General features: G+C 61.2%; 42 protein-coding genes and 4 pseudogenes (2 of these 46 only partly in view). 17 read left to right on the forward strand and 29 right to left on the reverse strand.

What is annotated here, in order from left to right:
• The 3 genes from BLR13_RS30250 to BLR13_RS30260 form a co-directional block, all read left to right on the forward strand.
• On the forward strand, positions 1-505 hold the end of the coding sequence (locus BLR13_RS30250; protein ID WP_074816181.1) for a pyridoxal-phosphate-dependent aminotransferase family protein. It extends 695 nt beyond the left edge of the window; the window shows 505 of its 1,200 coding nt (coding positions 696-1,200); its start codon lies beyond the left edge, outside the window; it ends in the stop codon at positions 503-505.
• A gap of 41 nt (positions 506-546) precedes the next feature.
• Positions 547-1,344 carry an enoyl-CoA hydratase/isomerase family protein gene (locus tag BLR13_RS30255; RefSeq protein WP_074816177.1) on the forward strand — a complete coding sequence of 266 codons (798 nt, stop codon included), beginning with the start codon at positions 547-549 and terminating at the stop codon, positions 1,342-1,344.
• 350 nt (positions 1,345-1,694) lie between these two features.
• Entirely contained in the window at positions 1,695-2,642 is a 948-nt protein-coding gene (locus BLR13_RS30260) for a Bug family tripartite tricarboxylate transporter substrate binding protein (RefSeq protein WP_433994288.1), read from the forward strand.
• A 33-nt stretch (positions 2,643-2,675) separates the two neighbouring features.
• Here BLR13_RS30260 and BLR13_RS30265 read toward each other — a convergent pair whose 3' ends face one another.
• Positions 2,676-3,326, reverse strand: coding sequence for a class II aldolase/adducin family protein (locus tag BLR13_RS30265; RefSeq protein ID WP_074816170.1), 651 nt, complete (start codon positions 3,324-3,326; stop codon positions 2,676-2,678).
• Between the two features lie 91 nt (positions 3,327-3,417).
• Between BLR13_RS30265 and BLR13_RS30270 the strand changes: the two genes are divergently transcribed.
• The 4 genes from BLR13_RS30270 (at position 3,418) to BLR13_RS30285 (ending at position 7,544) form a co-directional block, all read left to right on the forward strand.
• Positions 3,418-4,305 carry an S-methyl-5'-thioadenosine phosphorylase gene (locus BLR13_RS30270; protein WP_074816167.1) on the forward strand — a complete coding sequence of 296 codons (888 nt, stop codon included), beginning with the start codon at positions 3,418-3,420 and terminating at the stop codon, positions 4,303-4,305.
• Positions 4,302-5,396, forward strand: coding sequence for an S-methyl-5-thioribose-1-phosphate isomerase (gene mtnA, locus BLR13_RS30275; RefSeq protein ID WP_074816165.1), 1,095 nt, complete (start codon positions 4,302-4,304; stop codon positions 5,394-5,396). Before BLR13_RS30270 ends, mtnA begins: the two co-directional genes overlap by 4 nt.
• Positions 5,397-5,468: 72 nt before the next feature.
• Positions 5,469-6,011: a tripartite tricarboxylate transporter TctB family protein gene (locus tag BLR13_RS30280; protein ID WP_074816163.1), complete on the forward strand. Its 543-nt coding sequence runs from the start codon at positions 5,469-5,471 to the stop codon at positions 6,009-6,011.
• A 21-nt stretch (positions 6,012-6,032) separates the two neighbouring features.
• Entirely contained in the window at positions 6,033-7,544 is a 1,512-nt protein-coding gene (locus BLR13_RS30285) for a tripartite tricarboxylate transporter permease (RefSeq protein ID WP_074816160.1), read from the forward strand.
• 98 nt (positions 7,545-7,642) lie between these two features.
• Here the strand turns inward: BLR13_RS30285 and BLR13_RS30290 are convergent.
• A pseudogene (locus BLR13_RS30290) lies at positions 7,643-7,917 on the reverse strand (CoA transferase); the annotation flags it as partial.
• A gap of 350 nt (positions 7,918-8,267) precedes the next feature.
• On the opposite strand from BLR13_RS30290, the gene BLR13_RS30295 reads away from it, so the two are divergent.
• Entirely contained in the window at positions 8,268-12,701 is a 4,434-nt protein-coding gene (locus BLR13_RS30295) for a beta strand repeat-containing protein (protein WP_074816156.1), read from the forward strand.
• Between the two features lie 942 nt (positions 12,702-13,643).
• On the opposite strand, the pseudogene BLR13_RS30300 reads toward BLR13_RS30295, so the two are convergent.
• Positions 13,644-14,828: pseudogene (locus BLR13_RS30300) on the reverse strand (IS3 family transposase).
• Between the two features lie 74 nt (positions 14,829-14,902).
• On the opposite strand from BLR13_RS30300, the gene BLR13_RS40690 reads away from it, so the two are divergent.
• Genes BLR13_RS40690 through BLR13_RS30310 form a run of 3 tightly spaced genes read left to right on the forward strand, consistent with a single transcriptional unit; the run spans position 14,903 to position 16,355 of the window.
• Positions 14,903-15,157 (forward strand): hypothetical protein, encoded by a 255-nt coding sequence (locus BLR13_RS40690; protein WP_143039595.1) that lies wholly within the window; start codon positions 14,903-14,905, stop codon positions 15,155-15,157.
• Positions 15,154-15,624: a Wzt carbohydrate-binding domain-containing protein gene (locus tag BLR13_RS30305; protein WP_074816151.1), complete on the forward strand. Its 471-nt coding sequence runs from the start codon at positions 15,154-15,156 to the stop codon at positions 15,622-15,624. The genes BLR13_RS40690 and BLR13_RS30305 overlap by 4 nt, the downstream gene beginning before the upstream one ends.
• Complete coding sequence (locus BLR13_RS30310) at positions 15,624-16,355, forward strand: methyltransferase domain-containing protein (protein ID WP_074816148.1); 732 nt, start codon at positions 15,624-15,626, stop codon at positions 16,353-16,355. The genes BLR13_RS30305 and BLR13_RS30310 overlap by 1 nt, the downstream gene beginning before the upstream one ends.
• Before the next feature lie 430 nt (positions 16,356-16,785).
• Here the strand turns inward: BLR13_RS30310 and BLR13_RS30315 are convergent, their stop codons facing one another.
• Positions 16,786-17,979: a CaiB/BaiF CoA transferase family protein gene (locus BLR13_RS30315; protein ID WP_074816145.1), complete on the reverse strand. Its 1,194-nt coding sequence runs from the start codon at positions 17,977-17,979 to the stop codon at positions 16,786-16,788.
• Positions 17,980-18,360: 381 nt separating this feature from the next.
• On the opposite strand from BLR13_RS30315, the gene BLR13_RS42320 reads away from it, so the two are divergent.
• Positions 18,361-21,429 carry a M10 family metallopeptidase C-terminal domain-containing protein gene (locus tag BLR13_RS42320; protein ID WP_171944920.1) on the forward strand — a complete coding sequence of 1,023 codons (3,069 nt, stop codon included), beginning with the start codon at positions 18,361-18,363 and terminating at the stop codon, positions 21,427-21,429.
• An 887-nt stretch (positions 21,430-22,316) separates the two neighbouring features.
• On the opposite strand, the pseudogene BLR13_RS30325 reads toward BLR13_RS42320, so the two are convergent.
• Positions 22,317-23,096 (reverse strand): annotated as a pseudogene (locus BLR13_RS30325) (CoA transferase); the annotation flags it as partial.
• A gap of 611 nt (positions 23,097-23,707) precedes the next feature.
• Here BLR13_RS30325 and BLR13_RS30330 point away from each other — a divergent pair.
• Positions 23,708-24,835, forward strand: coding sequence for an acyltransferase family protein (locus BLR13_RS30330; RefSeq protein ID WP_074816135.1), 1,128 nt, complete (start codon positions 23,708-23,710; stop codon positions 24,833-24,835).
• Positions 24,836-24,881: 46 nt separating this feature from the next.
• On the opposite strand, the gene BLR13_RS30335 is transcribed toward BLR13_RS30330, so the two are convergent.
• The 15 genes from BLR13_RS30335 to BLR13_RS30405 form a co-directional block, all read right to left on the reverse strand.
• Positions 24,882-25,727 carry an NAD-dependent epimerase/dehydratase family protein gene (locus BLR13_RS30335; protein WP_244524968.1) on the reverse strand — a complete coding sequence of 282 codons (846 nt, stop codon included), beginning with the start codon at positions 25,725-25,727 and terminating at the stop codon, positions 24,882-24,884.
• Between the two features lie 58 nt (positions 25,728-25,785).
• Entirely contained in the window at positions 25,786-26,973 is a 1,188-nt protein-coding gene (locus BLR13_RS30340) for a class I SAM-dependent methyltransferase (protein WP_074816126.1), read from the reverse strand.
• 364 nt (positions 26,974-27,337) lie between these two features.
• A complete protein-coding gene (gene asnB / locus BLR13_RS30345) occupies positions 27,338-29,278 on the reverse strand; it encodes an asparagine synthase (glutamine-hydrolyzing) (RefSeq protein ID WP_074816118.1) in 1,941 nt (646 codons plus the stop codon).
• Positions 29,279-29,340: 62 nt separating this feature from the next.
• Positions 29,341-30,111 (reverse strand): TylF/MycF/NovP-related O-methyltransferase, encoded by a 771-nt coding sequence (locus BLR13_RS30350; protein WP_074816116.1) that lies wholly within the window; start codon positions 30,109-30,111, stop codon positions 29,341-29,343.
• 28 nt (positions 30,112-30,139) lie between these two features.
• Positions 30,140-31,483 (reverse strand): ABC transporter ATP-binding protein, encoded by a 1,344-nt coding sequence (locus tag BLR13_RS30355; protein ID WP_083387529.1) that lies wholly within the window; start codon positions 31,481-31,483, stop codon positions 30,140-30,142.
• A complete protein-coding gene (locus BLR13_RS30360; protein WP_074830937.1) occupies positions 31,384-32,163 on the reverse strand; it encodes an ABC transporter permease in 780 nt (259 codons plus the stop codon). Before BLR13_RS30360 ends, BLR13_RS30355 begins: the two co-directional genes overlap by 100 nt.
• Positions 32,164-32,261: 98 nt before the next feature.
• Positions 32,262-32,555: a hypothetical protein gene (locus BLR13_RS30365; protein WP_074816110.1), complete on the reverse strand. Its 294-nt coding sequence runs from the start codon at positions 32,553-32,555 to the stop codon at positions 32,262-32,264.
• A 13-nt stretch (positions 32,556-32,568) separates the two neighbouring features.
• Positions 32,569-34,524 carry a methyltransferase domain-containing protein gene (locus BLR13_RS30370; RefSeq protein ID WP_172805576.1) on the reverse strand — a complete coding sequence of 652 codons (1,956 nt, stop codon included), beginning with the start codon at positions 34,522-34,524 and terminating at the stop codon, positions 32,569-32,571.
• 393 nt (positions 34,525-34,917) lie between these two features.
• Positions 34,918-35,943 carry an SDR family NAD(P)-dependent oxidoreductase gene (locus BLR13_RS30375; RefSeq protein ID WP_074816104.1) on the reverse strand — a complete coding sequence of 342 codons (1,026 nt, stop codon included), beginning with the start codon at positions 35,941-35,943 and terminating at the stop codon, positions 34,918-34,920.
• Positions 35,944-36,015: 72 nt separating this feature from the next.
• Positions 36,016-36,876, reverse strand: coding sequence for a dTDP-4-dehydrorhamnose reductase family protein (locus BLR13_RS30380; RefSeq protein WP_283808258.1), 861 nt, complete (start codon positions 36,874-36,876; stop codon positions 36,016-36,018).
• Positions 36,877-36,970: 94 nt separating this feature from the next.
• On the reverse strand, positions 36,971-38,122 hold the full coding sequence (locus tag BLR13_RS30385; protein ID WP_143039594.1) for a glycosyltransferase: 1,152 nt from the start codon (positions 38,120-38,122) through the stop codon (positions 36,971-36,973).
• Positions 38,123-38,175: 53 nt separating this feature from the next.
• Positions 38,176-39,426 carry a glycosyltransferase gene (locus tag BLR13_RS30390; protein WP_074816099.1) on the reverse strand — a complete coding sequence of 417 codons (1,251 nt, stop codon included), beginning with the start codon at positions 39,424-39,426 and terminating at the stop codon, positions 38,176-38,178.
• Positions 39,423-40,826 carry a glycosyltransferase gene (locus tag BLR13_RS30395; protein WP_074816097.1) on the reverse strand — a complete coding sequence of 468 codons (1,404 nt, stop codon included), beginning with the start codon at positions 40,824-40,826 and terminating at the stop codon, positions 39,423-39,425. Before BLR13_RS30395 ends, BLR13_RS30390 begins: the two co-directional genes overlap by 4 nt.
• A gap of 5 nt (positions 40,827-40,831) precedes the next feature.
• Positions 40,832-42,076, reverse strand: a complete 1,245-nt coding sequence (locus BLR13_RS30400) for a glycosyltransferase (RefSeq protein WP_083387527.1) — start codon at positions 42,074-42,076, stop codon at positions 40,832-40,834.
• Between the two features lie 120 nt (positions 42,077-42,196).
• A complete protein-coding gene (locus tag BLR13_RS30405) occupies positions 42,197-43,315 on the reverse strand; it encodes a glycosyltransferase (protein WP_074816091.1) in 1,119 nt (372 codons plus the stop codon).
• Positions 43,316-43,546: 231 nt separating this feature from the next.
• On the opposite strand from BLR13_RS30405, the gene wecB reads away from it, so the two are divergent.
• Entirely contained in the window at positions 43,547-44,704 is a 1,158-nt protein-coding gene (gene wecB, locus BLR13_RS30410) for a non-hydrolyzing UDP-N-acetylglucosamine 2-epimerase (RefSeq protein WP_074816089.1), read from the forward strand.
• Here the strand turns inward: wecB and BLR13_RS30415 are convergent.
• From BLR13_RS30415 to BLR13_RS30425, 3 genes and pseudogenes are all read right to left on the reverse strand, one after another.
• Positions 44,701-45,963 (reverse strand): glycosyltransferase family 4 protein, encoded by a 1,263-nt coding sequence (locus tag BLR13_RS30415; RefSeq protein ID WP_074816087.1) that lies wholly within the window; start codon positions 45,961-45,963, stop codon positions 44,701-44,703. The two genes, wecB and BLR13_RS30415, sit on opposite strands and share 4 nt — an antisense overlap.
• 493 nt (positions 45,964-46,456) lie before the next feature.
• Positions 46,457-46,738 (reverse strand): annotated as a pseudogene (locus BLR13_RS30420) (IS5/IS1182 family transposase); the annotation flags it as partial.
• 230 nt (positions 46,739-46,968) lie between these two features.
• Positions 46,969-48,192: a phenylacetate--CoA ligase family protein gene (locus tag BLR13_RS30425; protein ID WP_074816083.1), complete on the reverse strand. Its 1,224-nt coding sequence runs from the start codon at positions 48,190-48,192 to the stop codon at positions 46,969-46,971.
• A gap of 92 nt (positions 48,193-48,284) precedes the next feature.
• Here BLR13_RS30425 and BLR13_RS30430 point away from each other — a divergent pair, with 92 nt between their 5' ends.
• Entirely contained in the window at positions 48,285-49,436 is a 1,152-nt protein-coding gene (locus tag BLR13_RS30430; RefSeq protein ID WP_074816081.1) for an AGE family epimerase/isomerase, read from the forward strand.
• Between the two features lie 14 nt (positions 49,437-49,450).
• On the opposite strand, the gene BLR13_RS30435 is transcribed toward BLR13_RS30430, so the two are convergent.
• The 6 genes from BLR13_RS30435 to BLR13_RS30460 all read right to left on the reverse strand — a co-directional run bounded on the left by BLR13_RS30435 (position 49,451) and on the right by BLR13_RS30460 (position 56,443).
• On the reverse strand, positions 49,451-50,293 hold the full coding sequence (locus tag BLR13_RS30435; RefSeq protein WP_074816078.1) for an ABC transporter ATP-binding protein: 843 nt from the start codon (positions 50,291-50,293) through the stop codon (positions 49,451-49,453).
• A gap of 92 nt (positions 50,294-50,385) precedes the next feature.
• A complete protein-coding gene (locus BLR13_RS30440; RefSeq protein ID WP_074816075.1) occupies positions 50,386-51,669 on the reverse strand; it encodes an ABC transporter substrate-binding protein in 1,284 nt (427 codons plus the stop codon).
• Positions 51,670-51,724: 55 nt separating this feature from the next.
• A complete protein-coding gene (locus tag BLR13_RS30445) occupies positions 51,725-52,798 on the reverse strand; it encodes a branched-chain amino acid ABC transporter permease (protein ID WP_074816073.1) in 1,074 nt (357 codons plus the stop codon).
• A gap of 2 nt (positions 52,799-52,800) precedes the next feature.
• Positions 52,801-53,694, reverse strand: coding sequence for a branched-chain amino acid ABC transporter permease (locus BLR13_RS30450; protein ID WP_074816070.1), 894 nt, complete (start codon positions 53,692-53,694; stop codon positions 52,801-52,803).
• A complete protein-coding gene (locus BLR13_RS30455; RefSeq protein ID WP_074830934.1) occupies positions 53,691-55,622 on the reverse strand; it encodes a long-chain fatty acid--CoA ligase in 1,932 nt (643 codons plus the stop codon). Before BLR13_RS30455 ends, BLR13_RS30450 begins: the two co-directional genes overlap by 4 nt.
• On the reverse strand, positions 55,619-56,443 hold the full coding sequence (locus BLR13_RS30460) for an ABC transporter ATP-binding protein (protein WP_074816066.1): 825 nt from the start codon (positions 56,441-56,443) through the stop codon (positions 55,619-55,621). The genes BLR13_RS30455 and BLR13_RS30460 overlap by 4 nt, the downstream gene beginning before the upstream one ends.
• A gap of 353 nt (positions 56,444-56,796) precedes the next feature.
• On the opposite strand from BLR13_RS30460, the gene BLR13_RS30465 reads away from it, so the two are divergent.
• Both BLR13_RS30465 and BLR13_RS30470 read left to right on the forward strand, forming a co-directional pair.
• On the forward strand, positions 56,797-57,471 hold the full coding sequence (locus tag BLR13_RS30465; protein ID WP_074816063.1) for a Crp/Fnr family transcriptional regulator: 675 nt from the start codon (positions 56,797-56,799) through the stop codon (positions 57,469-57,471).
• 149 nt (positions 57,472-57,620) lie between these two features.
• Positions 57,621-57,671 carry the beginning of a Bug family tripartite tricarboxylate transporter substrate binding protein gene (locus BLR13_RS30470; protein WP_074816061.1) on the forward strand. It continues 927 nt past the right edge of the window, so 51 of the gene's 978 nt are visible here — the first part of the coding sequence; it begins with the start codon at positions 57,621-57,623; the stop codon falls past the right edge of the window.

Here is a 57,671-nt window from a genome sequence, read left to right on the forward strand (position 1 = left end):
GGAAGTCATCGCGATCAACACGGCCGGCACCTGGCCCTACACGCCTGCGACCAACCTGCTGTTCGGGTTGCGCGAAGCGGTCAAGATGCTCGAGGAAGAGGGGCTGGAGAACGTCTTCGCCCGCCACAAGCGCCACAGCGCCGCGACCCGCGCTGCCGCCAAGGTCTGGGGGCTGGAGACCCAGTGTCAGGAACAGGGCGCGCATTCGCCCGCACTGACCGGCGTGGTGATGCCTGACGGACATGACGCCGACGTTTTCCGTAAAGTGGTGCTGGAAAACTTCGACATGTCGCTCGGCACTGGCCTGAACAAGATCAAGGGCAAGGTGTTCCGGATCGGCCATATCGGTCACTTCAACGATCTGATGCTGATGGGAACGTTGTCGGGCGTCGAGATGGGTCTCGATCTCGCCAAGGTGCCGCATCGCGGCGGTGGCGTGCTGGCGGCGATGGAAGTCCTGAAAGGTCGCGACATCGTGTCGATGCCGAAATCCGCTGTCGCCTGAGTAGGTTCTCGACCCAACAACCAAGAACAGAAAGAGCCGCGATGAACGCCCCGGTAGCTGCGACCGAAGACCTGATCTATTCCGTCGAGGACGGCATTGCCCGGCTGACGTTCAACCGTCCGCAGGCGCGCAACGCGCTGACATTTGCGATGTACGAGCAGATGGCTTCGATCTGCGAGTCCGTCAACAAGGACCGCTCGATCAAGGTGATGATCCTGACGGGCACGGGTGACAAGGCGTTCGCGTCTGGCACGGATATCTCGCAGTTCCGGGCGTTCAAGACCGCGGAGGACGCGCTCGAATATGAGGAGCGGATCGATCGCGTGCTCGGGACACTCGAAAAGGTCCGGGTGCCGACGATTGCGGCCATCGCCGGTGCCTGCACCGGCGGCGGTGCGGGGATTGCCGCCTGTTGCGATATCCGGATCGGCACCGCGGCGACGCGCATCGGCTTTCCGATCGCGCGCACGCTCGGCAATTGCCTGTCGATGTCCAACATCAGCCGGGTGGTCGCGCTGGTCGGGCCGGCACGGACGAAGGATTTGATTTTTACCGCGCGGCTGATCGAGGCGCCCGAGGCACTGTCGCTCGGTCTGCTCAACGAAGTGGTGCCTGACGTTCCGACGCTGCAACGCCGCGTCGATGAAACCGCCAAACTGGTTGCCGGCCATGCGCCGATCACGATGGAAACCGCCAAGGAAGCGGTGCTCCGTCTCCGACGCACGCTGTCGCGCGAGGAAGGCCGGGATTTGATTCTGCGCGCCTATATGAGCGAGGATTTCCGCGAGGGAATGGATGCATTCCTCAACAAGCGCACGCCGAACTGGAAGGGCCAGTAGGTTCGGCTGCCATCCGGCGCGTGCGCCGCGAGGTTTTTTTCGGCGATCACGGTCGCGTCGGTCCAGGCCGGCGTCGTGCTCAATCCCATGATCTCCTGATCGTGTGAGCCGATCGCGGATGTAGCGTTCGATCAGTCGCGGGCTCCAGGCGAGCCCGCGAATTTTTTTTGAACTGCGCCTTGTTGTCTCATGCGAAAGTCATAGCCGCATGGGCTGCGGTCCGGCTTGAACTCAACGCCATTCCCCCGCACAATGGAGTGACAAGTCGCTCCATTTTTATCAATCAGAACAATAACATAGGGAAGAAGCGCGTGGGACATATTCTGAGAGCCGCAGCCGCCTTGACGGCCATGATCGCCAGCGCGCCGGCTTTTGCCGCCTGGGAGCCGACCAAGCCGGTCGAAATCGTGGTCGCGGCAGGCGCTGGCGGCGCTTCCGACCAGATGGCGCGCATGATGCAGGCGGCGATCCAGAAGAACAATCTGATGAAGCAGCCGATAGTGGTGTCGCTGAAGGGCGGTGCGTCCGGCGCCGAGGCGCTGATGTACATGAAATCCAGCGATGGCGACGCCAACAAGGTGCTGATCGCGTACTCGCTGATCTACATGCTGCCGCTGTCGGCGAAAATTCCCTTCAACTGGCGCGAGCTGACGCCGGTGTCCGTGATTGCGCTCGATCAGTTCGTGTTGTGGGACAACGCCGAAGGTCCGAAGACCGTGAAGGATTTCATCGCGGCCGCGAAGGCCGCGAGCTCCCCGTTCAAGATGGGCGGCACCGGCTCCAAGCGCGAGGATCACGTGCTGACCGTCTTCATGGAGCAGAAGACCGGCGCGAAATTCTCCTACCTGCCGTATAAGTCCGGCGGCGAGGCGGCGACGCAACTGGTCGGCAACCACACCGAATCCAACGTCAACAACCCCTCTGAAAACCTTGAGGTCTGGCGCGCCGGCCAGGTCCGCGCGCTCTGCGTGTTCGACAAGGAGCGCATCGCCTACAAGACCAAGGTCACCGAGACGCAATCGTGGAACGACATTCCGACCTGCAAGGAGGAAGGGCTCGACGTGCAGTACCTGATGCTGCGTGCGATGTTCCTGCCCGGCAAGGTGACGGCGGAACAGCAGGCGTTCTATGTCGATCTGTTCCAGAAGGTGACGCAGACGGCCGAGTACAAGGACTACATGGAGAAGCAGGCGCTGAAACCGATCTTTCTGACCGGCAAGGATATGGTGCAGTTCCTCGAGGACGACGACAAACTCAATGCCTCGCTGATGAACGAAGCGGGTTTCGTCGCGAAGTAAATCCATCCCCAACGCCGGCCGATTTCCGGCCAGTCACTTGTCGGCAGGACCGTATCCCGCGATCCTGCCGAGAACGTTTTTGATCTCCTGCTTCGGAAGCAACCGCGGCGTGCCGATCTGCAGGCAGCCGTGGTACTGCCGCGCCAGCGCCTCGACTTCGACCGAGAGCCACATCGCCTTCGACAGCGACGGCCCGACCGCGATCATGCCGTGATGTTCAAGCAGGCAGGCCAGCCGCCCTTCGAGCGCCTGGACGGCGTGCTCCGACAGCTCCTGCGTGCCGAAGGTCGCATAGGGCGCGACGCGGATGCTGTCGCCGCCGGCGCAGGCGATCATGTAATGGATCGGCGGAATCTCCAGATTCATGATCGCCAGAATCGTCGAATAGGGCGGATGGGCATGGACCACGGCGTTGACCTCGGGCCGCGCCCGCAGGATATCGAGGTGAAACCGCCACTCGCTCGACGGGCGCTGGGATGGGTCGTGTGAGCCGTCGAGCCCCATGAACACGATCTGCTCGGGCTGCATCGTCTCGTAGGGCACGCTGGTTGGCGTGATCAGCAGGCCGTTGTCATGGCGCAGGCTGATATTGCCCGAAGTGCCCTGATTGATGCCGAGCGCATTCATGCCGCGGCAGGCGTCGATGATGGATTGGCGCTTGTCCTTGTCGCTTTTGGCCGGCATTTCAACGTCCCTTGTATCCTGCGGAGAATGCTTGATTATTGCGTCGCAGTATAGTCGAACATCTGCTGCGATGAGTTGATCGGGAGTACCCATGACCAGTGCCGTTACCCAAGCTGTTCTTGGCATCATCGGCGGATCAGGCATCTACGACCTGCCGGGGCTGGAGGACGTCCGCGACGAGGCCATCGCAAGCCCGTGGGGCGAACCATCCGCCGCACTCGCGCGCGGCGTGATCGGGGGCCTGCCGATCGTGTTCCTGCCGCGGCACGGCAAGGGGCACGTGCTGTCGCCCTCCGACATCAACTACCGCGCCAATATCGACGTCCTGAAGCGGGCTGGGGTTACCGATCTGGTTTCGCTCTCGGCCTGCGGCTCGTTCAGGGAGGAACTGCCGCCCGGCACCTTCGTGCTGGTCGATCAGTTTGTCGATCGCACGCACAAGCGCGAGAGCTCGTTCTTCGGCAGGGGCTGCGTCGCCCATGTCTCGATGGCCCATCCGGTGTCGCCGCGGTTGCACGTGCATCTGGTTGCGGCCGCCAGGGCCGAAGGCATCGCGGCGGTGCAGGGCGGCACCTATGTCTGCATGGAAGGTCCGCAGTTCTCCTCGCTCGCCGAGAGCCTGACCTACAAGGCGCAAGGCTATTCGGTGATCGGCATGACCAACATGCCCGAGGCCAAACTCGCCCGCGAGGCCGAGATCTGTTACGCCAGCGTGGCGATGGTCACCGATTTCGATTGCTGGCATCCCCATCATGACGCGGTCACGGTGCAGGATATCGTTCGCGTGCTGAATTCGAATGCCGAGAAGGCGAGGGCGCTGGTGGCGCGCCTGGCCCGCGATTTCCCGCGCACGCATGAGCCGTGCCCCGTCGGTTCGGACCGGGCGCTCGACACCGCGCTGATCACGGCGCCGGACGCGCGCGATCCGGTCCTGTTGAGGAAGCTCGACGCGGTGGCCGGTCGGGTGTTGCGGTCATGAAGGTCGACGGCCGGCATTTCCGCAGTATCTGGCTGGAACCGGACGGCTGGTCGGTCGGGGCGATCGACCAGCGGCGCCTGCCGCATGAATTCGTCATTGCGCGGCTTGAGACCGCTGATGCTGCCGCAGACGCCATCCGCACCATGCTGGTACGCGGGGCGCCGCTGATCGGTGCGACCGCCGCTTACGGCATGGCGCTGGCGGTGCGCGACGATTGTTCCGACGCCGGCATTGACCGTGCCTACCAGTTGCTGATCGCGGCGCGGCCGACGGCCATCAATTTGAAATGGGCGCTCGATGAAATGATGCGCGCGATCATGCCGGCGCCGCCTTCCGAGCGCGCGGGCATCGCCTATGCCCGCGCAGCGGAAATCGCCGAACAGGATGTCGCGATCAATCGCGAGATCGGCCAGCATGGTCTGGCGCTAATCGAGGCGATCGCCGCGAGCAAGCCGCCGGGCGATGCGATCAACATCCTGACCCATTGCAATGCCGGATGGCTGGCGACGGTCGATTGGGGGACCGCGACGGCGCCGATCTACCTCGCTCACGATCGTGGCCTGAAGATTCACGTCTGGGTTGACGAAACCCGGCCGCGGAATCAGGGCGCTTCGCTCACTGCCTGGGAGCTCGGGCACCACGGGGTGCCGCACACGGTGATCGCCGACAACACCGGTGGCCATCTGATGCAGCACGCCATGGTCGATCTCGCCATCGTCGGAACCGACCGGGTGACCGCCAATGGCGACGTTTGCAACAAGATTGGAACCTACCTGAAGGCGCTCGCAGCATACGACAATGGCGTCCCGTTCTATGTTGCGCTGCCATCGCCGACCCTCGACTTTAGTATCGATGACGGCATCAGGCAGATCCCGATCGAGCAGCGTGGCGCCGATGAAGTCGCCACCATGACCGGCCGTACCGCCGACGGCCGCATCGAAACCGTGCGCGTGGTGCCTGCCGGCTCGCCGGTCGCCAATTATGCCTTCGATGTCACGCCGGCCCGGCTGGTGACGGGCCTGATCACCGAGCGCGGCGTGTTGCAGCCCGATCGTGCTGCACTTGCGAGCGCTTTTCCGGATCGCGCCTGACCTCATTGACGCCTGGTATACCAGCACGCTATCCCCTCTGCCGGAGCGAACCTGCCGGGATAAGCGTGATTCATGTCCAATACCGATATCGAAATTATCGTCGATGATCCGACTGCACCGGAGGCGGATTCGCCGGCGGTGACGTCGGCCGCCGTCGTCGAAGTCGTGGTGTCGCTGTTGCTGCTCGCGCTTGCCGTGACGCTCGGATGGGACAACTGGCGCACCGGGGCGGCCTGGGATTCGACCGGTCCGCAGCCCGGCTATTTTCCGTTCTATCTTTCCGTGATTCTCGGCGGCGCCAGTCTCTACGGCCTCGCCACCGCCTTCCTGTCGCGCAAGGAAGCCGCGGAAGTTTTCGTCACCCGGGCGCAGCTTCGCCGGGTCATGGCGGTGTTCGTGCCGACCTTCCTGTTCTGTCTCGCCACTCAGTTTCTCGGGCTCTATGTCGCAAGCTTCTTCCTCATCGCCGGCTTCATGCGGATGGTCGGCAAGATCGCGCTGTGGAAGTCGCTTCTGACCGCCTTCATCTTCACCGCGGTGATGTTCGTGACCTTCGACATCGCCTTCGACGTCATCATGCCGAAGGGGCCGCTCGAAGCGGCCTTCGGCCACTAACAGATCGACGGGACCCGAATAATGGAAGCCTTCGGTCTGCTCGTGCACGGCTTTGCCGTTCTGCTGACATGGAAGACGATGCTTTTGATGATGGTCGGGCTGGTGCTCGGCATTTTCGTCGGCGTGCTGCCGGGCCTCGGCGGCCCCAATGGCGTGGCGATCCTGTTGCCGCTCACGTTCACGATGGATCCGACCTCGGCGATCGTGATGCTGTCCTGCATCTACTGGGGTGCGCTGTTCGGCGGCGCCATCACCTCGATCCTGTTCAACATTCCCGGCGAAGCCTGGTCGGTCGCGACCACCTTCGACGGCTACCCGATGGCGCAACAGGGCAGGGCGGCGGAAGCGCTGACGGCCGCCTTCACCTCCTCCTTCATCGGCTCTCTGGTCGCGGTGCTCCTGATCACGTTTCTGGCGCCGATGATCTCGTCGTTCGCGCTGAAATTCGGTCCGCCGGAATTCTTCTCGGTTTACCTGCTCACCTTCTGCTCGTTCGTCGGCCTCGGCCGCGAAGCCAAGCACAAGACCGTCATTTCGATGTCGCTCGGCCTGCTGCTCGCCGGCATCGGCATGGACACCGTGTCCGGACAGCTGCGCATGACCTTTGGTTCGTCGGAGCTGCTGCGCGGCATCAACTTCCTGGTCGCGGTGATCGGCCTGTTCGGCATCAGCGAAATCCTGCTGACGATGGAGGAGCGCCTGGCGCTGCGCGGTCACGCCGCCGGCATTTCCCTTCGCGTGGTGCTGTCGGTGTGGAAGGACCTGCCGAAATACTGGGTGACGCTGCTGCGCTCGTCCTTCATCGGCTGCTGGCTCGGCATTACGCCGGGCGGGGCCATCGCAGCCTCGTTCATGGGGTACAACCTCGCCAAGCGCTTCTCCAAGGATCCGGACAGCTTTGGCAAGGGCCGTATCGAGGGTGTGTTCGCGCCGGAAACCGCGGCCCATGCATCCGGCACCGCGGCGTTGCTGCCGATGCTGGCACTCGGCATTCCCGGCTCCGGCACCGCGGCGATTTTGCTGGGCGGCCTGATGGTGTGGGGCCTCAATCCGGGGCCGTTGCTGTTCGTCGAGCATAAGGACTTCGTCTGGGGTCTGATCGCGTCGATGTATCTCGGCAATGTCGTCGGCCTCGTGCTGGTGCTGACGACGGTGCCGATCTTTGCCTCGATCCTGCGGGTGCCGTTCGCCGCCGTCGCTCCGATGATTGTGGTGTCCTGCGCGATCGGCGCCTACGCGATCCAGAACGCGATGTTCGACATCTGGCTGATGCTCGGCTTTGGCGTCGTCGGTTACGTCTTCAAGAAGATCGGCATTCCCCTGGCGCCGTTCACGCTGGCGCTGGTGCTCGGCAACCGCGCCGAGGATGCGTTCCGGCTGTCGATGATCGGCTCCGGCGGGGACATGAAGGTGTTCTGGTCGAACGGCCTGGTCGGTTCGATCACGACGCTTGCGATCGTGCTGTTGTTCTGGCCCGTCATCGACAAGGCGTTCGGTGGCGTGACGCGAATGCTGCGGCCAGCGAAGGCGTGAGGCGCTGCGACCTTGGCAACCGCCCCCATGTGGCTCCGTGAACGAAACGTTTTGCCCGCCCTGCAATCGGTTGGCTTGGAAACGCTGAAACCGCGCGATCACACCACCTTGCGCTGGCGCAGCTCCGCGATTTCGTCCTTGCCGAAACCGAACTCGGTAAGCACTTCCTCGGTCTGCTCGCCGAATTCCGGCGGACGCGCGGCCATCGGACTCGGCGTGCGCGACAGCGTCACCGGCTGGGCGACCAGCTGGATGTGCCGGTTCTCGTCATTGGGACGTGCTGCGCGATGCCGAGATGCTTGACCTGGGCATCATCGAACATCTGATCGATCAAATAGATTGGGCCTCAGGGCAGGCCGGCGGCGTTGAGTTCCCTTGATCAGGTATGTCAAAAAACTACCGCAGGCCCCGTACCCTTTTGTCCAGGGACGAGGCGGGCAGCGCCCGACGAAAAAGCGCTACCCAGTTCTGGGTACCGCAAGTTAGTCCTCTGCAGACGCGGCACTCCGCATGAGCCAAGCCGAGTATCGCCGAAGCGAGATAACGTTGTTTCGTCCCAATTTCCGTTCGTTCCACGCAACTTGCGTTGGCATCGAAATGTCTGGCTGGTCATCAGAGCCGACCACAACTGGAAGTGATAATAAACTGTAATAGCATTTTTTTGGTTGTATTTCTGGGCGACGGCGATGATTGACGCGGGCTAACGATTAAGAGAGCAGAGCGATGTCAAAAACGATCAGCAGCAGCACGACGGGTCCGGTACTTCTAGGCACGGCCGACAATCCTCTTTCCATCACCAGCACGGGCACGGTGACCTCGACGGGCTCTGCCGATGGCATCGACGGGGGAGCCGGCACCACCTGGACGATTTCGAATGCGGGCGTGGTCTCCGCTTCCAGCGGCAATGGCGTGTCGCTGGCCAGCAGCGGCATCGTCGGCAACACCGGCTCGATTTCGGGCAATGATGCCCTCGTGCTCCGCGCGGGCGGCAGCGTGACGAACGACGTCGGTGGGTCCATCTCGGGCCTCGGCGCCCTCGGGGCTGGATTGGGTTTCGGCGCGGGCGTCTACATCACGGGCGCTGCGGGCACGGTGACGAACCACAGCACGATCTCCGGCGTGGCCTATGGCGTCGGCTTCGGAGCCGGGGGCCTCGTAACCAACACCAGTTCGATTACGGGTGGCGAGGATGGCGCCATCGTCCAAGGCGCCATCGGGACGATCGCGAACTTCGGCAATATCACCGCGACGGTCGACGACGGCGTCGCTCTCTTCAAAGGCGGTAGCGTGACGAACGCCTCAGGCGCTTCCATTTCAGGCGCTGGTGGGGCCGGCATTTTCATCACCGGCGGCGCCGGCACGGTCACGAATGCGGGCAGCATCGCAGGACTTACCCATCATGGGGTGCTGATTGCTGGCGGCGGCAGTCTTTCGAACGCTGCGTCCGGGTCCATTTCGGCCCTGGGTGTCGGCGTCTTTTTCGAGACCAATCCAGGCACGGTTACGAACGCCGGCTTTATTACCGGGACAGGAACGCAAGGAACCGGCGTCTATCTGGAGAATGGCGGCAGTGCTACGAACACCTCAACCGGGACCATCATAGGCCACAAGTTCGGCGCCTTTCTGGAGGGCGGCAACAACACGCTTGCGAACTACGGTAGCATTTCGGGGGCGACCTATGACGGGGCCGTCCTCGGGCTTGGCGGTACAGTCACCAACGCTGCGGGCGCTTCCATTTCGGGTCTCAATGGCGGCGTCTATGTCAAGTACCGGGCGGCCGGCACGGTCACCAACAGCGGCAGCATCAGCGCCAGCGGGACAGGCAGCGCCGGCATCGATCTGGCCGATGGCGGCATCGTCACGAACAATTCGACCGGGTCGGTGTCGGGCAATAACTTCGGCGTCTTCATCACCGGAGCCGCCGGCACCGTCACCAACACTGGCAGCATTGCGAGCGTGAAATACGGCGGCGTTGACCTCGTGAAAGGCGGCAGCGTCACCAACAGCGCAGGCGCCTCGATCAAGGGCGGCAGCGTCGGTGTCTATGTCGGCTTGGGAGCGTCAGGGACGGTCACCAACAGCGGCAGCATTAGTGCGGCCAATGCCAGTGGCGCGGGTGTCGATCTCGGGGGCGGGGGCAGCATCACGAATAATTTGGGCGGGTCGATTTCGGGCGGCGGGTTCGGCGTCTTCACCAACGGTGCTCTCGGGACGCTGAACAACAGCGGCAGCATCTCCGGCGCTCACGGTGTCGGCCTTCTGGCTGGCGGCAGCATCACGAACGCCGCCTCCGGCTCGATCGCGGGCCAGGCCGCCGGCATCTTTGGGACGGGAGGTGCCACAACGCTCAGCAATGCCGGAAGCATCAGCGCGACGGCCGGCGCTGGCGCCGATATCGAGGGCGGCGGCAGCATCACGAACCTTGCGGGCGCTACCATCTCGGGCAGCGCCTTCGGCATCTTCCTCACTGGCGGTTCCGGCACGGTCACGAACGCCGGCACGATTTCCGGCGCGACCTATGCCATCGACTTCGCGGGCAGCGCCACCAATCGGCTCATCGTCGACCCCGGCGCCGTGTTCGTCGGCGGGGTGACCGGCGGCAGCGGCACGAGCACGCTGGAGCTCGCCAGCGGCACCGGTTCGATCGGCGGAGTGGGCACCGGCTCGTTCAATCACTTCCAGGTACTTGCTGTCGATGCCGGCGCGACCTGGACGCTCAGCGGTGCGAATATTGCTCCAACTGTCCTCGACAACGGCACGATCAGCATCGCCGGCTTACTCGACGTGTCGACGGGTATTGATGCAAGCAGTACCGGTCTTTTCAAACTCGGCAGCGGCGCCACGCTTGAAGTTGCCGCGGCCACCGGCGCGATTTCGCAAATCAATTTCCTGGACGGCACCAGCGAACTGATCATCGACAATGCTGCATTGTTCGGCACCAATGTCGGCACCGCATCCTATGCGGGACCGCAGCTGCAACACTTCGCACCTGGGGACAAGATCGATCTTAAGAACTTTTCCTCGGCAGGCGTGACGCTCAACTTCAACGCGTCGACGGGCGTGCTGCAGGTGTCGAACAGCGCCAACCAGGTGGCGAGCCTGGACTTCCAGACCTCCAGCCTCGGCGGCCCGGTCTTCGCAGCCAGCAGCGACGGAGCGACTGGCATCTTCATAACCGAACCTGTCCCCACGGTGATCGAGGCATTTGGCTCGACCAGCCTGGTTCAGGTTGCAGATAACTACTTTCTGGATCCCGTCGGCGGCGGCGCCGGGCCAGAGCTGAAACTTGCCGGCGCGGCAGTGGCGGCCAGCCAGATTACCAGCTGGACCATACGCGGCGCAGAGGCCGTTGCCGGAGGCTACGATGTGGCGTGGAAAAACAATGCCACGGGCCTCTACAATATCTGGAGCGTTGACAGCAGCGGCAATTACACCACCACTCTCCTTGCCGGCGCAGCCCCGACCAGCTTGGCGCTGGAATCACTCGAGACTACCTTCCATCAGGACCTTAACGGCGACGGCACGATTGGACCCGCCACTACGGTGATCGAGGCATTTGGCTCGACCAGCCTGGTTCAGGTTGCAGATAACTACTTTCTTGATCCCGTCGGCGGCGGCACCGGGCCTGAGCTGAAACTTGCCGGCGCAGCAGTGGCGGCCAGCCAGATTACCAGCTGGACCATACTCGGCGCAGAGGCCGTTGCCGGAGGCTACGATGTGGCGTGGAAAAACAATGCCACGGGCCTCTACAATATCTGGAGCGTTGACAGCAGCGGCAATTACACCACCACTCTCCTTGCCGGCGCAGCCCCGACCAGCTTGGCGCTGGAATCACTGGAGACTACCTTCCATCAGGACCTTAACGGCGACGGCACGATTGGACCGGCCACTAGTGTGATCGAGGCATTTGGCTCGACCAGCCTGGTTCAGGTTGTAGATAACTACTTTCTTGATCCCGTCGGCGGCGGCACCGGGCCTGAGCTGAAACTTGCCGGCGCAGCAGTGGCGGCCAGCCAGATTACCAGCTGGACCATACGCGGCGCAGAGGCCGTTGCTGGAGGCTACGATGTGGCGTGGAAAAACAATGCCACGGGCCTCTACAATATCTGGAGCGTTGACAGCAGCGGCAATTACACCACCACTCTCCTTGCCGGCGCAGCTCCGACCAGCTCGGCGCTGGAATCACTGGAAACCACCTTCCATCAGGACCTTAACGGCGACGGCACGATTGGACCGGCCCCCACGGTGATCGAGTCATTCGGCTCGACCAGCCTGGTTCAGGTTGTAGATAACTACTTTCTTGATCCCGTCGGCGGCGGCACCGGGCCAGAGCTGAAACTTGCCGGCGCAGCAGTGGCGGCCAGCCAGATTACCAGCTGGACCATACTCGGGGCAGAGGCCGTTGCCGGAGGCTATGATGTGGCGTGGAAAAACAATGCCACGGGCCTCTACAATATCTGGAGCGTTGACAGCAGCGGCAATTACACCACCACTCTCCTTGCCGGCGCAGCCCCGACCAGCTTGGCGCTGGAATCACTGGAGACTACCTTCCACCAGGAGCTAACTGGCGGGCCAACGCTTACGATCAGCAATTTGGCGCCGACCGTTTCCGCTGGAGGTTCAATCCCGCTTGGTGTCCAGGTCACGCCGGCCGATGCGGATGACACGGTGTCCGTGACGATCAGCGGGCTGACCAGTTACGAGACGATCACCGATAATCTCGATCAGACGATCTTCAGCGGTGGCTCGGTCACTCTGAGCGCCGCCGAGGTCAACAGCGGGCTGACATTGCATTCGTCATATGGTGGTACGGGCCATCCGGTCAACAATCTGATCGTCACGGCGAGCAACACGACATCGGGCGAAGCGGCAAGCCCGGCAACGCAAACGATCGTCATCACCGACCCGCCGGTGATCGCGTCAAGCCCGCAATCGAGTTTGCCGACCCCTCGGACCGCGACGGCGGACTTCAGCTCACACGTTGGCGCGTCGCCAGCCGGTTTGGCGCCCTCGGCATACACGGCGCTCGCAGGGCTGCTCGATCAGTATATGGCAGCAGGATCCCAGCATAGTCCGCCTGGCGTGACCTCCTGGACGTCTTCGCCGCAAGCGTGGCTCGGCGGCGATAAGGAGTTCCTGACCAAACCGCATGGCTAGCATCTGACGACCGAACGATTTGTGAATAGACGATGCGGCAGGTTTGAACCCCGAGTATCCGTGTGGTCAGGCAGTAAGCTCTAACGAAAATCCCGCGTTTCGAAATCTTGGGATTTGCTTGGGGTGATCGTTGGCTTCCCATTCGATACGCCGGGGCGAAACCCATAGTACGCGCGATGTCGCGACAGGGTCGATCGCCCGTCGTTTCCACCAGGATACTTCGTCGCCGTGGCTATGGACGTCGCGGTGAAGAAACTCTGCAAAGTGGTGCAGTGAACTCGTCGCTCACTTTCAATCCTATAGCTCGCGGTTGAGTAAAGCGCGGGTGGTGAGCGTCAGCGGGGCTTCTTCCGCAGATCAGGGACGGCTGCGATGCCACGATTTTGAGGTGGGCTTGTCGCGTAGTCGTCGCGGTTCGCCGAAGGTAAGCTTGCTCTTTTCGATCTCGGCGGGAGGTGTATCGGCTTGCAGATGTGTCGACACTGATGGGGTGTGATCGACCGCTGATTGAGATGAGGCCGGAGGGACCGTCGAATGATGCTGCAGCCAAAGCTCAACTCATCCAGGAGATCCAAACCCTGCCAGAGGACGGCCTACAGCATCGCGCCATCAATCCTGAAGGCGAAGAACCGCCATTCGTGGCTGTGGAATCATGACGGGGAGCGCAGCGCAGCAACGAAGGTAGTCCGGCAAGGTGGCGATTGAAGAAACGGAGGGTGTATAAGCTCGGCCATCATGAGGCCTATCCTTGGGTTGATTCTATTGGGAGCGTGTTTGCCGCTGATGTCGTGCGCGGCCGGCAGTCGAACGATTGGCGAGACAGCCGCCGATATATTGCCGACATGGTCAGGTAGCGAACCTTAGGGATTGCCTCCCAGAAGAGGTACGGCCGAATATGATGCCTGGATGGCTAAGCGGGCCCAGTGACCTTGCCCCCAGGTTTTATCCAATCCCGAGTTCGCTCGTGGCGTTTGGGTTGCCCGGTTGGGCGGTGGTAGCGACGGGAGCTAGCGCGGAGCCATCGGCATAGCGCAGCGCCAGATCCCGGCGCGGATTGCAGGTGAAGGCGTACTCGGAGGGTGTCTTCCATCCGAGCTGAGAATGGGGGCGTGAGCCGTTGTAGTCGGCGCGCCAGCATCCAAGGGCAACGCGAGCCTGCGCCAGCGAGGAGAACAGCGTTTCGTTTAACAATTCATCCCGTAGCCGGCCGGCTCTCGATGAAGACGTTCTGCATGGGTTTGCCCCGGCGCGATGTAATGCCATTCGACGCGGGCTTGGTCCGCCCATGTCAGGATGGCGTTACTGGTAAGCTCGCTGCCATTGTCGCTGACGATCATCTTCGGCTTGCCGCGCTCGATCATCAGCCGATCCAGTTCCCGCGCCACGCGGACCCCGGAGAGCGAGGTGTCGGCCACCAGCGCCAGGCTTTCTCGGGTGCAGTCATCGACGATGGTCAGGATGCGGAAGCGGCGGCAGTCGGTGAGTTGCTCCGACACGAAGTCGAGCGACCAGCGTTCGTTGGGCGCCATCGGAACCAGCATCGGCGCCCTGGTTCCGATGGCCCGCTTGCGGCCGCCACGGCGGCGCACCGCCAGCTTCTCCTCCCGATAGAGCCGGAACAGCCTCTTGTGGTTGATCACGTAGCCCTCCCGCCTGAGCAGAACATGCAGGCGTCGGTAGCCGAAACGGCGGCGTTCCTGGGCGATCGCCTTCATGCGTTGACGATGCCGGCATCATCCGCCCGGGTCGTCTGATATCTCATGGTCATGCGGCAGCAGCCGATGGCTTTACACGCCCGCCGTTCGCTCATCCCGTGGGCTTCCACCAGATGAGCGACAGCTTTCCACTTCCCCGCGGGCGTCACCATTCTTTCCCAGGAGATCCTTCAGCGCCAGCATTATCCAGCATGGCTTCAGCCAGCAGCCGCTTCAGCTTCGTGTTCTCGTCCTCCAGCGACCGCAGCCGCTTGGCCTCAGAGACGTCCATCCCTCCGAATTTGGCCTTCCATTTGTAGATGCTGGCGTCGCTGACACCATGCTTGTGGCAGAGATCGGTGACTGAGACCCCGGCCTCGTGCTCCTTCAAGATCCCGATGATCTGCTCTTCCGTAAATCGATTGCGCTTCATGCTCTGGTCCTCGTCTTGGGCCAGAGCGAACTTCAAACTGGATTAAGCCCGAGGGGCAAGGTCAGAAAAGCCGAATGAACCGCAAGAATCAGATTGTTCACTTGCAAGAATTGTCAGCGGCTCCCCCTGCTGAAATAAATAAAATTGAGCAGAACGAGCTGAAAGTATGGAAGGCTGATGAGCAGGACAGATATAATGCCGAGACTCCGCTTCAGCGTCGTGATGGTGTCTGCGCAGAAGCCGAACTCGGCCGCCGTCACGCCGGTATATGGTTGGAAACTGCCGTGCGAGGTGTTAAATTCACCCGTTCGCCAGAGGAGCTCCGATGACAAGCCAGAGTCCAGCCTTACAAGATCTTACTATTCGCTCGACCGAAATTCTTGATTCCACGGGAAAGCCCGTTCGTGGCCTGGAAGCTGGCGAAACTTATTTGATCGCCATTACAGTTACGGCCGTAAGAGCCGTCAAGAATATCAGTATAGGATACAATATCAAACTCGCCAACGGAATAGCTGTTTATGGGACGTCCTCCGCCATCCAAGGGCATTTGCTGGATTTCGAAGGCGGAGAAACCAAGGTTTCCCGCTTTACATTCAAACCTGATCTTGGGCTTGGAACTTATTATCTCTCATCCGGTGTTGCTGAGACGCTCACGCCAGAGGATGAGATTCACAACTATGTCATGCTTGATTTTGTCCACGATGCCTTACCTTTTGTAGTTGCCTCAGACAAGAACACTGGCTTGGCTAACTTGAAGAGTGAAATAATTTCCTTTGAAAAGATCGGCGTGCAGTAATGGGCATCAACTTGGAATTTGTCGCGACTCTTGCCGAGATGAGGTCTCAGCTCCCGGGCAAAGCCACCGTGATAGAACTGGGCGCGCAGGACGTTTCTGCTGACCCTTTCGCTGTGGCAAAATTACTCGCGGGTTTTGGATTCGAGAATAGCGGCCCTATTAACACGGCCGCTGAACTTTATCGCCGTTCGGGATTCTCAGGCTACGATGCCATCGACATTAACGGCGGTTCCGAAAACGTTCACACTTTTGACCTAAACCATGATCTCACCTCTACCTACGGTTTTACGAGGACGTTTGATCTGGTGACAAATTTGGGAACCTTAGAGCATTGTTTTGATCAAGCATCTGGTTTCCGAAACATGCATCGCCTCACGAAGACCGGCGGAATAATGATCCATTGCCTGCCTTCGCAAGGGTTGGTGAACCATGCGTTTTACAACTACCATCCTCGCTTGATCGCCGAACTGGCGAAAGCCAACGGATACGAGATTAGCTATGTCTTCCTCACCGCAGACTTCACCCCGAAGCGCGTTCCGTATACGATTGAGAACTTCCAATTGCACGATGGTCGAGACGTTTTGTTCTACGCCGTCATGAGAAAAGCCAATGAGGCAGATTTCAAAAATCCCTCTGATAGTATGTTCACCGACCAGGAAAATGTCATGGCCGGCGAATATCGCCCTTATGTCAAAGCGCCCTGGTCAAACATTCGGACTGACGGCAACTGATTCGAAACGATCAAGATTCTCAGAGAAAAAATGCAAATTGCGGCCGCGGCCTTCGTTAGATCGCCTTCGATCACGCTCCGCACCATCGCCTCTCGACCTTTCGGCGTCTGAGGTGCATTCTTGTGGCTGTTCATCTGGTCTCTCCGTGGAACACTGAAGCTTCGCAACCTCAGCTTCCTCGGTTCGGACCAGATGGACAACCTCCTGAAAGCTCACAACTAGAGCGCCGGCACGGCCTTGGGTTGGAGGTGTGATGAGTTGCGACGCGGGTAAAACGTCCTCCGTCATTGCAACGGCGTTGAATGTTGAACTGTCATTGTGGGAAGGCGGGAAGCATCGAACTCGGAATTCCGGGATTCCGGGTTTGGTCTCTGCAAATGCGTTGCTCGCCCTGCAATCGGGCGGTCGGGAAACGTTGAAAAACGCGGGATCACACCACTTTGCGCTGGCGCAGTTCCGCGATTTCGTCCTTGCCAAAGCCGAACTCGGCAAGCACTTCCTCGGTCTGTTCGCCGAATTCCGGCGGACGCGCCGCCATCGAACTCGGCGTGCGCGACAGCGTCACCGGCTGGGCGACCAGCTGGATCTGCCGGTTCTCGTCATTGGGGACGTGCTGCGCGATGCCGAGATGCTTGACCTGGGCATCGTCGAACATCTGGTCGATCGAATAGATCGGGCCGCAAGGCACGCCGGCGGCGTTGAGTTCGTTGACCCAGGTTTCCGTGGGTTTCTTCTGAGTGAGCTTGTCGATGACGGCATTGAGCGCATCGCGGTTTTTCGAGCGTAACGGCGCGGTGGCGTAATCGGGATGGGTAACGAGTTCGGGCGCGCCGATCGCCTGCGCGCAACGTTCCCAGATCCGCCCGCCGGTGGTGGCAATATTGATGTAGCCGTCGGAGGTCCTGAACACGCCGGTCGGAATGCTGGTCGGGTGGTTGTTGCCGGCCTGCTTGGCGACTTCCTTTTCCATCAGCCAGCGCGAGGCCTGGAAGTCGAGCATGAAGATCTGGGCCTGCAGCAGCGAGGTCTGCACCCACTGGCCCTGGCCGGAGACGTCGCGTTCCAGCAGTGCGGTGAGGATGCCGATAGCACAGAACAGTCCGGCGGTGAGGTCGGCGACGGGGATGCCGACCCGCATCGGGCCTTCGCCCGGCGCACCGGTGACCGACATCAGCCCGCCCATGCCCTGGGCGATCTGATCGAAGCCCGGCCGCTTATGATAGGGGCCGTCCTGTCCGAAGCCGGAGATGCTGCCATAGACGATGCGAGGGTTGATCTGGCGCAGGCTCTCATAGTCAATACCGAGCTTGGCCTTGACGTCGGGGCGGAAGTTCTCGACCACGACGTCGGCCTGCTCGGCGAGGCGCTTAAACACTTCGAGGCCCTTGGGGTCCTTGAGATTCAGCGTCATCGCCCGTTTGTTGCGGTGCAAATTCTGGAAGTCCGAGCCCTGGCGCGGGCCACCCGGTTGTTCCCCGGCCGCGTCCTCCAGCAGCGCATCGACCTTGATGACATTGGCCCCCCAGTCCGCCAGTTGCCGCACGCAGGTCGGCCCGGAACGAACGCGGGTGAGGTCGAGCACGGTGAAGCGGGTAAGGGCCTGCGAGGCGCGGGGGAAAGGCATTGAGAAACCTTCTTTTTCTGGGATTTCGCGGGATAAGGGCAGCCGCCATCTGACTTAGACAATTTGGCCGGGAATTCCAACTGCCGCCTCGGTCGGCCGCCGGAGCGAGGGGGAGGCGGCCGGCGTGCTATCCTGGCTTGCCCAGGCGTTGGCATCGAACGCGACCCCGAAATACTACGGGCATGGAGCTGTGGGGCGACTCTTGCTTTCGCCGTAATAGTGAAGAAGCAAGAAAGGCTAGTAAACAAGCCTTAATGCGGTGATTCTAGGCTTGCGAGTGGATGTGCGACACCAACCGCGGCCGACCAGATGAAGAAGAACACTTCGCTTTCCGATGTTGCCAGTGCCGCCCCGTCCTTCGACTATGGGAATGGCGCAGCCATGCCCGCGCCGGCCGCCGCGAACGACGGACTCATCTTCGACGATGGCGAACCGTTCGCGCTCGCCGATGCCGGCTCCGTCAGCGTCAGCGCGGGTTCCGCCAAGTCTCTCGCGACGATCGCCACGCTTGCGGATTATTTGATCAACGGCTTCTGGCAATACAACAGCGCCATTGCCCATCACTGGGCCTCCAGCACCGTCACCTACAATATCAGCGGATTGAACGCCGCCGAGCAGTTCCTGGCGCAGTCGGCGCTGCAGGCGTGGCACGACGTCGCCAACGTCACCTTCGTGCAGACCGCCGGTAGTGCGAACATCACCTTCAGCGATGCCGGCACCATGCAAGCGGTCACCAATGCGAGCTGGTACGGCAACGGTGCGATGGCTTCGGCGAACGTCGATATCAGCTCCGACTGGATCGCCAATGACGGCGGCGCGATGGACGGCAAAACCGGCATCGACAGCTACGGCTACCAGACCTACATCCACGAAATCGGGCATGCGCTCGGTCTTGGTCATCAGGGGCCCTACAACGGCAGCGCGGTGTATTCCACCAATGCGCTCTATGCCGACGATACCTGGCAATATTCGATCATGTCGTACTTCTCGGAAAACAATTATTCCGGAAGTACCTACCGCTACGTGGTGTCGCCGCAAATGGCCGACATCTACGCCGTCGGCCAGATCTATGGCGCCGACACGACGACCCGGACCGGCGACACGGTTTACGGCTTCCACAGCAATGCGGGGGCCGTGTTCGATTTCAGCGCCTACACCCGCGCGCCGGCCCTCACGATCTACGACAGCGGCGGCAACGACACGCTGGATTGTTCCGGCTATTCGGCGGCGCAAACCATCGATCTGCACGCCGGCGCATTCTCGTCAGTAGGCGGGCTGGTCAACAATATCGGCATCGCGCTGAACACCAATATCGAAACCGCGATCGGCGGCAGCGGCAACGACACCCTGATCGCCAACGACAATGGCTGCACGCTGATTGGCGGCGCCGGCAACGATACGTTGATCGGCGGCGCAGGAAATGACCGGCTGATCGGCGGTCCGGGCGTCGATATCATGACGGGTGGCGGCGGCGCCGACACGTTCGTGTTCGCGACCGGGGATAGCTCGACGGTCGCCGGCCAGCACGACCGGATCACCGACTTTGTATCCGGCACCGACCATATCGATCTCAGCGGTATTGACGCGATCGCCAGCACCAGCGGTTATGACCCGTTCCGGTTCATCGGAAGTTCTGCCTTTGACGGCAGCGCCGGAGAGCTCGACTATTCCTACAACAGCACGCTGGGCGTTACCGTTGTCCAAGGTGATACCAACGGCGACCGGATTGCCGATTTCGGGATCGATCTGACTGGCAATGTCACGCTCAGCCTGGGCGACTTCATCGGTGCTTATTCAACCCCAGTCGTGATCGAGTCCAGTGGAGCCATCACCCTGGTGCGAGAGGGCAACAACTATTTTCTCAACCCCACCGCGGGCGGCGCTGGACCGTCCATCAAGTCCAACGGGGCACCTTTCGTGGCCTCGGCCCAGGCTGGCGCGTGGACGCCGATCGGGACGGAGCCGACAGCAAGCGGATACGAAATTGCCTGGAAGGTGATCGGTTCCGATCAATACATGGTCTGGAACGCCGACAGCAACGGCAACTTTGTTTCCTCCCCGACCGGGATCGTCGCAGGCAGCAACGCGGCTCTAGAAGAGCTCGAAACCAGCTTCCATCAGGACCTCAATGGCGACGGCGTGATCGGCATGCCTGCGCCGGTCGTCATCGAATCCGCCGGCCTGACCAAGCTGGACCTGGTGGGCAGCAACTATTTCCTCGATCCATTGGGCGGCGGTACGGGTCCATCGATCAAGTCCAGCGGGGCACCTTTCGTGGCCTCGACCCAAGCTGGCGCGTGGACGCCGATCGGGACGGAGCCGACAGCAAGCGGATACGAAATTGCCTGGAAGGTGATCGGTTCCGATCAATACATGGTCTGGAACGCCGACAGCAACGGCAACTTTGTTTCCTCCCCGACCGGGATCGTCGCAGGCAGCAACGCGGCTCTAGAAGAGCTCGAAACCAGCTTCCATCAGGACCTCAATGGCGACGGCGTGATCGGCATGCCTGCGCCGGTCGTCATCGAATCCGCCGGCCTGACCAAGCTGGACCTGGTGGGCAGCAACTATTTCCTCGATCCATTGGGCGGCGGTACGGGTCCATCGATCAAGTCCAGCGGGGCACCTTTCGTGGCCTCGACCCAAGCTGGCGCGTGGACGCCGATCGGGACGGAGCCGACAGCAAGCGGATACGAAATTGCCTGGAAGGTGATCGGTTCCGATCAATACATGGTCTGGAACGCCGACAGCAACGGCAACTTTGTTTCCTCCCCGACCGGGATCGTCGCAGGCAGCAACGCGGCTCTAGAAGAGCTCGAAACCAGCTTCCATCAAGACCTCAATGGCGACGGCGTGATCGGCATACCTGCGCCGGTCGTCATCGAATCCGCCGGCCTGACCAAGCTGGACCTGGTGGGCAGCAACTATTTCCTCGATCCATTGGGCGGCGGTACGGGTCCATCGATCAAGTCCAGCGGGGCACCTTTGGTGGCCTCGACCCAGGCTGGCGCGTGGACGCCGATCGGGACGGAGCCGACAGCAAGCGGATACGAAATTGCCTGGAAGGTGATCGGTTCCGATCAATACATGGTCTGGAACGCCGACAGCAACGGCAACTTTGTTTCCTCCCCGACCGGGATCGTCGCAGGCAGCAACGCGGCTCTAGAAGAGCTCGAAACCAGCTTCCATCAGGACCTCAATGGCGACGGCGTGATCGGTGTTCCTGCGGTAGCGAGCCATCTGATGGGGCTCCAATCATTTGCATTCCGATCGAACCTCCCGGAGTTGTTCAGCTCGAACGATCATCAACTGCCGGATGTATCCGCGCTGCATGAGTTGGCCGGAGCTAGCCCGGCCCTTTCTCCGTTGGGGGCATACGATCCACCAGGTGCGTTCGATCACGGAACGCATGTTGCCGACCTGCACACGGGTGGTTTTTTCTTCCATTGAATCAAACAGCTGATGACCACTTCCGTGTTTCCGGCGGACTCGCAATCGTGGACGTCCTGTATGAAAGCGGAGGCTGCCGCACTCGCCACGGCGAAAGCCACCTCACAAGGCTGCACGAGCAGGTGTCGGTCATCACACCCGGCCGGAGCCGTTGCGGGGGTCATCGATTGCCGTGCGCGTCAGCCGAAACGTCGCGAGCGTTGATTGCCCTCGTTGCAGCGATACCGCAACATAACGTTTGACGGAAGACGAGCGCGACATTGCACGCATGTCGCGCATTGATTCGCTGGATGCTGCCGCGAACGGGCGAAGCTGCGCCCAATATGCTGGCGCATCTCAGTCCAGACGTTCGCACTGCTAGAGCAGGACTCCGCGGCGCCAGCTTCGTGCCTATGCTGCGTTAAAGGCTAGAGGGAAAGGGAAACGGACGGAGAAGGCTGCGCGTGCTCGGCTAGCCCTTTCTGGGTCCTGTACGGACATGAAAGGTGTGGCGATCATTTCAGCAATGCTCAACCCGCGGCTGCTGCACGGATAATCACGCCCATTTGCCCGTCTTTCTGCTTTCTGGGGAGCAGAAGCTGGTCACTGAAGCACCCGGGTGTACCACGATCGTTCGGAATCAATTGAAGCAGGATTTTTGCCGAGACGTCGCATCCAACAGACCTCATGGTCTCCACTCTCCAACCACAGAAACCGTAGGGTTAGATCGGAAACGTGTGTCCAGCCGGACCTCACATCCTTGACGGGAACGCCATTGGGGCGACGGACATATGTGATCATATTTTAGAATTGCATCATCACCGACAGGAACGAAGCTAGTCCGAGCGACGGTTGTGATTCCGAGAAGTACGCGACAATCTGACTTGGTGTGTTTCACACCACCTTGCTTAATTCAATTCGGCAATCTCCTCCGACAGGAATCCAAACTCGGCCAACACTTCACCGGTTTGTTCATCGAATTCCGGGGGACGCCCCCATCTTGCTCGCAGTGCGAGAGCGTGAAAGGCCGCGAGACCAGGTGGATGTCGGGCATCGCCATTCCTCGACCCGGCGGGCGCCGATCGCCTGGGCGCACCGCTCTCAGATGCGCCCGCCGGTCGTCGCGACGGTGATGTACCCATCCGAGGTCTTGAAGACGCCAGGATTGTTGCCGGCGTGCTTGGCAACTTCATTGTCCATCAGCCAACGCGTGGCCTGGAAGTCGAGCATGAAGATATGCGCCTGCAAAAGCAGGGTCTGTACCTACTGTCGCTCGCCGGAGACCCGCTCCCGCAGAGCCGTCAGGATGCCAATGGCGCAGAATGGCCCAGCCGAGAGGTGAGCGACGGGGACGCCGACCCGCATCGTCGCACGGTCCGGTTCACCAGTAATCGACATCAGCCCGCCCATGCCTTGGGGCGGTCTGATCGAAGCCCGGCCGCTTAGGGTAGGGCCTCCTGGCCGAAGCAGGAGATGCTGCCATAGACGATCTTAGGGTTGATATGGCGCAGGCTCTCGTGTTCGATCCGAGCTTGGCTTTGACGTCGGCGACGGAAGTTCTCGACTAGGACGTCGGCCTGATCGGCGAGGCGGTTGAACACCTTGAGGCCTTTGAGATCCTTGAGATTGAGCGTCATCGCCCGTTTGTTGCGGTGCAAACTCTGAAAGTCCGAGCCCTGGCGCGGGCCGTAACATCGATGCGATTGATGGGCCCTCCGAGGGCGACGGTAGGTGTAATGGTTCTCATCCTATGACAGCAACGCAATATTATTACGGGCCGCAAACTTAAGCCCCAAGGCGATAATTCCTTATAACCGATCACGCTAGACGATCATCCATATGACGCCGTCGCCATGGTCGCGCCAGCCGAGAAGCGCGATACTGTCCCAGTGCTCAAAACTTTGGTGCGGCCTAATTATGAGCCGGTTAACGACCTCTTTAAAGGTTTGTTTTCCTGGCTTGCGGGTGCTCGAGTGGAACGGGCGCGCGGGCGAGGTCGTTTAAAGCCTCCGGGAGACGATCAGCAAATCCACTTTCCGCGCAAGCCATATCTTGTCACGCCCCTTCGCGTTCCGCTATGCATCAGTCGACTGTAATCGCCACGTTTTCTGCTCTCGCGTCGCCCCCTCATTGCTCTTTCACGGGTACGGGCTTTCAGATAGCGAGACAGCTTTCGTGGCGGAATCGGGGAAGATATGAATCAGAGTTCTTTCAACCCGCGGGGCGCAGACCCGCGGTCCGCCGTCGCCCCGTTCCGCGCAAAAGTGCGGATCCTTGATCATGCCTGTATCGCCTGGTCATGACGGGACGAAATAGAAGCCTGGACGGCCTGCGTGGTGTGGCCGTCATTCTGACCTACCTCGTGCATTATTGCGGGTCGTACATGGCGACCTTTCGGGGCGGTAACCCCAACATCGTCGCCCTGAAGGATTGGCCCGAGCTTTTCGACAAGGTGTTGTACTGGCTTTTTCGGTCGCACCACGGCGTCCATATTTTCTTCATGCTAAGCGGCTTCCTTATCTCTCGCATCGTTATGCGAGAGGATTTTCAATACCTGTCCTTCGTCGGCAATCGGATGAAACGCATCTATCCTGGTTTCCTGCTTGCACTCATCACATGCATTATTGCCGGAATTTATCTTCGCATCCCGGTACCCGGCTGGCGGGACATCGCTTTGAACTTGGTTTTCCTGAATGGCTCGCCATCGTCCGGCGTCGTGGGAATTGTTTTCAACAACGTCACATGGTCGTTGTTTTATGAGATGGTATTTTATCTGTCTTTCCCGCTGATCGTGATGGGCGCGGCCTGGGCCAGAATTCCTGTGCTGTCCGCGATCGTTTTGGCGGGAGTTTCGGTCGCTTACCTTCCAAGCTTGGAGGGATACTACACCGAATTTTTCCTTTTTTTATTCGCCGGCGCCATTATCGGGCGGCTGCCGCGGGCGAGCATTGACATGCTGGCGGCGCAGTTTCCGGATCTGGTGGTGGCACTTCTTTACGGGATCATCGTTGCCCTCCTGACTATGGCCTATATTTCAACCGGGCAGTTTGTCTGGATGTTCGCAGGTCTGGGCGCGATTATCCTCTGCAAGGCGGTCTCGGGACACTGCGCGCTTGCGACTGCCCTGAGCTTCCCGCCGCTAGCGTGGCTCGGCACGATCTCGTATTCGTTCTATCTGCTGCATTCGGTCGCTATTGCGTTTCTGTTCGCGGGCTGGTGGCAGTTTTACATCCCCCGCCTGGGCATCGTGATGAATTCCGTCACGATGGGAGGTCTTGGTTTCGTCGCCGCGATTGCGATCAGCTGGGTGTCGTACCTTGTCGCCGAGCGACCGTACTTCCGAAATCACAAGTCAGTTGATCTGACTGCTGATCCGTCCACAGGCGCTCCCGCGATGTCGTCGCCGGCAGGGAGCGCAATGCCCTGATCCCGTTCCGACGCATCCATGCTTCGGCGCAAATGATTACAAGATGTCAGTCAAAACGCGGACGGAACGGACGGGGATCCCATCCGAACTCGTTCCTAGCCGGGGCCGAATCGAACACCATATCGTTCGACATCCGCGTTCCCATGGCAGAGTTGGCGTTGGGAAGCCAACGATTGAGAATGAAAAAGCCCACTCTCCAGATCACCGGCGCGATTGAAATGATGCGGCGCGGCCGCCGCATGCCGTCGAAAATGCGGCCGACCATTTCGCGGTAGGAGATCGTTTCGCCGCCAGGAATCGCGTAGATACGGTTGGCGGCGGTCGCGCTTGCCGCCGCGTCGACCGCGCCTATGGCCACATCTTCTGCATGAACGGGCTGCCGCAGACCTTTTCCGGATCCAGCCAGCGGAATGAAGCCCCACTTTTTGATCAACCCAGCGATGCGCGTGATGTTGGCGTCGTGGCCTTCGGCGTAGATGACCGTCGGACGCAGAATCGTCCATTCGATGCCGGATTGCTCGCAGATGTCGGCCAGGCGCCGTTCGCTGTCTGCATAACGACGCAAAAGTTCGCGCTCGGCTGGTATCTCCGAATCGATTTTTGTCACGATGCTAGTGGAGGTAATGACGACGATTCGCTTCAATGCCGGATTGATCAGCCGCGGGAGCGCGAGCACCAGCTGTTCGGCCAGCGCGGTACAGTACAACGTCGTGAATGGCGGAATGTCGATCGCGGCCGGATCCAGCAGGTTGCCCTCGAACCATTCGACGGACCCCGAATTCGTACGCGAAGACCGCGACAGCGCGAACGGCGTCTCGCCGCGATCGATAAGGTGCTGCAAAATATAGCCGCCTACCAGGCCGGAAGCACCAATCACCAGACTTTTCGCCATGAATAGCTCGCCTGCCATCAAGCCGAAAACGTTTGTTGGATACGGCGGGCTGCGCGGCCTATTTCGATCGTATCCAAAACGCCGTCGGCTCAGACGACGTCCACTTGTCCTTCATCAGCCTAAACTCGGGGAATGTTTCGAGCACTACGTCGGGATGATTGATCAACATGTAGTTGCCGGCCCATACCACCTCGAAGCGCGAGTTGTGCGCGAGAAATGCCTGCAGTAAATACTGTTCGTTCCAGTAGGTCTGAGTGTCGTAATACACCTTAGGATAAGGCAGCGGCAGACTCACATCGTGGACGTGGACGAGCACGCCCGGGGCCAGGCGCGGCAGAATTTCGAGGAACTCATACTGCACGTCGCTGCCTGAGCGAAGGGCGTGCGTGGAGTCGATGAACAGGATGTCGCCTGCCTCCAGCGAGGTGAAGACGTCCAGTGGCACATCCTGCACCTTCTTGGGAACGACCTCGTTGAGCCCCGCGAGACCGTCCTTGAAGACTTCCCAGGGGTAGGGATCGATGGCCGTGATGACGGGAGAGCGGCCGTATTGCTCCTTGTTCAGCCGTCCTGCTTGGCAGGCAAGGATGGTGGAATAGCCGGTACCAATCTCCACGATCCGCTTCGGTTTAATTTCCCGGATGAGCGAATAATAGACATGCGCGTCGACCGCCATGTAGCTGCCATTGAGCAGATAGAACTCTCCCTTTGCCTTGGCCTCGGTGATGGGGAACCGTTTGCGGAATTCGGCCAGGTGGCGCGGAAGGACGTCCTTGATCAGCATTAGCTGCGAGGCGCTGTTCATCTCGACACCGACCATCTTGCTGGGCGTAGTCCAGAACGTGTCGAGCTGGTCGCCGTCATCGGGAATGGGCAGATAGAAATGCTTCGGCAGCAGATGCAGGCCGTGCGGATAGAAAATGCCGTGCCCCGGATTGCCAGGCATCGCGGCCAACTTCGGCGCGATCAGTCGCGCGAGTTCGAGCGACACCGCCTCAGTGCTCATGTCCGGCTTTCCGTTGCCGCTGTTAGCGACAAGCACCTTCGCGATACGTTGCAGGGTCTCGCTGTCGCCTGATCGCACGACCGGTGACCCGGCGAGCTGCTGCGGCGTCTGGCGCTCTTCGATGAGGATGCGCTGGATGGCGGGGCCGGCAACGCGCCTGGCGAGCTTGATCATGCGACGCAGGATCGCGCCCTCGGCGCGGCGTATGAAGGCAGACATCTTGCGGGTATTGCTTGCCATCGCGCACTGCCTTTGTTGAAGACTGATTGTGTGAGAGTCGTGAAACAGGAATCCGATATGCCGAAAGACACCGGATTATTGCTCTTCAGAAATCAGGTTCCCATTGCGCCCGACCGGGCAGAAACCTCGCCAGCCCTTCCGAAGGCACGTGTTTCGATCCGGATCACTCGCGGCGGGATCCCTTGGTAGCTGTTCCCATTGCAAGGTCACAGCCCATTGTCAAAAACTTTTTTTGGCCGGCCTGGTGTTGTCAGCGGAAAAGCGCTGTTGCAATCTAGTCGGGCGTAAACGTCTGATTACATTTGCGAAAATGGCATGTCAATTTGGTTGCTGTCATGTCGTCCGGGGCGCGGCAGCATGTTGATCAGGCGGCGACTGTATGGGCGACGTCCGGCAGGCGATATGGGCCCGTCTGATCGAACACCTCGCGCATCCACAGTTCTACCACCATCAAAAGCCATGGTCCGTTCCAGGCGCGATGCCCGTCAAGAAACTGGAGTTTGATCTTCTCGACTACCGCGGGATCAAACAGCCCGCGGCGGCGCACCACGTCATCAGAGAGCGTGTCCTCGAGGATGCCCCGCAGTGGCCCCCTCATCCAGTCGCCGAACGGCAGGCTGAAGCCGCGCTTGCCCCGCCGTGAAAAGAAGTCGGCCGGCAGAAATTCGCGCGCCACGTCGATCAGCACGCGCTTCACGCCGCTTTCGTTGTAGCTCGCGCCAATCGCCAGCGGCGTGTGGCTGGGGGCGATCTTGCTATCGCGGGGCAGCGAAAACGCGATGTCCGCGATTTCTACGTCGAGAAACGGCACGCGGACTTCTAGCGAGTTTGTCATCGATGTGGCGTCGATGTCGCGCAGCAACTGGTTGCGCGTATATCCGTTCAGACACAGCGCGCCGACGCGGTCCAGCACATCGGCTTGCGGCAGCTGGTCGAATGCCAGCAGATCCGACGCCATCGCCCGGGGCGTTGCGAGGGATAGCAATTCGGCCGCCGCGGGCGGGCCGAAGCAATGATACAGGCGGCCGTAGCTTTCGAGAAACTCCGCTGTGTAGCTGTCGTCCGTATGGGCTGGAAGCGATGCCGTCGATCCGAACATCGCTCTGAGACGCGCCAAGATGCCGGTATCGGCGCGGCGGACGTGCGCGTCGAATTCCGGAATCATGCCGGCGAACCACGGATAACCCGCAAACAGTTCGTCACCGCCCGTTCCGGACAGCGCAACTTTGACGGTTTGCGCAGTGGCGTGGGACACGAAGTAACTATTCATGCCGTCCACCGAGGGCTGATCAAGCCCGGCGACGAACCGCAGCAGATGATCGCTGACCTCGCTCTCGCCGACCACGACACGCTTGTGCCTGGTCTTAAGCAACGTCGCGATTTCGGCCGCATCCTCGGTTTCGTCGTCGGCGTTGGCGCCGCTTTCGAACCCGACCGAACAGGTTTCGATCTGCGAGCCACTGTACCGCGCCATCAGCGCCACGATCAGCGACGAATCCACTCCGCCGCTCAGGAAAGCACCGACCTTGACGTCGGCGACCATTTGCAGTTCGACGGAATGCACGACGGCATCGCGCACCTGCTGCTTGATCACCGGATAGGGACTTTTGCGCAGCCCGGCGACGCGATCCGTTCCGAACGACCAATAGGGTGTAATGTGATGGCCGTCTTCATCAACGACCAACTTTTGGGCCGACGGCAAATGACGGACGCCGTCGATCAGCGTCCGCGGTTGCGACACAGAACCGAAGGTGAGCAACGTGCGCAAAGCCTCGCGATCGATGCTGCGTGCGACGTAGCCGCTTGCCAGAATGGCCTTCAGCTCCGACGCAAATACAAGACCGCGCGGCGTTTCGGCGTACATCAACGGCTTGATGCCAAACTGATCGCGCGCAAGTAGCAGCCTTTCGCGACCGGGCCCGCGGCGGCTGTCATAGATTGCGAATGAAAAGATGCCACGAAGGCGAGAGAGGAAGGCATCGCCCTCGCGTTCATACAGGGCAAGTAATACTTCGGTGTCTGAGGTTGAGCGAAATGGCCAGCCCGCCGCGACGAGCATCTGCCGCTCCTCGAGATAGTTGTAGATCTCGCCGTTGAACACGATTGCGATTGTGCCGGCGCGATTTTGCATCGGTTGATGGCCATTCGCGGATAGGTCGATGATCGAGAGACGGGTGTGGCCGAGACTCACGCGGTCTTCGAAATAGGTGCCCTCGTCGTCTGGTCCGCGATGGCCGATCGACGCGACCATTGCGTTGATCGCCACGCGATCCTGTTTTCCGAAAATTCCGACAATTCCGCACATCTATGAGACCGCATTCGTGAACCGCACCCTGCGGCAGGATCTTCCCAACATACTACGGCCGACTAGCATCGCTCGACGGTGAAGGAAACGCCGTGGAAACCGAAATCGACGAATTCGCATAGGCCGATCTGTGGATTGCGCGCCAGCCATTCGCGACAGGCGCGCTGCTCGCCGCGGTCCGGCAGATTGCGGAAACAACGCCAGTCATCGAACAGCAGCACGCTTCCGACGCTCAGGCGGTCGGTGAGGAAGTCGAGCACGGGGATTGTCGACTCGTACAAATCGCAGTCGATCCAGGCCGCGGCAACTTTCCCGAGCCCGGCGATGCGTGGTTCGCCCTTTACGAGTGACTTGTCAAACCAGCCCGCCACCGTCCTGATACGGGCGACATCACCGCCGGATGTTGCGACGTTGTTCAAGAAATCCTCCTGGCTGCACGCGAATTCGCCGGCCTGGAAGCCGCTGGTATAGCCCTGCACCGCGTCCTGTCCTAGAGGGACGGGGAGCCCTTCGAACGAATCGAGCGCGATGAAATTCATCGCGGGAAACAGTCCCTGCATGGTCCGCATGGCATAGGAAAACGTCACGCCCTTCGAGACGCCGAATTCGTAGTAGTCGCCCGCAAGTTCCGCGCCGACCAGATAGTCGGCGAGCTTGTCGATACAATTGAAGCGCTCGCGGTAATATGTGGCAAAGCGCTGTTCGAGCGCCATGGTTTGCGCGCGCAGGAGGGAGACTTCGTTGCGAAGCTGATTCATCTGTTCCTTCAGATCGTTGGGAGCCTCGGGGGCCGTCGCGGCGCTGGAACCGGAAAACCATCGCTTGAGGATCATGGAGTACTCGCTATTCTGCGTGAAGGTCTCAGGTCGCCCTGTCGGGAAGAAGCCGGCTGTCCAGATCCACGATTCCGGCGAAAACGCGCACGCCGGTGACGTCGAAGAACACCGCGTTCGTCAGGCTCGTCGTATCCGCCAGTGCCGACTCGTCGCCGGGGCCGTCGCCTTCGCCCGCTGCGATGGTCAGATAGTAGCTGCCGCCGCCAAGATCGCATCTGAACTCGAACACCGCTTCGGCGCGCTGGCCCGGCTCCAGATCGAGGCTGCGGCCGAATTCGGCAGTGGACGTGCCATAGATCTCGGTCCCTAACTGCGTCCGTATCTTGTACCCGAGACTAGCGTTCGTCATGTGGCCGGTGGCGCTGCCCCGAATGGTGATGCGATAGGTCTCTCCGGAATTCAGCGAGCGCACCGGCCGGCCCTGCGTGTCCAAGAACTGCACGTTTTCGACGACAAAGCCTTTCAACTGAACCGGCTTATCCAGCGCTTGCGCGAGGGGCGACGCGGCAGCCGTCGGCGCGGTGAAAGCCGCCGCTGCCTCCATCTCCTTGTGAAGCAGATCTTCATAAGCCTGACCGACGACGCGCGGCTCGCCGACCATCGCGACGCTGCCGTTCTCGATCAGGATCGCGCGATCGCACAGTTCGTAGATCTGCGCGAGGCTGTGAGTCACCAGCAGCACCGTTGCGCCGCTGCGTGCGATCCGTCGCATCCGCGCGTAGCTCTTGACGTTGAAGACCATGTCGCCGGTGGCCAGCGCTTCGTCGACGATCAGGATGTCGGGATCAATGCTAGCCGCCACGGAAAACGCCAGACGGGCGATCATGCCGCTCGAATAGGTTTTGCAGGGTTGGTCGATGAAATCACGCAGGCCGGAGAAGTCGATGATGTCCTGGGTCTTGGCCTTGATCTCGTCATGGGTTAGCCCTTGCACGAGGCCGCCGATCAGGATGTTCTCGCGGCCGGAGAGGTCCAGGTTGAAGCCAGTCCCCAGCGCCATGATGGCGGACACCTTGCCGTTGACCTCAATGGACCCCGAATTGGCATCGAGCGTTCCGGCAATTATGCGCAGCAGCGTCGTCTTTCCCGCGCCGTTGCGTCCGATCACGCCGATCACTTCGCCGCGCTTCACGTCGAGCGACACATCCCGGAGCGACCAGAACTCCCGGTGGCGGTTTTTTCGCGTAAGGAGCTCCCACAAAATATCAACCGGCCGCGAATAGATCTTATAGACCTTGGATAGGTTGCGGATGGAGATTGCGATTTCGCTCACAGGTAACTTCCAAAAAAGTGTTGCGTCGAATAGAATACCCGCGCGCCAACAAGGAATATTGCGAGAGACAGCAGTGCAGAGATCACCCAGGCCCACGGGTGGATGAAGGCGCCGTAGAACAGCGCATCCTGAAACACGAGAATGATCGACGTGAACGGGTTCAGCATGATCAGCAAGCGCAGCTTCGAGGGAATGGCATCGATCGTGTAGATGATCGGGGACACGTAAATCCCGACAAAGGTGAAGATCTGCACGAAGTCTTTCAGGTCGCGCACGAATACGCCGACGGCGGAGAGCAGCAGCGCCACGCCGACGCAGATGATGGCCAGTTCGGAGATCAGGAGCGGAAGCATGATATAGGTCCAGGGTAGCGGGCCGACGAACACTAGCGTGTAGCCTGCGAGAAGGATCAGCCCGACCAGCAGGATGACGAATGCCGGAGGAATTGATTTGATCGGCAGCACGTCCAGTGGAAACGCGACCTGCTTGACCAGATGCGCCTGTGACGTGATCAGGGTCGCTCCGCGCCCCATCACGTCCTGCAGCACTAGCCAGGGCAAAAGGCCAGCCAGCAGATAGGTTGTGAAGCCGACATTAGGGGGAATGTTGGTGCCGCTGATCTTGAGCTTGAGCACCTCGCCGAACAGGAACAGGAACACAAGCACCGTCAGCGCCGGATGGAAAAGCGCCCAGGCCGCGCCAAAGAACTGTCCGGCGTAGCGGTCCAGCAATTCCCGTTTGGACAGCTCAAGCGCCAGCCGGCGATGCCGTGACATACTCCGCGCCAGGGTGACGCCCGGCAACCACCAGGATGAAAAAGCAAGCCGTTGAAATGTCAAAAAGAGCTCCCAATCCGCGCGCGATGCGTGGCCGTTCATTTATCCGATTCAGAGATTCCGACGGCACTGGTTGCGCTGGCGTTCTCCAGCCGGTCGAGAATTCTCTTCTGCTCGTGCTGCTGGTTCATCACCATTGCAGTAACCGCCAGCAACTCCAGGGTCGAAGTTTCGATCTTGGACGAAAGGTCTTGCACGGCGCGGTCCAGCTTGCGCTCCAGCTGCAGGATCAACGCGTCGGATTGCTTGCGGCGCGTCAGCGAATCGACGATGCGACGCGACCAACGCAACGGCGTTGCAAAATATTTTCTGGCGATGTCTTTGGCCCGCACAGCTATTCTCCGATTATCCAACCGCACGCGCGGTGACGAGAACGGTGTGTCCGCCCACACCGTGAACGTAGCGCGTTCCGCTGCTCTGCAAAACCTTGGTGAACCAGTCCACTCCACCATCTGGGAGGTTGGCGACGCGGGCGGCCGCCTGCCCGAATTGCGCCGGCCAGCCGTTCGCCTTCCAGACCACGGGAAGATAGCCGCCAAACAGGTAGTTGGGTAGTGGTTCATGTTCGATCGCCGTCGGCGACAGGCCGACGCGCGGCAAGGCCGCCCGGAACACGCGATCGCTCCATTTCGTGACGTGATGAGGCGGCTGCTCGGTGAGCGCGTCGGGATACGCCGCGACTAATCCTGTCGCGTTGGGCGTCGAAATGATCGCGATCCCGTTTTCGGTCAGCATGAACCGGATCGCCTGCAGCAGGCGGAGCGGGTTCTTGATGTGCTCGAGGACCTGGTGGCAAACCACCACGTCGGCCTTCGGAAGGTCAGCGATGGAAAAATCCTCGTTGACCCAGTCGAGGATTTCCACCCGATGCCCCCGCGACCGTGCGGCGGCGGCGGCGGCGGCGTTGATTTCGATGCCCATCGCGCCGACCGATGGCATTGCCTTGCGCAGGTGATCAAGAAAAAAGCCGGAGCCGCAACCAACGTCGATGACGCTGCCAGCGGACCGCATCTGAATCAGCTCGATCGAACGCTCAAACTCCCATTTGCTGCCAGTGTAGTAATCGACCCGGCCGATGGCCGCGTAGAAGTCAGCGTTGCCGACCACGATGGGACGAAATTGCCCAAATCCGCATGACGGGCACTCGAAAAGCCGGATCGGGCCGATCTTCTTTGTATTGTATTCGTTGATGGTCTCGGGGCTGAAGACGACGCCGTGGTCCGACCAGCGCTTGATCAGGACGCCGATATCGACGACCTGATCAGTCGGGTCCATTTCCACACGCCCACACATCCCGCACAGAACCTTTTCGGCGCTGGTGTTAGGGGGCGGCCCAACTTCCAGCGAAGCGACTGTCAGGCCGGCGGCCGGGCGTTGCATCGCTGCGAGTTCCGTGTAATAGGCGATGACCTTGGATCGGATGCGGGTCCGATCGGCGAGCTTTTCGACCAGCGTCACATTTCGCTCCGCGGCCGCATCGACGAGGGCATCGTCCTGCATGGCCCGCACGATGGCCTCGGTAATCTCTTCAGGATAGAGATTGCGGGCGAACAGCACGTTCTCCTCGTTCTTGACGACAGGCGTGATGGTGTCGAGCGGCGAGACGATGGGGAAAGCTCCCAGCGCCATGGCTTCCATCATGGAGTTCGGGATGCCGTCGGTGAGGGACGGCGCAAGCATCACCCGCGCGTTCGGCAGCATCGACAGCACCTCCTCGCGATCGAGGCGGCCGTGGATATTGCACGACGCTTTGATGTGGTCCGGCATGCTCTTGTCGAACCAGGTTTTGACGTCGCTCTGGACCAGCCAGAGCATCTCGATTTTCACCGGGGCAATGCGATCCCATGCCAGGCGAAGCGCCTCGAACACCGGCAGCGCCTTTGAAGAGATCGTCTCGTAGGTCTTGGGCCAGAGAATGGTCCGGGGTCGCTGCGAGGGCAGCAGCGACCACGTCGCACGCATTGCCGCAACGTCGAGTCCGCCCGGGCCGGAGACGATGCCCAATCCGGGGCTGTCGATCTTATGCGGCTCCAATCCGAGCTTGATCGCATCCTGATAATTGATCGAGTTGTCGGCGATCAGGTGATCGCAGTGCGCGAACACGCTTTCGATGCGCCGCCGGTGATCCGGATCGTGCTGATGAAGCGCAAGATCGGGACCGCCGCGCACCTGAACGACCCATCGGCCGATCTCAACGATGTCCGGCTGCGCCGCCCGCGCCATATCCATCAGATAGGAAGCCGAGTCCAGACCGAGGGTGTGCACGACATCAGGCTGCCATGCACGGATCGTCTCAGCCAAAAGCCTTTCAAGAGGCCAGGGGGGGGCCGGAGCCGGAGGCGCGATTGTCAGCTTGCGAAAGACCGAGTCGGTGGCGCCGGGCGTGTTGATCGTGACATAGGTCCGGACGCGCCAGCTGTCCGGCGGGACGGCGGACGGAAGCGCAAACAACCGGGCATTGATTCCGGAATTCTGAAGGAGGTTGATCCAGGAATGCGTGTGCGAGCTTTCAGGCCACCCAACGAAAAGAACTTTGGGTCCCTCGAGATGGTCATCGGCGTCAAACATCGTCAAGAAGGGGGGCATCATCACTACTCGCAGTTGGAATCGGAGCGAACCATGCTGTGTGCTCAGACACGCGTTTTAGGGTCTGACACGCCACGTGTAGCGGCACGCGCCCGCACATTGCATCCGTCAGGCGAAGCCGGATTTCAGCTCTTCCTTGATGAAGTCCAGCTTCAGCAGCACATCCATCACCTGCCGTACATCGAGCAGTTCGGTGTTGTCCGACGTGTAGTCTTCCATCCTGGAGATGCGCTGCTCCCCTTCGACAAAATACTTGTTATAATTTAGGTCGCGGTCGTCCGCCGGAACGCGGTAGAAGCGGCCAAGATCCTCGGCGCGCGCCATCTCCTCGCGGGAGACCAGCGACTCATACCTCTTTTCGCCGTGACGCGTTCCGATAACCTGGATCGGCACCTCCCGCTCGAAAACCGCAATGATGGCCTTGGCGAGCGTCTCGACGGTGCTGGCCGGCGACTTCTGAACGAGGATGTCGCCCTGATTGGCGTTGGCGTAGGCGAACAGCACGAGATCGACGGATTCGTCCAGCGACATCAGAAACCGGGTCATGTTCGGATCCGTCACCGTGATCGGCCGGTTGGCCTTCACCTGCGACACGAACAGTGGAATGACTGATCCGCGCGACGCCATCACGTTGCCATAGCGCGTCGCGCAGAGCACGGTAGGCTCATTGGCCTGCAGCAGGCGCGCTTTGGCGACCGTCAGCTTTTCCATTAACGCCTTGCTCATGCCCATCGCATTGATGGGATAGACGGCCTTGTCGGTGGACAACACGACGACACGTTCGACGTTGAAGCGCAGGGCCGCATCCAGAACGTTCTCAGCGCCGAGAATGTTGGTGCGCACTGCCTCGAGCGGGTAGAACTCGCATGACGGCACCTGCTTCAGCGCGGCGGCGTGAAACACCAGATCAACGCCGCGCATGGCCTGAGCGATGCTCGAAGGCTCGCGGACGTCGCCGATATAGAACTTGACCTTGTCGTTCTTCAGCTCGATCCGCATGTCCTCCTGCTTCTTCTCGTCGCGGCTGAAGATGCGGATTTCACGCACGTCCTCGGTGAGAAAACGTTTCAGGACAGCATTGCCAAACGAACCCGTGCCCCCCGTGATCAGGAGCACTTTATCTTTCAAATCCATAGTGCTGGCCTCATGAGGATTGCTCCGTGTCGATAGCGCGCAAACACGCTTTCTGCAATGTTGTTATGGCCATCAGCGTGTGGCGTTCATCTGGGTCATGAGATCGCGCCAGGACGGAGCGGCGTAGCCGGTGGCCGCATTAAAGCGCGAACCGTCGAGCGATCGGTCGATCACGAGGGAGTCGTCGGGAACGATCTCGATGGTCTTTCCGTACACTTCCTTGACGAGCGTGAGGAGGTCGAACTTGTTGATGGGCGCCGATGCGACGTGCCACAGGCCATGTAGCTCGGGCTTCGGGATGACGAAGTCCCGGATGATCCGGACCAGTTCGATGGTCGGAAAACCGCTGTAGATTGCCCGATGGTAACCGGAGACCCGGGGACCGGGCTGGCTGAGAAACCAGTCGATCAGCGACACCGCGCGGCCGAGCTCGTGGCCGATGATCGAGGTGCGCAGCGTGATCGCGTGCGGGTAATCGACCTCGCCGAGCAGCTTCGATCGTCCGTAGAGATCGTGCGCGTCGGGAATGTCGGTTTCCCTGTAGTTGCCCTTGTCACCGGCAAAGACGCAATCCGTCGAGATCTGGATCAGGCGGGCGTTCGAAGCTGCGCAAATCTGCGCCAGACGGTGCGGAAACAGCGAATTGATGGCGATCGAGGTGAGCGAAGACTTCGATGATGCCAGCTGCTTGATGACACCCACGCAATTTATCACCACGTCAGGCTTTTCAGTTCCAATGACCCCGATGACCGAGTCGATATCCGTCGCGTCGACGCCACCGATGATGGTCGCGTCGTCGCGTCGCGGCAGGGCTTCGATCTCGCGAAGGGAGCGGGCGGTGCCGGTGACGCGGATGCCCTTCGACGACGCGAAGAAGCGATAGGCGGTGCTTCCGAGCATGCCGGACACGCCAACAACTAGGATTTTTATCATAGCGCGGGCTCAGGTTTTTTGACTGTCTCTGCACCAATTTGGAAGCGATGTCCAATGCAGCGCGCAGCGACTTTGCGGTAACAGGATACAATCTTCAATCTGAATAACCAAGAAAGTTTCGCACGCTTTTCTTCATGCTATTCAAGGCGAAGTCCGCCTCGAAGGCGGCCTGGGCGGCCACCGCAAGCTCGGCATAAAGCTCGGTGTCCTCGACGAGTTGAAGCACGGCGTTGTAGACGGCCGCCGGCTCCCCCGTGCGACATATCAAACCAGCGCCGCGCTCCCGGAGATAGTGCGCTGGCGAGGCATAATCGGGGCCGTGGAACAGGATGGGTCGACCGGCCGCGAGGTATGTTGGAATCTTGGAGGGAAAGCTGAGACGTGCGACTTCCTCCATCTGCGGAGAGAACGGGTAGGGACAATACATGATGTCGCACGTGGTCGACAGGATATCGATCAGTTCGGGCTGCGATCGCCAGCCGAGGAATTCGATGCTCGCGGCTTGTGCGGTTTCCGTCCGCGGAGGCGCATGCCCGGCGACGCGAACCACAATCTTGCGGCCGCCGATCTGCCATCCCGCAAGATTGAGCGCCTGCAGCAGATCGTGCCATTCCTGTTCCGCATAGAACTGGCCGGCCATGCCGATGACGACCTCGTCGGAATTTCGCAGGGCCGGCACAGGCTTGTGCGCGAGCGCTTCGTCGAGCGAAGCGATGATGACGTAGGACGTCGTGCCATACTGCTCCTTGTATTGTCGCGCCATCGCCCACGAGGCCGCCGCGCAGGTGGTCGCCTGACGCATCGTTTCATCGAATTTGGCGAGGTCGGCCCTGCGGTTGAAGCGATCGACGCCGTGCGCACGCAGCCACCAGCCCAGCGGGTCCCAGACCTGCGCCCGAAGCGGGACGTTCAGTCCCTCGGCAACAGCACCAGCAATCCGCACCATGGTCTGGCCCTGCAAGATCGCCCATAGCGATGTCACGCCTTGTTCGCGGCCGTACGCGATGGCCTCCCGCACCAAAGAGGGGATCACGGTGCGCCGCCTGATAGTCTCGGACGCAAAGGCTCTCGCCAGATCGAGCGGAAAGTACTTCGGATTTCGCGGGTTTTGTTCGTTGGGCTTGTGGACTGTCTTGCTTGGAATGGCGGCCAGATCGGGATAGAGGTCGGGCGTCAGGTGCCGGTTCAGAACGCAGAAGATCGCCAGTTCGTCCGCAGCAACACACCGACACATCTGCGCGGTCACGATTCCTGCCGTGAGATTGCTCGACGGCGGAATGTCGGTGAGGAGAAGCGTCTTCATGGTCGTTGCTCTGAACTGTCTTTGCGGGCGAGGGCAACCGATTGGTAAAGCTCGGCCAGACGTCGCGCAAAGACGCGTTCGTCGTACAGCTGCTCTGCAAGGGCGCGCCCCGCGAGGCCGCGCCTGGTGCGCTCGTCCTTATTGAGGGCAAGCATGCGGATGGCGTCGGCAAGTGCATCGACATTCCTGTTGGGCACGGCGACGCCAACACGTGGAGCATCCGTCACCTCGGGAAGCGACGTCCCGTCGAATACGATCACCGGCTTGCCGCAGGCCATCGCCTCGATTGCCATCATCCCGAATGCCTCGGTGGGTGAAGGCATCACGAACATGTCCGCTGCATGGTACGTGTCCAGCATGACGTTTTCATCATTCACCCAGCCGAGTTCGATGACCTGGTGCTTGCCGATGAACTCGTTCAGATGACCCTTCGAATGGGTGGTGATAATGGCTAGCGGAACGCCGATCGCATCGAGCTGCCGCAGTGCGTCGATGAAATAATCAAAACCCTTGAACGGGCTCATCGGAAACGCACGCACGCTGATCACGACGCGATGTGGCGAAACGCCCAGCCGCTTGCGCGCGGCGGCGGCGTCGCCCGGCTTGAACTTTTGCAGGTTGATGCCGAACGGAACGACGTGGACAGACTTTCCCTGTGCGATCGGCGACTGTTCGGTCATGAGCCGCATGGAATCGGAGGCAACGACCAGATCCACGTCCATCCGGCGCAGAATGTTGCGCTTCCATTGGAAGTCCTGCGCCGTGCGGTCGCGATGCATCAGGAAAGGCAGATCAAGCCGCGGGCAGGCACCGCATCCGATCCGCCAACGCTCGCAGCCGACCGGGTAGATGCAATGCCCCGTCATCACCCAGGGGTCGTGCACGGTCCAGATGGTCGGCTTCAGACGGCTCAGCCACGGAAGCGCGGACAGGCTGAAATAGCCGTCATGTACGATGTGATAGTGCACCAGATTCGCTTCGCGAAACCGGCGGTGCAGGGGAAGCGTAAAGGACTGCAATTGCAGTCGGGCGTGGATCGACAGCGCGCTTTCGACCCGGTTCAGGACGGCTGTCGCCTGACGGCTTAAGGGAATGGGAAACAGGTGGCTCGACGCCGGGTCTTTGCTGAGCTTGTTCCACACCAGATGATGGGACGTAATGCCTTCATCAGCCAGAAGGCCGCGAATGTCGAAGCCGTTGAAACGGCTTCCCAGCACGTCGGAGGAGTTGATCTGGAGGACCTTCACGGTGTGGCCCGGCGGTTGGCGCTGTGCGCGTGGCAAAACGCCTGAGCGTAGAAGTCGCCCATTCGGGGCATGAAAACCTCAATGGCAAGACGCGACTTGATGATGTCCAGATTGATTGTGGCGGCCGCATCAACAAGCGCGTCGTCAGTCAGAGCGCGCTGAAAGCGATCGCAGATGACTTCGAAATCATCGACGGGAACTGCAAATCCCGACGTATCAGGGATGAACCATTCGGCACAGCACGACGTATCGGTCTGAATCGGAAACGCACCCATCGCCATCGCCTCAAGCACCGATGTCGATATCGCATCGGAGGCGCTGATTCCCAGGTAAAGCCTCGCCAGACCGAACTGCTGCAGGATTTCGTCGTGGGTCGCCCAGTCGATCACCCTGATGTCGAGGGTGCCCGCCGCGGCGAGTTCGAGCGCGCGGACGCGCGGTCGCGCGCCCACCGAAAAAAGCACGATCGTGTAGTTGCGAAGCTGTGCGGCAAAGCGTTCCAGCACAGCGAGCGATACCATCGCACGGCCCGCGAAATGATCGTAGCCCTTGACCATGATCAGCTTGCGCGCCGAGGGCGGCGCGGGATGCCGCAAGCTCATAGTTTGCGCCATGTCGATGCCGCCGGAATTGGGAAGCACCGGAAGGTCCGGGCCACGGTAACCGAATTCCCGTCCCAGGGCGAGATCGCGATGGCACTCGCAGGAATACAGGTCGATCGCTTCGCAAACGCGGCGAATCTGCAGCGCGTGGTCCGGGCTTTTGCCGAAATGGTAGATATCGCTGCCCCAGTTGGTCGCCATCCAGGCCGGCATTTTCCCGCTGATGCGATCCCTCGCAGCCAACACGAGATAACCCGCGTGCTGGAATTCCATCGAGTGAATCAGATCAGGTTTCAAATGCTCAATCAGTGCGGCCAGCACTTCGGGACCGTGCAGGCGCAGCGCGGTTTCATCGCTTTCGTTGGCGCGACCAAGCCGAATCCTTTCGTCGCTGCCGGCAAGACCGGGCAGCAGGTCATTGACAACGAATGGGACGACCTTGAGCTGATCGTCGGTCACGGCAGGTGTCGGCGACGTGACGACGGGCCTCGGCCGGCTGTTCAGACGTTTGCGCACACGCCTGACGGCGTCGCGCGGATTCGTCACCACAAGCCGCAGCACCCGCAACGCGCGGGCGAACTGCTCGCTCTGCGGCGATTGCCGCAGCGTCGGCGCCGGCGCGTCGCGAAAAACCGGCTGGTGCAGCGTGACCCCCGCCGCGAGCTTCTGATGCGGCGCTTCCGCATTGATGGGGAATACGTGGCAGTCATAGCCGAGACGCGTCGTCAGCTCGACCCAGCGGGCTGCGTGGACGCTGGTGTGCATGGCCACGAACAGGATTTTGGGGCGCGATGTCATCGCGCTCAATGCCTGACGACAGATGCAATGGTCGCGCCAAAATCCGCGCGTGCGCGCTCGACGCTGAACTGGCGAGCGAGCACCAGGGCGTTGGCCACAATCCTGCTTCGCAAAACCTCGTCGTCGGCGATCCGGTTCAGTGCTTCCGCCAGTTTACGCGGATCCGGCGTGTCCACGACCAGCCCTGCATCGGCGTTGCGGATCAATTCGGTGATGAATGATCCCGCGGGCGCGTGAACGAGTATCGGCCGGCCCGACGCGAGATATTCGCCCAATTTTGCGGGGGCGGAGGACCGAATGACCTCCGGAATCGGCGAGTAGAACGCAAGCGGGAGAAACAGCACATCCGCCGCCTGCTGCAGCGCCACGGCGGTGGCGTGGGGAGCCTGCGGGTGCACGTCGACATGCGGACTGGCAAGCTCATTTGTCACAAGTTCGGAACCGTGCTGGCCCGTGTAAATGTCGATCGCAAAGCGGCCACCCAGCGCGCCCAGCGCGGCGACCAGATTGCGAAACGCACTTGCTTGCGCGGAATACACCGAGCCCGTGTACAGCAAGCGCCACCGCGCGGGATTTGCGTCGGGCCGTTTTGCCGGGCTTTCATTTAGGGCGACGGCGGCCGGATTTCGCACAATGTGAATGTCGGCGCGCGGCAGGCGCTTCCTGATATCACTTGCCAGAACTTCATTTGGCGCAATAAGCCGCAAAGCTCCGCGACTCCAGATCTGTTCCGATACCCGGGCGATGTTGCGATAGATGCCGCGTTCCCATTGATAAACGGGATCGTCGAACAGGTATGCCACAAACGGAATCCGAAGGCGGCGTGCCGCGAGAAAGCTGGCCGGAAGATCGAACGGATTGCCGCTGCAACCAACGACGACATCGACCGCGCCGTCATGCAGGATGCGCGTGATTTCGCCTGCTCTCACCATCACGCTGCGCAGCAAACCGCCGCTGTGGTTGAACCGTCCCGCCAGCTTGCCCCATTTCCGCGTCGTCAATTGAAAGCGGGGAGGCGACAATTCGAAATGACTGCCGTAATGCGCTTGATCAAGTTCGACAATGTTCATTTGATCGGTCAGGAACATAGGCGGTGCGAACATTGTTGGCGCAACGATCTGGCCCAGCACACGCGCCTGTCCGTTTGCCGATGGCGGTGCAGCCGTCGTGACGATCGCAACTTGCAATGGTGCCAAGGTTTTCCGCTGGTCTGGCCCGCGATTTGCCTCAACTGAAACGAGATTCATCATTGTTCCGATGGCGCCCCCTGGATGCCAAAATCCGAGTTACATCTGATCTGGCCCGAAAGATAGCAGTTTTCACCTCTGCGCCACAACGTTTTGAGCGCTCGGGAACACTGCTCTTGCGGGTTACGATGCCGGTCGCAAGTTTCGAAAATGGGCGAGCAAATGACCGGCGACATTTGGCCAGGCGTAGTGTTCCAGCACGAATGCGCGCAGCCGCTGGCCTGACGCGGTTAAGGCATCGTCATCGGAAATCATCTGCTGCATCGCATTGGACAGCGCGGTGATGTCAACGGGCACCACCCGTCCGCCGCCGATTTTTGCGACCTCGTCGAACCCGCATTGATCCGTCAACAACACAGGCACGCCCATCGCGCCGGCCTCCAGCGCAACCATTGACATCACTTCGGAATGCGAGGGAACGACAAGGAGCGAAGTCTGGCCGAGTAAAAAGGAGCGCTTCTCCTCATCGACAAATCCGGCAAATGCGACGCGGCTTTGCAGCCCGAGTTCCGCTGTCCGCAACTCAAGTTGCGGGCGCAAGCCGAGATCGGGGCCGGCGATCACGAGGGTCACGTCGGGCATTGCAGCCGCCGCCGCGGCAAACGCCTCCAGCAGCAGGTCGGGCGCCTTGATCGCGGTGAGTCGTCCGACGAACAGGATCGACCGCGCTTTGGGGATGACCGGTGCAACGCGTGTCCCGGCTTCGCCGGCCTCGATGCCATTTGGCGAGACAAAGATCTTCTCCGGTTCGACGTCGAAGTCGGAGATCAACAATCTTCTCTCCTGTTCCGTCGTGGCGATGACGGTGTCGGAGGCACGAATCATCCAGCGCCCGGCGATTTGGAAATAAATCCGCTTGAGCCGAGCGGACCTGCCATATTTCGTGAGCGATCCCGCCGGGCATAGCACCAGCGGCTTGCCGACCACACGTGCCAGACCGCTGCACAGCGCGCCCAGCAGAAACCAGAATCCCATCACCTGAATGATGTCGGCGGCACGAAACAAGCGTAATATCTTGAGCGGGGGCGGCAGCGGGATCGGAAAACGTTGCCCGACAAAGCGCAACTGCATCACATCGATGCCGGCCGCGGTAAAATCGTCGAGCCAGGGCGTCGGCCCCATCGTAACAATGTTACATTTGCAGCCGAGCCGCGCGAGATGGAGGGCTAGCCATCGTGTTCGTTCCGCAGTCCCGCCGCCGCGCTCGGCGTCGAGCCAGACATTGACCAGAACGATTTTCACAGGAAGCTCCGCGGCACCGCAGGCCGGTCATTGTTTTGTGGATGGGCGTTTACCATGATGCTGGTGAACCGCTCCAGAAATCAATTATAGAGGCGCGGGCCGGGGCTGGCTATCGAAAGGTTGCCGCCGGTCCGGTCGCAGGCGGGCGGCCGCCGGATTTGCCTAAGCGGTTCTATTTGTTAAAAGTGGCGAGATTCACAAGGAAGTTCCAGCGTGCAGACAGCAAGTCAGATGAAGCGCATCAAGGTTATGACCATCGTGGGGACGCGACCCGAGCTCATCAAGCTGAGCCGCGTCATCCCCGAACTGGACCAGCACACGGACCATATCCTTGTCCATTCAGGCCAGAATTTCGATTTCGAACTGAACGAGATCTTTTTTCAGGAGCTCGGCATTCGTCGTCCCGATATCTTTCTCAACGCCAACTGCGAAACGGCCGCAGAGACGATCGGGAAAGTCATTGTCATGGCGGACGAGGTGTTCGAACGGGAAAAGCCCGAGGCCGTGCTGATCTACGGCGACACCAACACGGGCCTGGCGGCGATCCCGGCAAAGCGCCGCAAGATTCCGATCTTTCACATGGAAGCCGGCAACAGAAGCTTCGATCAGCGCGTGCCCGAAGAGGTCAACCGAAAAATCATCGATCACCTGTCCGATATCAATCTGCCTTTGACCGAGCACGCGCGACGCTATCTGCTCGCCGAAGGCATACCGTCCGATCGTATCATCAAGACCGGTTCGACGATGCCCGAGGTGCTGAACTACTACAGGTCCGCCATCGATGCGTCCGATATTCTTGATCAGCTCAACCTCAAGAGCGGAGCGTACCTTGTCGTCAGCGTGCATCGCGAGGAGAATGTCGATGATCCCGCCAAGCTGCGGCGACTGCTGCAGTGCCTGGAGGCACTCGCTGAACAGTTCGACCGGCGGCTGATCGTCTCGACCCACCCCCGGACGCGTAAGCGCCTTGAGGCGCTGTCCGAACGAACCACCGACAAGCGTATCGAGTTTCTCAAGCCGTTCGGATTTCTCGGCTACATCAAGCTGCAGATGAACGCATTTTGCGTCATTTCCGACAGCGGCACGATTACCGAGGAGGCCTCCATCCTCGGATTTCCCGCCGTCACATTGCGGGAAGCGCATGAGCGTCCGGAAGGCATGGACCGCGCCACTCTGATCATGACGGGACTGCGACCGGAGCGTGTCGTCCAGTCCGTCAAGATCGTGACGGATCAGCACGAGCCGGGCAAGCGGCCCACTGTTTTGGTGGACGACTACGATTCGCCCGACGTGTCGCGCAAGATGGTCCGCATCATCGCCAGCTACATCGACTACGTAAATCGCGCAGTCTGGTCCAAGGAGATGGTGCCCGCCGGGATCGACGGCTAGGCCGCCGACGAGGTCGGGCCGCTGGCGAGTTCGCGTAGCCACTGCTCCAGGCGGCCAAGCCAGGCATGACGGTCGAATTTGAGGGCGTGATATTGCAACGCCGCCCGGCCCATGGCGCGGCGCTGCTCCGCCGGCATATCCGCCATCGCAACTGCGGCCTCGGCGAGGCTGCCGGCGTTGCCGGGCAGCGCCACCAGGCCCGCACCGGACTCCATCAATGCCTCGGCCGCCGCACCGGATACGGCCCCCAGAACAGGACGACCGCAGGCCAGGTAGGATTGCAGTTTCGACGGCACCGTGAGGGAAAAAATAGCTTCGTCGCGGAGCGTCATGAGAAGCACGTCGGCAAGGGCAAAAAACGTCGGCATCTGCTCGGGCGGGAAACTGCCGATCACCTGGGCGTTGCCGGCGAGCCTGCGGTCGCGGATTTCGCCTTCAAGCCAGCCGCGCCGTTGTCCGTCGCCGATGAAGATCCACTGGATGTCGCGCCGGTTTTTCAGCAGCGCAATGGCCCCGACAATTTCCTCGAGATCCTGCGCCAGTCCGAGATTACCGGCGAAAACGATTGTGAAGCCCGACCTGAAATACGACCGCTCAGGGGCGTCCGGGGCGACCTCGACCGCACGATAGAACGCATCGACCGTGTTCGGCAGATAACGGAAATCCGCGTCTGGCGGCGCCAGGGGGCGGATGAAATCGATAAAGTGTGGCGACTGCACCGCGATGACCGTCGACCGGCGATAAATCTGCCGAACCAGCCAACGCAGCACGCCAAGCACCGACCGGCTCTTGATCGCAGCCGTCGCTGTCACGCTTTCTGGCCAGATGTCCTGCACCCACAACAACAGGCCGCATCGCATGATACCCTTGGTGACGATCGCAGGCAGCGCAATGGTGACCGGCGAGAGCTGGTAGACCAGCAACACGTCCGGCCGCCGGCGCAGCAGAAAGGGCGCGAGCATGCTGGCGCTGATGGCGTAGGACAGGTAATTCAGGGCCAGCCGGACCTGGGAATTCTGCCCCCGGGCTATGATCGGAACGCGCACGACCCGCACGCCCCGGTAGATTTCCCGCCGCACCTTCCAGCCGCCATACCCGCTTGCAAAACGTCCCGAGGGATAATTCGGCATGCCGGTCAGAACCGTGACCTGGTGGCCGCGCGAGGCGAGGTCGGCAGCAACCGTGTTGATGCCAAAATTCTCCGGGAAGAAATACTGGCAGAAGATGACTATCGAGAGCGGGCGGCCGGTTTCGTCCATCGGAGTTGTTTATCGGTTCAGCTGGGGCCGATCAATTCGAAACCCGGCATCGATGGCCTGCTTAGGGTCGTCGGCGATCCGCGAGCGCGCCGGCGCGGTGCGGGTTTCATCAGATTTGCTGATTGTGTCCATTGACGTCTGGCGACCAGGGCCGGTTCGAGCGGGTCGCCTTGGCCGGATTTCGGCGCTTGCGCCGGTGTGAAAGGTCGTGTCTCGACCATTGACAGGCTAAGTCATAGCTGCGCCTGTAAAATGACATGGTCGGTGCGATTTTCGATCGATGGCGCCCGTAGTCAACACGTTGATATTGGTTTTTGTGGCTCTGATGCTGGCATTAAGCCAGATCTTGCTGAAATTCGCGGTCGTGCTCGTCATTGTGGACGGCGGAAAGTCGGCCGTGAATGCGATTGCAAGGAAATCGCCAAGAAAACGTTGCAGGACATTGAGGTTGGCACGCCGAAAAACCAGAATGATGATCAGCGTCGCAAAGAGGACCGTCCAGGACAGCGGCAATATTCTTTAAGCGCGCCGGATAAAGCTTCCAGCCGCGCTGGCGTTGTTGCTGGGAGCGGATCTGAGAGGCTCGTGGCAACGGTAGCAAAAACCACCTCGAGGTTCTCCTGACCGGCAATCTTGCGGCTGATGTCACGGCTAGCCGGCCAAGTCTGCTGCGCATGATCCGCGACTGGCGGCGGTGGCGGTTGAACTGCTTGGCGTGGGCGTATCGGCCAGCCATCATTGCCGCGTGTTTAGCGACGCGGACATAGGTCTCCCTCCGTCACCAGGAGAGAATCATGCTTCGACCACCAGGGGAATCTCAATTGAAATCGCAAGGTTTTGCGCACTGCGACCCCGAAACCTGCAATCTTAAAACCGACCGTGAGCTGGAAACCGACTCGCGCTCAACGGCTTAGAAATTGTTCACGGACGACCAAGGGCCCTCGCAGTCGCAAGGCAGAACCAGATTATTGCCAAAACGAAGCCAATTCCCGCTTACGCTGTGATCTAGCGCTCGTCGGCAATAACCTTGCCGTCATTCGGCAGCGAAGCAGCGGCGACTAGTTCGACATTGCCGCCCAGCTTGGTCACCGCGCGCAGCGTCGCGGCGAGTTCGTTCTGAAGGGCATCGTCCGGAGATGCGGCTTCGGCTTTCAGCGTCATCAGATCGGCTTCGCCCGAGCGCGTGACGACGAGGCGCAGCCGTCCAAGTTCGGGATGGCGCTTGCCGATCTCGGCAATCTGCTCGGGGCGCACGAACATGCCCTTGACCTTGGTGGTCTGGTCGGCGCGGCCCATCCAGCCCTTGATGCGCATATTGGTTCGCCCGCACGGACTTACACCCGGCAGCGCCGCGGTGAGGTCGCCGAGCGCGAGCCGGATCCAGGGATGGTGCGGATCGAGCGAGGTAACGACGATCTCGCCGACGTCGCCAGGCGCTACAGGATCGCCGGTGCCGGGCCGCACGATCTCCATGATGAGGTCCTCGTTGACGACCATGCCGTCGCGGGTCGGCGTCTCGAAGGCGATCATGCCGAGGTCGGCGGTTCCGAACGCCTGATAGGCATCGACGCTGCGCGCCTTGACTTCGTCCTGCAACGATTTCGGAAATGCCGCACCTGAGACCAGCGCGCGCTTGATCGAGGAGACATCGCGCCCGCCGGCCGCGGCGGCGTCAAGCAGGATCTTCAAAAAGTCCGGCGTGCCGCTATAGCCGACTGGACGGTAGGCCTCGATCAGCTCGAATTGCTGTTCGGTATTGCCAGGACCGGCCGGGATCACGGCGCAGCCCAGCGCCCGCGCTGAGGCGTCGAAAATGAAGCCGCCGGGCGTCAGATGATAGCTGAAGGTGTTCAGCACCACGTCGCCGGGCCGGAAGCCGGCAGCATACAACGCCCGCGCGCCGCGCCAGGGATCGGGGTGGGCGGGCTCGGGCTCGAAGATCGGACCCGGCGAGGTGAACAGCCGCCCGAACGAGCCCAGAGGCGCCGCCACGAAGCCGCCAAAAGGCGGCGTGGCCTTGTGCAGGGCAGGGAGTTCCGACTTGCGCAGCACCGGCAGGCGCGCCAGCGCGGCCCGGGTCGTCACCGAGGCCGGATCAACGCCCTTCAGGCGTCCGGCATAAGCGGGCGCCTCCATGGCCTTGCGGAGCACGTCCGGGAGCCGGGCAAACAGCGCCGTCTCGCGGTCGGCGGGCGCGCGCGTTTCAAGCGCGTCATAGTGCTCGGTCATGGCAGATCTCTTGAGTTGGGGCCGATTGCCTGCCGCTTGTGACGTGCTATCAAACATCGGCTACCGGTGTTGGGGATGTCTCGGGGAACGTAATGGCTGAAGGCAAATCCGCTGCGGCAGAAGATTCGGTCGACATCATCGCGAGGCTGAAGGCCCGCATGATCGACCATGCGTTGCCGCTGTGGTCGGACGAAGGCTGGGATCGGACGACGGGTGGCTTTATCGACCGGCTCGCCCCGGACGGCCGTGCCGATCGTCAGGCGCCACGCCGGATTCTGGTGCAGGCTCGGCAGATCTACTGTTTCGCCAAGGCCGCCCAGATGGGCTGGTATCCCGAAGGCCGCGAGGTGGCGCTGAAGGGGCTGGATTACCTTTTGGCCAAGGCCAAAAGCCCCGACGGCAAGCCCGGCTTCGTCCACGTCCTGACGCCCGAAGGCGCCGTGCTCAAGCCCTTGCGCGACACCTATGACCACGCCTTTGTGCTGCTCGCGCTCGCCAGCGTCTACGCGCTCGATCGCGATGCGCAGATCCGCGCCGAGATCGACGCGCTGTGTCATTTCCTTGATACCCAGCTGCGCTCGACGAACGGCGGCTTTCTCGAAGGCCTGCCGCCGTCGATGCCGCGGCGGCAAAACCCCCAGATGCATCTGTTCGAAGCGATGATTGCCGCGTTCGACGCCACCCATGACAACGTATTCCAGAATCGCGCCGGCGATTTCTTTGCGCTGTTTCTCGCCAATCTCTATGACAAGCAGAAGCAACTGCTGGGCGAGTATTTTGAAGAGGACTGGTCGAGGATCGAGCCTGTCAGCATCGAGCCCGGACATCAAGCGGAATGGGCCTGGCTGCTGAAAGGATTCGAACGCATCACGGGCTGTCCAACGGGGCGTTTTCGCGGCGAGCTGCTGGCGTCGGCGCTGCGCTACCGTGACGAGGCGACGGGCTGTCTGGTTGACGAGGGCGACACTGCCGGCAACGTCAGGCGCGATACGCGGCGGCTGTGGCCGCAGACCGAAATTGCGAAAGCGTGGATTGCGCAAGCGGAGTCGGGCGAGGCCGGTGCTGCCGACGAGGCGCGGATGGCGCTGGTGCGGCTGGAGCGGCATTACCTCAGCCATCCCGTGGCCGGCGGCTGGCACGATCAGTTCGACCGCGACGGCAACTCGCTGGTCGCCACGATTCCCGCGTCGTCGTTCTATCATGTCCTGTGTGCGGTCACCGAAGCGGAGCAGGTGCTCGGCTGAGAAAGGCGCGGCGCTCACAGCCACCGCTTCCGCCGTTTGAAGCTCTTTAGGTTCTTGAAACTCTTGCGCTGGTCGCCGGCGCCACCGAGGTAGAATTCCTTGACGTCTTCGTTGTCGCGCAGTTCGTCGGCCGAGCCGTCGAGCACCACCTTGCCCTGTTCCATGATGTAGCCGTGGCTCGCGACCGAAAGTGCGGCGCGCGCGTTCTGTTCCACCAGCAGGATGGTGACGCCGAGGTCGCGGTTGATCTCCTTGATGATGGCGAACACTTCCTTGACCAGCAGCGGCGAGAGCCCCATCGACGGCTCGTCCATCAGGATCATTTTGGGGCGCGCCATCAGCGCCCGGCCGATCGCCAGCATCTGCTGTTCGCCGCCGGAGAGATAGCCGGCGAGGCCGGTGCGCTCCTTCAGGCGCGGGAAATATTTGAAGACCATGTCGATGTCGTCGCCGACCTCGTTGTCGCTGCGAGTAAAGGCGCCGAGCCGCAGGTTTTCCAGCGACGTCATGTCGGAGACGATGCGGCGGCCCTCCATCACCTGGAAGATGCCGCGGCGGACGATCTTGTCGGGGTCGATGCCGTGGATGCGTTCGCCGTCGAACACGATTTCGCCGCGGGTGACTTCGCCGTCCTCGGTCTTGAGCAGGCCCGAGATCGCCTTCAGCGTCGTCGACTTGCCGGCGCCGTTGGCGCCCAGCAGCGCCACAATGGCACCCTTGGGCACGTCGAGGCTCAGCCCGCGCAGCACCAGGATGACGTCGTCATACACCACCTCGATGTTGCGCACGCTGAGCAGCGGGGCAGGGGCGGTGGCCGCGGCTGGCGCCGGGCGGGCGGTATCGACGGTTTCAATCATGTTCGTTCACTCTCGCTGTCGTCACCCGCCTGGTGCGCAATTGCGCACAAGGCGGGTGATGACGTCCTGTGTCGGTGACGTTCAGTCCAGCCTCACCAGCCAAACCAGTCCGGTTTGCGCGGCAGTTCGACGGTCTTGACCTTCTCGAGCTTGATCGTGCCCTTGGCCATGACGTCGTTGATGTCGCCATCGGTCGCGCCCGAGATCTTCGAGCGGTACAGGTCGACCTTCATGGTCGGGCGGTGATCCTTCTCGGTCCAGGTCGAGGGATTGCAGACGCCTTCCATCCCGGCGGGCACCCAATCCTTCTTCTGATAGAAGCCCTTGGCGACGTTCTCGCCGGTGGCGCCGCCGTTCTTGGCGGCCCAGTCGAGGGCTTCCTTCATGTAGAGCGCACTGCAGACGCCGGCGACGTAGTGCACGGGACGATAGACCTTGCCCGACGGGTCGGACATTTTCGAGATTTCGATCACGGTCTTCATGCCCGGCGCATTGCCGCCCCACGCTACCGCGGTCCGCAGCGGGAAGATGACGCCGTCGGCGGCATCGCCCGCGGTCTTGGCGGCGTTTTCGTCCATGCCCCAGACGTTGCTGAGGAATTGAACGTCGACGCCGGCGGTCTTGCACGCCTTCATCACCGAGATGTTGGAGGCGGCGGTGTTACCGAGATAAGCGTAGTTGGCGCCGGCGCTCTTCAGGCTCAGGCACTGCGCGCTGTAGTCGCCCGGCGAAAGCGCGAATACCAGCGGGGGCAGCACTTCGAAGCCGAGTTCGGTGGCAAGCGCTTCACCGGCCGCCTTCGGGGCGTTCGGGTAGGGGTGGTTGGCGCCCATGTGGACGAACTTCGGCTTGCCGGACTTGCCCTTGGCCTTCCAGTCCTCGGCCGCCCAGGTCAGTTCGGCGCGCAGGGCATCGGAATAGCTCGGGCCGTAGAAGAAATTATACGGCGCCGGCTTGGCCTTGCCGCTGGTGCCTTCCGGATCGGTCAACGCCGCGGCGTAGGAGCCGGAGAAGTCGGGGATCTTGTCCTGCGCGAGGAAGCCGGTGAGCGCCTCGGTGTCGGCGGTGCCCCAGCCCATGATTGCGGCGACCTTGCCGTCCGGCGCCGACCATTTCTTGTAGAGCGCGATCGCCCGCGGCACCTGGTAGCCGTAGTCGTTGCTGTCGACACTGAGCGGCTTGCCGCCGACGCCGCCGTTCTTGTTGACCCAGGCAAAGGTGTCCGCGACGCCCTGGCCGTAGGGGGTGCCGACGTCGGCGGTGCCGCCCGACAGATCCTGCAGATGGCCGATCGCGATCTGTGCCTGCGCGGTGGCGGAAGCGCCGCCGATCAGCAGCGCCAGTGAAACGGTGCTCAAGAGAGATTTCATCGTCATAGACATTTTCCTCCGGTCTTTTGTTGAGTTCGTTGTCGTCGCTCCCGTTCCCGCCTCAATGCGAAAACGGGTAGAGTTTCCAGTAGGTCTTGATCTGCCGCCAGCGATGCGCGAGCCCGTCGGGTTCGAACATCAGGAATCCGATGATGATCAGTCCAATCGTGATCTCGCGCAGGAAGGTGATGTTGTTGTTGAGCGACAACGCCTTGTCGATTGCGCTGCCCTTCAGGCCGCCGCTGATCCACTCCATTGCTTCCGGCAGCAACACCACGAACGCGGTGCCCATCAGCGTGCCCATGACAGAGCCGGTGCCGCCGATGATGATCATCGCCAGGAACAGGATCGAGCGCTCGATGCCAAAACCTTCGTTGGAAACGACGAGCTGGTAGTGCGCGTAAAGCGCGCCGGCGATGCCGGCGAAGAAGGCGGCCAGCCCGAACGACAGCGTGCGGTACTTGGTGAGGTTGATGCCCATGATCTCGGCGGAGAGATAATGGTCGCGGATCGCGACCAGCGCGCGGCCGTCGCGGGTGCGCATCAAATTGGTCACCAGCAGGAAGCTAATCACGAGATAGGCCAGCACCACGTAGAAGTACTGCTTATCGCCGCGGAACGTATAGCCGAAGATCGAGAACGGATTGGCGCTGGCCGGCACCGAGCCGCCGGAGAACCAGTCGGCGCGCGAGAAGAAATCCAAGAGGATATATTGCGCGGCGAGCGTCGCGATGACGAGATAAAGGCCTTTCAGCCGCGCCGCCGGCAGGCCGAAGATCAGCCCGACCAGCGCGGTGATGACACCGGCGAGCGGAATGGCGAAGAACACCGGGATCGGCAACGTGTTGGAGATGTAGGCCGAGGTGAAGGCGCCGAACAGGAAGAATGCGGCGTGGCCGATCGAGATCTGCCCGGTGAAGCCGACCAGGATGTTGAGCCCGAGCGCTGCGATGGCAAAGATGCCGATCTGGATGGATATGCTGAGCCAGTAATTGGTGAACACCAGCGGCGCGAAGCAGACCAGGATGACGCCGGCAATGGCGAAGTTGCGGCCGGTCGCGGTCGGAAAGATCGTGGTGTCCGCCGCATAGGTGGTGCGGAAGTCGCCGGAGGGGATGAGGGAGGGACCGGCCATGTTTACACCCGCTCGATGTCTTTGGTGCCGAACAGCCCATAGGGCTTGATCATCAGGATGATGATCAGCACGTAGAACGGCGCGATTTCATAGAGATTGCCCCAATGCAGATATTCGCTGTCGACATACTGCGCGATGTTCTCCAGCAGCCCGATGATGATGCCGCCGACCACCGCGCCGCCGATCGAATCCAGCCCGCCGAGGATCGCGGCTGGAAACACCTTGATGCCGTAAGCAGAGAGGCCCGAGGATACGCCGTTGACGACGGCGACCACGACGCCCGCGACCGCCGACACCATGGCCGAAATCGCCCATGCCATCGCGAACACGTTTTTCACCGAGATGCCCAAGGACTGCGCCACCTGCTGGTTGAAGGCGGTGGCACGCATCGCCAGTCCGTATTTCGAAGCCTTGAAGAACCAGGCCATGCCGATCATCATCGCGACCGACACCACGAGACTCATCACGTAGACGGTCTGGATCTGTAGACCGAGGAAGCTGACGGACTGGCTTGTGAATATCTGCGGGAACGGCTGCGGATTGACGCCGAAAATCCATTTCAGCGCGGCCTGGAACACGGTCGAGAGGCCGATCGTCACCATGATCACCGAGATGATCGGTTCGCCGATCATCGGCCGCAGGATCAGGATCTGGATCGCGATGCCGAACACGAACATGAACACCAGCGTCATCGGCATGCCCAGCCAGAACGGCACCTGGTATTTGGCGAGCAGCGCCCAGCATACCCAGGCGCCGATCAGCAGGAGTTCGCCTTGCGCGAAATTCACCACCTGCGTCGCCTTGTAGATCAGCACGAACGACATCGCGACCACGCCATAGAGCGTGCCGACCACGAGGCCGTTGACCAGAAGCTGGATCAGGAACTGGATGTTCATTCCGCGGCCTCCGCGACCGGCGTGTCATGCGCGAGGTCGACTACCCGCAGCGTGGTGCGGATACGCTGGGTGGTGCCGTCCTGGAAGCGGATCACGGTGTCGACGGGGATGTCGCGTTTGCCGCCGTAGATTCCATTGATGATGGCGGCATATTTTTCGTTGATGACGCTGCGGCGGACTTTCCGGGTGCGGGTCAGTTCGCCGTCGTCGGCGTCGAGCTCCTTGTAGAGCAGCAGGAAGCGCGAGATGCGCTGCGCCGGCGGCAGCGTGGCGTTGACGGTTTCGACTTCTTTGCGCACGAGGTCATAGACCTCCGGGCGCGAGGCGAGGTCGGTGTAGGTGGTGAACGAAATGCGGTTCTTCTCGGCCCATTTCGAGATGATCGAGTAGCGGATGCAGATCATCGCCGCCAGCGCGTCGCGGCCGGCGCCCAGCACCACCGTCTCGGCGATATAGGGCGAGAACTTCAGCTTGTTTTCGAGATATTGCGGCGAAAAGCGCTCGCCGCGCGAGGTCTCGGCGAGATCCTTGATGCGGTCGATGACGACGAGCTGCCTGTCGTCATTGTAGTAGCCGGCGTCGCCGGAATGCATCCAGCCGTCCTTCATGTCGGCGGCCGAGGCTTCCGGATTCTTGTAATAGCCGAGATACATGTTGGGATGGCGCACGACGATTTCGCCGACGCCGTTGATATCGGGATTGTCGATCTTGATCTCGATATCGGCGGCCATCGGCACGCCGGTGGTGTCCGGATCGACCTTGCCGGACGGGTGCAGCGTATAGGCGCCCAATAGTTCGGTCTGGCCGTAGAGCGTGCGCAGCGGCACGCCCATCGCCTGGAAGAACTTGAACGTATCCGGCCCGAGCGCTGCGCCGCCGGTCGCCGCCGAGCGCAGCCGCGTGAAGCCGAGGCGGTCGCGCAGCGCGCGGAACAGGACCTTGTCGGCCAGCATCGAGTGCTTGCCTTCGGCGAGCGCTGCAAGCCCGGTCTTCATGCCGAGGCTGTAAAGCCTCTGTTTGAGCGGCGAGGAGTCCATCACGCCGGCGCGCACGTCGGCGGCGATCGATTCCCAGACCCGCGGCGCGAACAGCACGAAGGTCGGCGCGATCTCGCGAAAATCGTTCATCATGGTGTCGGGCTCTTCGACGAAGTTGACCTTCATCCGGCAGAGCAGGCCTTTGCCGAGCACATAGATCTGTTCCATGATCCAGGGCAGCGGCAGCACCGAGACGTATTCGTCATCCGGTCCCTTCGGATCGAACGCCAGATAGGTCGCGCAATGTTTCAAGACGCGCCCGGCCGCGAGCATCGCGAGCTTGGGGTTGGCCGTGGTGCCCGAGGTGGTGCAGAGGATGGCGACGTCCTCGCCTTTGGTCTGGTCGACCAGGCGGTCGTAGATGCCGGGCTCGCGCGACGCCCGTTCGCGTCCCATCGTGGCGAGCTTTTCCGCCTCCATCAGCCGCGGATCGTCATATTTGCGCATGCCGCGCGGATCGGAATAGACGATGTGTTTGAGGTTGGGCACGCGCTCGGCCAGCGCCAGCAGCTTGTCGACCTGCTCTTCGTCCTCGGCAAACACCAGTTTGGCCTCGCCGTAACTGAGCAAATACGCGGCTTCCTCGTCGAGCACGTCGCGATAAAGGCCGAGGCTCATGGCGCCAATGGCGTGGGTTGCGATTTCGGCTGCCACCCAGTCCGGCCGGTTGTCGCCGATCACGCCGATGACGTCGCCGCGCCCGAGGCCCAGTTCGACCATGCCGAGCGCGAAATCATGGACGCGCGTCTGGTAGTCGTTCCAGGTGAAGACGCGCCATAGCCCGAGGTCTTTTTCGCGCAGCGCAATCTCGCCGCCGTGCTCTTTCGCGTTGAGGCGGAGCAGTTTCGGATAGGTGTCGGCTTGGGCCACACGGCCAGTGTAATCCATCATGCCGCGCACTCCGGGGCGGCGGCGGGCTTGTCGTCGGGATCGACGAGGACCTCGTCCTCTTCTCCGAGATAGGCGCGCTTGACATGGGGATCGGCAAGCACGGCAGCCGGATCGCCCTCGGCGATCTTGCGACCGAAATCCAGCACCATGACGCGGTGGGAAATATCCATCACCACGCCCATGTCGTGCTCGATCATCATGACGGTCATGCCGAACTCTTCGTTGAGATCGACGATGTAGCGCGCCATGTCCTCTTTTTCCTCGAAATTCATGCCGGCCATCGGCTCGTCGAGCAGGATCAACTGCGGCTCCAGCGCCATCGCGCGCGCAAGCTCGACGCGCTTGCGCAGGCCGTAGGGCAGGGTGCCGGCGGTGGCCTTGCGCACCGACTGCAGGTCGAGGAAGTCGATGATTTCTTCCACCTTGCGGCGGTGCTCGAGTTCCTCGCGGCGTGCTCCGGTCAGCCAGTACAGCGATCCCGTGATGAAATTGTTCTTCAGGAGGTGGTGCCGCCCGACCATGATGTTGTCGAGCACGCTCATATGGTGAAACAGCGCGAGGTTCTGGAAGGTGCGGCCGATACCGAGTGACGGACGCGCGTTCGGGTTCAGGCCCGTGATGTCCCGGCCGCGATAGAACAACTGGCCTTCGGTCGGCTTGTAGCGGCCCGAGATGCAATTGACGATCGAGGTCTTGCCGGCGCCGTTCGGCCCGATGATCGAGAACAGTTCGCCGTCATTGACGCCGAAACTGACTTCGGTCAGCGCACGAACGCCACCAAAGCGCAGTGACACCCCGCGCACTTCCAAAGCGTAAGCCACTCATTCCTCCAGATATGACGCCTTGGCAGCGCTCTTTATCTATGTTTGCACACGATGGTGCGATCCTACATCGCCGGCTACCGCTAGGCCATCCGACTAATGACCCCGACCCGGCCGCACTGCGCGGTAACGCCGCACCCTGCAAATCCCGGCCGCTCCGCCTGCCGTCCGCTTGTTCGCTGGACCATCAGCGGGCCGGCACGAGGTGGCTCTCAATAAGGGAAAGCGATACGTTGAAATGTCTTCTGCCTGACAATTGGTCGGCAAATTTCAATAGCGCCGCGGGGCGCGGTTCGGGTGTTTGTTGCGGTGCAATATGAAGACTGGGGTTACTGGCGACGGTCGATGAAACAATGATTGCTCCGGATTACCTGAAACGCATTGCGGCCTGGTCGCGCGAACTCAGCGAGCGCGAGATCGAGATCGCGCGCGCCGGTATCGTCGAAAAATCCTACCGCGCCGATGAATTCATCTTCATGCGCGGCGATCAGTTCGACTACTGGACCGGCGTCGTCACCGGGCTGGCGCGGATGGGCATTGTGTCCCGCGGCGGCAAGGCCGCGAGCTTTGCCGGTCTCACCGCCGGCGCCTGGTTCGGCGAAGGCACCGTGCTGAAGAACGAGCCCCGCCGCTACGACGTGGTGGCGCTGCGCGATACCAGGATTGCGATGATGAACCGCAGCACGTTCCTGTGGCTGTTCGAGAACAGCGTAGGCTTCAATCGCTTCCTGGTCGGGCAGCTCAACGAGCGTCTCGGGCAGTTCATCGCGCTATTGGAATATGGCCGCACGCTCGATGCGACCGCGCGGCTGGCACGCTCGATCGCCTCGCTGTTCAATCCCATTCTCTATCCGGACCTCACGCCGCATCTCGAGATCACGCAGGAAGAGATCGGGGCGCTCTCCGGCATTTCCCGGCAGAATGCCAACCAGTGCCTGAAGCGGCTGGAGCAGCAGGGGCTGCTGCGGTTGGAATATGGCGGCGTCACCGTCCTCGACCTCGAACGATTGCGCCACTACGGCGAATAGGGAATGACGATGGACGTCATTCTGCCGGGTATGGGTACGCGGCGTGATCACCCATTCCTGCCCTGCGGCGTCAGCACCGTTGGCGCGGCCTGTGAGTTGATCTAGCCTGCCTGCAAGCCGCCGGTGAATAATGGGCTCAGGGAGGCGTCATGAAACTTCAGCGTCGTCAATTCTTGCAGTTGGCCGCCGGGGCTGCGGCG

This window comes from Bradyrhizobium ottawaense, assembly GCF_900099825.1.
Taxonomy (GTDB): domain Bacteria; phylum Pseudomonadota; class Alphaproteobacteria; order Rhizobiales; family Xanthobacteraceae; genus Bradyrhizobium; species Bradyrhizobium ottawaense_A.

Excerpts from the sequence above, each read along its gene's own strand:
- BLR13_RS30255 (WP_074816177.1), top strand. The coding sequence starts at position 547 with ATGAACGCCCCGGTAGCTGCGACCGAAGACCTGATCTATTCCGTCGAG.
- BLR13_RS30260 (WP_433994288.1), top strand. The coding sequence starts at position 1,695 with ATGATCGCCAGCGCGCCGGCTTTTGCCGCCTGGGAGCCGACCAAGCCG.
- BLR13_RS30265 (WP_074816170.1), bottom strand. The coding sequence starts at position 3,326 with ATGCCGGCCAAAAGCGACAAGGACAAGCGCCAATCCATCATCGACGCC.
- BLR13_RS30270 (WP_074816167.1), top strand. The coding sequence starts at position 3,418 with ATGACCAGTGCCGTTACCCAAGCTGTTCTTGGCATCATCGGCGGATCA.
- mtnA (WP_074816165.1), top strand. The coding sequence starts at position 4,302 with ATGAAGGTCGACGGCCGGCATTTCCGCAGTATCTGGCTGGAACCGGAC.
- BLR13_RS30280 (WP_074816163.1), top strand. The coding sequence starts at position 5,469 with ATGTCCAATACCGATATCGAAATTATCGTCGATGATCCGACTGCACCG.
- BLR13_RS30285 (WP_074816160.1), top strand. The coding sequence starts at position 6,033 with ATGGAAGCCTTCGGTCTGCTCGTGCACGGCTTTGCCGTTCTGCTGACA.
- BLR13_RS30295 (WP_074816156.1), top strand. The coding sequence starts at position 8,268 with ATGTCAAAAACGATCAGCAGCAGCACGACGGGTCCGGTACTTCTAGGC.
- BLR13_RS40690 (WP_143039595.1), top strand. The coding sequence starts at position 14,903 with ATGAACCGCAAGAATCAGATTGTTCACTTGCAAGAATTGTCAGCGGCT.
- BLR13_RS30305 (WP_074816151.1), top strand. The coding sequence starts at position 15,154 with ATGACAAGCCAGAGTCCAGCCTTACAAGATCTTACTATTCGCTCGACC.
- BLR13_RS30310 (WP_074816148.1), top strand. The coding sequence starts at position 15,624 with ATGGGCATCAACTTGGAATTTGTCGCGACTCTTGCCGAGATGAGGTCT.
- BLR13_RS30315 (WP_074816145.1), bottom strand. The coding sequence starts at position 17,979 with ATGCCTTTCCCCCGCGCCTCGCAGGCCCTTACCCGCTTCACCGTGCTC.
- BLR13_RS42320 (WP_171944920.1), top strand. The coding sequence starts at position 18,361 with ATGCCCGCGCCGGCCGCCGCGAACGACGGACTCATCTTCGACGATGGC.
- BLR13_RS30330 (WP_074816135.1), top strand. The coding sequence starts at position 23,708 with ATGACGGGACGAAATAGAAGCCTGGACGGCCTGCGTGGTGTGGCCGTC.
- BLR13_RS30335 (WP_244524968.1), bottom strand. The coding sequence starts at position 25,727 with ATGGCGAAAAGTCTGGTGATTGGTGCTTCCGGCCTGGTAGGCGGCTAT.
- BLR13_RS30340 (WP_074816126.1), bottom strand. The coding sequence starts at position 26,973 with ATGGCAAGCAATACCCGCAAGATGTCTGCCTTCATACGCCGCGCCGAG.
- asnB (WP_074816118.1), bottom strand. The coding sequence starts at position 29,278 with ATGTGCGGAATTGTCGGAATTTTCGGAAAACAGGATCGCGTGGCGATC.
- BLR13_RS30350 (WP_074816116.1), bottom strand. The coding sequence starts at position 30,111 with ATGATCCTCAAGCGATGGTTTTCCGGTTCCAGCGCCGCGACGGCCCCC.
- BLR13_RS30360 (WP_074830937.1), bottom strand. The coding sequence starts at position 32,163 with ATGTCACGGCATCGCCGGCTGGCGCTTGAGCTGTCCAAACGGGAATTG.
- BLR13_RS30375 (WP_074816104.1), bottom strand. The coding sequence starts at position 35,943 with ATGGATTTGAAAGATAAAGTGCTCCTGATCACGGGGGGCACGGGTTCG.
- BLR13_RS30380 (WP_283808258.1), bottom strand. The coding sequence starts at position 36,876 with ATGATAAAAATCCTAGTTGTTGGCGTGTCCGGCATGCTCGGAAGCACC.
- BLR13_RS30395 (WP_074816097.1), bottom strand. The coding sequence starts at position 40,826 with ATGACATCGCGCCCCAAAATCCTGTTCGTGGCCATGCACACCAGCGTC.
- BLR13_RS30400 (WP_083387527.1), bottom strand. The coding sequence starts at position 42,076 with ATGATGAATCTCGTTTCAGTTGAGGCAAATCGCGGGCCAGACCAGCGG.
- wecB (WP_074816089.1), top strand. The coding sequence starts at position 43,547 with ATGAAGCGCATCAAGGTTATGACCATCGTGGGGACGCGACCCGAGCTC.
- BLR13_RS30415 (WP_074816087.1), bottom strand. The coding sequence starts at position 45,963 with ATGGACGAAACCGGCCGCCCGCTCTCGATAGTCATCTTCTGCCAGTAT.
- BLR13_RS30425 (WP_074816083.1), bottom strand. The coding sequence starts at position 48,192 with ATGACCGAGCACTATGACGCGCTTGAAACGCGCGCGCCCGCCGACCGC.
- BLR13_RS30430 (WP_074816081.1), top strand. The coding sequence starts at position 48,285 with ATGGCTGAAGGCAAATCCGCTGCGGCAGAAGATTCGGTCGACATCATC.
- BLR13_RS30435 (WP_074816078.1), bottom strand. The coding sequence starts at position 50,293 with ATGATTGAAACCGTCGATACCGCCCGCCCGGCGCCAGCCGCGGCCACC.
- BLR13_RS30440 (WP_074816075.1), bottom strand. The coding sequence starts at position 51,669 with ATGACGATGAAATCTCTCTTGAGCACCGTTTCACTGGCGCTGCTGATC.
- BLR13_RS30445 (WP_074816073.1), bottom strand. The coding sequence starts at position 52,798 with ATGGCCGGTCCCTCCCTCATCCCCTCCGGCGACTTCCGCACCACCTAT.
- BLR13_RS30450 (WP_074816070.1), bottom strand. The coding sequence starts at position 53,694 with ATGAACATCCAGTTCCTGATCCAGCTTCTGGTCAACGGCCTCGTGGTC.
- BLR13_RS30455 (WP_074830934.1), bottom strand. The coding sequence starts at position 55,622 with ATGATGGATTACACTGGCCGTGTGGCCCAAGCCGACACCTATCCGAAA.
- BLR13_RS30465 (WP_074816063.1), top strand. The coding sequence starts at position 56,797 with ATGATTGCTCCGGATTACCTGAAACGCATTGCGGCCTGGTCGCGCGAA.